This is a genomic window from Streptomyces sp. NPDC048331 (genome assembly GCF_043201215.1).
Taxonomy (GTDB): domain Bacteria; phylum Actinomycetota; class Actinomycetes; order Streptomycetales; family Streptomycetaceae; genus Streptomyces.
In genome coordinates this window covers 57,672-109,571 of record NZ_JBICYT010000001.1, presented here as the reverse complement: position 1 = coordinate 109,571, position 51,900 = coordinate 57,672, and the positions used below count along the sequence as shown (strand labels likewise).

At 71.8% G+C, this 51,900-nt stretch carries 49 protein-coding genes and 1 riboswitch (1 of these 50 cut by a window edge); of the genes, 34 read left to right on the top strand and 15 right to left on the bottom strand.

Going from position 1 to position 51,900, the window contains the following annotated elements:
• The 8 genes from ACGFYY_RS00480 to ACGFYY_RS00445 all read left to right on the top strand — a co-directional run.
• Nucleotides 1-180 (top strand): hypothetical protein (locus tag ACGFYY_RS00480; RefSeq protein WP_393706425.1); only part of this gene is annotated, 180 nt, incomplete at its 5' end.
• A 10-nt stretch (nt 181-190) separates the two neighbouring features.
• Nucleotides 191-883 carry a DsbA family protein gene (locus ACGFYY_RS00475; protein WP_393706424.1) on the top strand — a complete coding sequence of 231 codons (693 nt, stop codon included), beginning with the start codon at nt 191-193 and terminating at the stop codon, nt 881-883.
• A 19-nt stretch (nt 884-902) separates the two neighbouring features.
• Nucleotides 903-1,616 (top strand): SDR family oxidoreductase, encoded by a 714-nt coding sequence (locus tag ACGFYY_RS00470; RefSeq protein WP_393706423.1) that lies wholly within the window; start codon nt 903-905, stop codon nt 1,614-1,616.
• Between the two features lie 30 nt (nt 1,617-1,646).
• On the top strand, nt 1,647-2,831 hold the full coding sequence (gene aroC, locus ACGFYY_RS00465) for a chorismate synthase (protein ID WP_393706813.1): 1,185 nt from the start codon (nt 1,647-1,649) through the stop codon (nt 2,829-2,831).
• Nucleotides 2,828-3,346 (top strand): shikimate kinase, encoded by a 519-nt coding sequence (locus tag ACGFYY_RS00460; protein ID WP_393706422.1) that lies wholly within the window; start codon nt 2,828-2,830, stop codon nt 3,344-3,346. The genes aroC and ACGFYY_RS00460 overlap by 4 nt, the downstream gene beginning before the upstream one ends.
• The gene (aroB, locus tag ACGFYY_RS00455; RefSeq protein ID WP_393706421.1) at nt 3,343-4,947 is read left to right on the top strand and encodes a 3-dehydroquinate synthase; all 1,605 of its coding nucleotides are present in this window, start codon (nt 3,343-3,345) and stop codon (nt 4,945-4,947) included. The genes ACGFYY_RS00460 and aroB overlap by 4 nt, the downstream gene beginning before the upstream one ends.
• Nucleotides 4,944-5,801: a shikimate dehydrogenase gene (locus ACGFYY_RS00450; RefSeq protein ID WP_393706420.1), complete on the top strand. Its 858-nt coding sequence runs from the start codon at nt 4,944-4,946 to the stop codon at nt 5,799-5,801. The genes aroB and ACGFYY_RS00450 overlap by 4 nt, the downstream gene beginning before the upstream one ends.
• A 58-nt stretch (nt 5,802-5,859) precedes the next feature.
• Entirely contained in the window at nt 5,860-6,936 is a 1,077-nt protein-coding gene (locus tag ACGFYY_RS00445; RefSeq protein WP_393706419.1) for a CE1758 family FMN-dependent luciferase-like monooxygenase, read from the top strand.
• 14 nt (nt 6,937-6,950) lie between these two features.
• On the opposite strand, the gene ACGFYY_RS00440 is transcribed toward ACGFYY_RS00445, so the two are convergent.
• From ACGFYY_RS00440 to ACGFYY_RS00430, 3 genes are read right to left on the bottom strand one after another with little or no spacing between them, the layout of a single operon-like run.
• Complete coding sequence (locus ACGFYY_RS00440; RefSeq protein WP_393706418.1) at nt 6,951-8,183, bottom strand: hypothetical protein; 1,233 nt, start codon at nt 8,181-8,183, stop codon at nt 6,951-6,953.
• On the bottom strand, nt 8,180-9,940 hold the full coding sequence (locus tag ACGFYY_RS00435; RefSeq protein ID WP_365271904.1) for a lipopolysaccharide biosynthesis protein: 1,761 nt from the start codon (nt 9,938-9,940) through the stop codon (nt 8,180-8,182). The genes ACGFYY_RS00440 and ACGFYY_RS00435 overlap by 4 nt, the downstream gene beginning before the upstream one ends.
• A complete protein-coding gene (locus tag ACGFYY_RS00430; protein WP_393706811.1) occupies nt 9,937-11,148 on the bottom strand; it encodes a glycosyltransferase in 1,212 nt (403 codons plus the stop codon). The genes ACGFYY_RS00435 and ACGFYY_RS00430 overlap by 4 nt, the downstream gene beginning before the upstream one ends.
• Before the next feature lie 150 nt (nt 11,149-11,298).
• Here ACGFYY_RS00430 and ACGFYY_RS00425 point away from each other — a divergent pair, with 150 nt between their 5' ends.
• On the top strand, nt 11,299-11,802 hold the full coding sequence (locus ACGFYY_RS00425; protein ID WP_375137962.1) for an adenylyltransferase/cytidyltransferase family protein: 504 nt from the start codon (nt 11,299-11,301) through the stop codon (nt 11,800-11,802).
• Here the strand turns inward: ACGFYY_RS00425 and ACGFYY_RS00420 are convergent.
• Complete coding sequence (locus ACGFYY_RS00420) at nt 11,783-12,505, bottom strand: CDP-alcohol phosphatidyltransferase family protein (RefSeq protein WP_365271908.1); 723 nt, start codon at nt 12,503-12,505, stop codon at nt 11,783-11,785. The two genes, ACGFYY_RS00425 and ACGFYY_RS00420, sit on opposite strands and share 20 nt — an antisense overlap.
• Before the next feature lie 109 nt (nt 12,506-12,614).
• Nucleotides 12,615-14,924, bottom strand: a complete 2,310-nt coding sequence (glgX, locus tag ACGFYY_RS00415) for a glycogen debranching protein GlgX (RefSeq protein WP_393706417.1) — start codon at nt 14,922-14,924, stop codon at nt 12,615-12,617.
• 182 nt (nt 14,925-15,106) lie between these two features.
• Here glgX and ACGFYY_RS00410 point away from each other — a divergent pair, with 182 nt between their 5' ends.
• The 9 genes from ACGFYY_RS00410 to ACGFYY_RS00370 all read left to right on the top strand — a co-directional run bounded on the left by ACGFYY_RS00410 (nt 15,107) and on the right by ACGFYY_RS00370 (nt 24,068).
• Nucleotides 15,107-16,327, top strand: coding sequence for an Ig-like domain-containing protein (locus ACGFYY_RS00410; RefSeq protein WP_393706809.1), 1,221 nt, complete (start codon nt 15,107-15,109; stop codon nt 16,325-16,327).
• A gap of 144 nt (nt 16,328-16,471) precedes the next feature.
• Nucleotides 16,472-17,380 carry a collagen binding domain-containing protein gene (locus ACGFYY_RS00405; protein WP_393706416.1) on the top strand — a complete coding sequence of 303 codons (909 nt, stop codon included), beginning with the start codon at nt 16,472-16,474 and terminating at the stop codon, nt 17,378-17,380.
• Nucleotides 17,381-17,473: 93 nt separating this feature from the next.
• Complete coding sequence (locus ACGFYY_RS00400) at nt 17,474-18,187, top strand: L,D-transpeptidase family protein (protein WP_393706415.1); 714 nt, start codon at nt 17,474-17,476, stop codon at nt 18,185-18,187.
• 148 nt (nt 18,188-18,335) lie between these two features.
• Entirely contained in the window at nt 18,336-19,562 is a 1,227-nt protein-coding gene (locus ACGFYY_RS00395) for an Ig-like domain-containing protein (RefSeq protein WP_393706414.1), read from the top strand.
• A 105-nt stretch (nt 19,563-19,667) separates the two neighbouring features.
• Entirely contained in the window at nt 19,668-20,435 is a 768-nt protein-coding gene (locus tag ACGFYY_RS00390; protein ID WP_266379608.1) for an enoyl-CoA hydratase/isomerase family protein, read from the top strand.
• Between the two features lie 256 nt (nt 20,436-20,691).
• Nucleotides 20,692-21,204, top strand: a complete 513-nt coding sequence (locus tag ACGFYY_RS00385) for an ATP-binding protein (protein ID WP_365271924.1) — start codon at nt 20,692-20,694, stop codon at nt 21,202-21,204.
• Nucleotides 21,205-21,609: 405 nt separating this feature from the next.
• On the top strand, nt 21,610-22,410 hold the full coding sequence (locus tag ACGFYY_RS00380) for a polysaccharide deacetylase family protein (protein WP_393706413.1): 801 nt from the start codon (nt 21,610-21,612) through the stop codon (nt 22,408-22,410).
• Nucleotides 22,407-23,594, top strand: coding sequence for a YncE family protein (locus tag ACGFYY_RS00375; protein WP_393706412.1), 1,188 nt, complete (start codon nt 22,407-22,409; stop codon nt 23,592-23,594). Before ACGFYY_RS00380 ends, ACGFYY_RS00375 begins: the two co-directional genes overlap by 4 nt.
• A 261-nt stretch (nt 23,595-23,855) precedes the next feature.
• Entirely contained in the window at nt 23,856-24,068 is a 213-nt protein-coding gene (locus ACGFYY_RS00370) for an EF-hand domain-containing protein (RefSeq protein ID WP_150259513.1), read from the top strand.
• Between the two features lie 52 nt (nt 24,069-24,120).
• On the opposite strand, the gene ACGFYY_RS00365 is transcribed toward ACGFYY_RS00370, so the two are convergent.
• Nucleotides 24,121-24,669, bottom strand: a complete 549-nt coding sequence (locus ACGFYY_RS00365; RefSeq protein WP_365271934.1) for a PadR family transcriptional regulator — start codon at nt 24,667-24,669, stop codon at nt 24,121-24,123.
• Nucleotides 24,670-24,783: 114 nt separating this feature from the next.
• Here ACGFYY_RS00365 and ACGFYY_RS00360 point away from each other — a divergent pair, with 114 nt between their 5' ends.
• A complete protein-coding gene (locus ACGFYY_RS00360; RefSeq protein WP_365271937.1) occupies nt 24,784-25,497 on the top strand; it encodes a flavodoxin family protein in 714 nt (237 codons plus the stop codon).
• An 80-nt stretch (nt 25,498-25,577) separates the two neighbouring features.
• Entirely contained in the window at nt 25,578-26,222 is a 645-nt protein-coding gene (locus ACGFYY_RS00355) for a dihydrofolate reductase family protein (protein WP_365271940.1), read from the top strand.
• 86 nt (nt 26,223-26,308) lie between these two features.
• Here the strand turns inward: ACGFYY_RS00355 and ACGFYY_RS00350 are convergent, their stop codons facing one another.
• The 5 genes from ACGFYY_RS00350 to gcvT form a co-directional block, all read right to left on the bottom strand.
• Nucleotides 26,309-26,815: a hypothetical protein gene (locus tag ACGFYY_RS00350; RefSeq protein WP_393706411.1), complete on the bottom strand. Its 507-nt coding sequence runs from the start codon at nt 26,813-26,815 to the stop codon at nt 26,309-26,311.
• Nucleotides 26,816-26,951: 136 nt separating this feature from the next.
• The gene (locus ACGFYY_RS00345; protein WP_393706410.1) at nt 26,952-28,334 is read right to left on the bottom strand and encodes an L-serine ammonia-lyase; all 1,383 of its coding nucleotides are present in this window, start codon (nt 28,332-28,334) and stop codon (nt 26,952-26,954) included.
• 290 nt (nt 28,335-28,624) lie between these two features.
• Nucleotides 28,625-29,881 carry a serine hydroxymethyltransferase gene (glyA, locus tag ACGFYY_RS00340; protein WP_356810672.1) on the bottom strand — a complete coding sequence of 419 codons (1,257 nt, stop codon included), beginning with the start codon at nt 29,879-29,881 and terminating at the stop codon, nt 28,625-28,627.
• Between the two features lie 16 nt (nt 29,882-29,897).
• Entirely contained in the window at nt 29,898-30,281 is a 384-nt protein-coding gene (gene gcvH / locus ACGFYY_RS00335) for a glycine cleavage system protein GcvH (protein ID WP_365271949.1), read from the bottom strand.
• A gap of 103 nt (nt 30,282-30,384) precedes the next feature.
• Nucleotides 30,385-31,500: a glycine cleavage system aminomethyltransferase GcvT gene (gcvT, locus tag ACGFYY_RS00330; protein WP_393706409.1), complete on the bottom strand. Its 1,116-nt coding sequence runs from the start codon at nt 31,498-31,500 to the stop codon at nt 30,385-30,387.
• Between the two features lie 175 nt (nt 31,501-31,675).
• A riboswitch (glycine riboswitch) is annotated at nt 31,676-31,779 on the bottom strand.
• 206 nt (nt 31,780-31,985) lie between these two features.
• Between gcvT and ACGFYY_RS00325 the strand changes: the two genes are divergently transcribed.
• The 11 genes from ACGFYY_RS00325 to ACGFYY_RS00275 all read left to right on the top strand — a co-directional run bounded on the left by ACGFYY_RS00325 (nt 31,986) and on the right by ACGFYY_RS00275 (nt 44,076).
• Nucleotides 31,986-32,642, top strand: a complete 657-nt coding sequence (locus tag ACGFYY_RS00325) for an AAA family ATPase (RefSeq protein WP_393706408.1) — start codon at nt 31,986-31,988, stop codon at nt 32,640-32,642.
• Between the two features lie 110 nt (nt 32,643-32,752).
• On the top strand, nt 32,753-33,487 hold the full coding sequence (locus ACGFYY_RS00320; RefSeq protein ID WP_393706407.1) for an enhanced serine sensitivity protein SseB: 735 nt from the start codon (nt 32,753-32,755) through the stop codon (nt 33,485-33,487).
• A gap of 94 nt (nt 33,488-33,581) precedes the next feature.
• Nucleotides 33,582-34,322 carry an enhanced serine sensitivity protein SseB C-terminal domain-containing protein gene (locus tag ACGFYY_RS00315; RefSeq protein WP_365271958.1) on the top strand — a complete coding sequence of 247 codons (741 nt, stop codon included), beginning with the start codon at nt 33,582-33,584 and terminating at the stop codon, nt 34,320-34,322.
• A gap of 427 nt (nt 34,323-34,749) precedes the next feature.
• On the top strand, nt 34,750-35,745 hold the full coding sequence (locus ACGFYY_RS00310) for an ABC transporter permease (protein ID WP_365271961.1): 996 nt from the start codon (nt 34,750-34,752) through the stop codon (nt 35,743-35,745).
• 77 nt (nt 35,746-35,822) lie between these two features.
• The gene (locus ACGFYY_RS00305; RefSeq protein WP_393706406.1) at nt 35,823-37,571 is read left to right on the top strand and encodes an ABC transporter substrate-binding protein; all 1,749 of its coding nucleotides are present in this window, start codon (nt 35,823-35,825) and stop codon (nt 37,569-37,571) included.
• Nucleotides 37,572-37,723: 152 nt separating this feature from the next.
• The gene (locus tag ACGFYY_RS00300) at nt 37,724-38,731 is read left to right on the top strand and encodes an ABC transporter permease (RefSeq protein ID WP_030725362.1); all 1,008 of its coding nucleotides are present in this window, start codon (nt 37,724-37,726) and stop codon (nt 38,729-38,731) included.
• An 80-nt stretch (nt 38,732-38,811) separates the two neighbouring features.
• Nucleotides 38,812-39,876, top strand: coding sequence for an ABC transporter ATP-binding protein (locus ACGFYY_RS00295; RefSeq protein WP_393706807.1), 1,065 nt, complete (start codon nt 38,812-38,814; stop codon nt 39,874-39,876).
• Between the two features lie 14 nt (nt 39,877-39,890).
• Nucleotides 39,891-40,991, top strand: coding sequence for a dipeptide ABC transporter ATP-binding protein (locus ACGFYY_RS00290; protein ID WP_365271992.1), 1,101 nt, complete (start codon nt 39,891-39,893; stop codon nt 40,989-40,991).
• Nucleotides 40,992-41,243: 252 nt separating this feature from the next.
• Nucleotides 41,244-41,900, top strand: a complete 657-nt coding sequence (locus ACGFYY_RS00285) for a trimeric intracellular cation channel family protein (protein WP_365277893.1) — start codon at nt 41,244-41,246, stop codon at nt 41,898-41,900.
• Nucleotides 41,901-41,947: 47 nt separating this feature from the next.
• Nucleotides 41,948-42,805, top strand: coding sequence for a thioesterase family protein (locus ACGFYY_RS00280; protein ID WP_150259545.1), 858 nt, complete (start codon nt 41,948-41,950; stop codon nt 42,803-42,805).
• A 107-nt stretch (nt 42,806-42,912) separates the two neighbouring features.
• Entirely contained in the window at nt 42,913-44,076 is a 1,164-nt protein-coding gene (locus tag ACGFYY_RS00275; protein WP_393706405.1) for a cysteine desulfurase family protein, read from the top strand.
• Here the strand turns inward: ACGFYY_RS00275 and ACGFYY_RS00270 are convergent.
• Entirely contained in the window at nt 44,069-44,743 is a 675-nt protein-coding gene (locus ACGFYY_RS00270; protein ID WP_393706404.1) for an N-acetylmuramoyl-L-alanine amidase, read from the bottom strand. The two genes, ACGFYY_RS00275 and ACGFYY_RS00270, sit on opposite strands and share 8 nt — an antisense overlap.
• A gap of 60 nt (nt 44,744-44,803) precedes the next feature.
• Here ACGFYY_RS00270 and mnmA point away from each other — a divergent pair, with 60 nt between their 5' ends.
• Complete coding sequence (gene mnmA, locus ACGFYY_RS00265) at nt 44,804-45,940, top strand: tRNA 2-thiouridine(34) synthase MnmA (protein WP_393706403.1); 1,137 nt, start codon at nt 44,804-44,806, stop codon at nt 45,938-45,940.
• 147 nt (nt 45,941-46,087) lie between these two features.
• Here the strand turns inward: mnmA and ACGFYY_RS00260 are convergent, their stop codons facing one another.
• The gene (locus ACGFYY_RS00260) at nt 46,088-46,861 is read right to left on the bottom strand and encodes a PE-PPE domain-containing protein (RefSeq protein ID WP_393706402.1); all 774 of its coding nucleotides are present in this window, start codon (nt 46,859-46,861) and stop codon (nt 46,088-46,090) included.
• Between the two features lie 200 nt (nt 46,862-47,061).
• On the opposite strand from ACGFYY_RS00260, the gene ACGFYY_RS00255 reads away from it, so the two are divergent.
• Nucleotides 47,062-49,596 carry a helix-turn-helix domain-containing protein gene (locus ACGFYY_RS00255; protein WP_393706401.1) on the top strand — a complete coding sequence of 845 codons (2,535 nt, stop codon included), beginning with the start codon at nt 47,062-47,064 and terminating at the stop codon, nt 49,594-49,596.
• On the opposite strand, the gene ACGFYY_RS00250 is transcribed toward ACGFYY_RS00255, so the two are convergent.
• Nucleotides 49,544-49,840 carry a hypothetical protein gene (locus ACGFYY_RS00250; protein WP_393706400.1) on the bottom strand — a complete coding sequence of 99 codons (297 nt, stop codon included), beginning with the start codon at nt 49,838-49,840 and terminating at the stop codon, nt 49,544-49,546. The two genes, ACGFYY_RS00255 and ACGFYY_RS00250, sit on opposite strands and share 53 nt — an antisense overlap.
• Nucleotides 49,841-49,957: 117 nt before the next feature.
• Nucleotides 49,958-50,881 (bottom strand): NADP-dependent oxidoreductase, encoded by a 924-nt coding sequence (locus tag ACGFYY_RS00245; protein WP_393706399.1) that lies wholly within the window; start codon nt 50,879-50,881, stop codon nt 49,958-49,960.
• A gap of 136 nt (nt 50,882-51,017) precedes the next feature.
• Between ACGFYY_RS00245 and ACGFYY_RS00240 the strand changes: the two genes are divergently transcribed.
• Nucleotides 51,018-51,900: the 5' portion of a GlxA family transcriptional regulator gene (locus ACGFYY_RS00240; RefSeq protein WP_393706806.1), read on the top strand. The gene runs 134 nt beyond the window's last position; 883 of the gene's 1,017 nt are visible here — the first part of the coding sequence; it begins with the start codon at nt 51,018-51,020; the stop codon falls past the right edge of the window.

The window sequence follows — 51,900 nt, the reverse complement described above, 5'->3', positions numbered from 1 at the left end:
CGGTGGTGGCCCCGCGCCGCCGTGGCGCGCCGTATCGATTACAACCCGGGGGGGGGCGTGTACGCCGGCCGGGGCGCCCTCGGCCGGGGGGGCGCCCGCCCGCCGCGCGGCGGCCGGGCGGCCGGGCGCACCCGCACCCGCGCCCGCACCCCCGCGCCCCCGAACCCCCGTACCCAGTGAAGGAACGGACATGGTGAACTCCACCGCCACCCCGACGGTCACCGTCTGGTCGGACATCGGCTGCCCCTGGGCGAGTCTCGCCCTGCACACCCTGCACGCCGCCGCCGAGCGGCGGGAGGTCGCACTGGCCGTCGACCACAGGGCCTTCCCACTGGAACTGTTCAACCGGGAACCCACCCCCAAGTTCATCGTGGACCCGGAGGTCCAGGCGATCGCCGCGCACCGCCCCGAACTCGGCTGGCGGCTGTGGAACGGCCCGACGCACGCCTACCCCGTGACCACGCTGCCCGCGCTGGAGGCGGTCCAGGCCGCCAAGGACCCCGGGATCGGGGGACTGCGCGGCAGCGACGAACTGGACAGCGCGCTGCGCAAGGCCTTCTACGCCGACAGCAGGTGCATCAGCGTCCACGCGGTGATCCTGGACCTCGCCGAGCGGTGCGAGCACGTCGACGCGAAGGCATTGGCCGCGGCGCTGGCCAAGGGCAGCGGACGTGCCGAGGTCTACGAGCAGTGGGGCACGGCCGAGGGCCCGCAGATCCAAGGCAGCCCGCACTTCTTCGCGGCCGGCGGCTACGCCTCGCACAACCCCGGTGCCACCTTCACCTGGACGGGATCCCCCTACGAGGGCGGCCTGCCCCGCTTGGACGCCTACAGCACGGCCTGGGCCGACGAACTGCTCGACACCCTTCACCGAGATCAGTAGAGAAAGAGGAGCGCGATCCATGTCAGCACGATTCGCCGGAAGGGTCGCCCTGGTCGCGGGAGCCGGCGACGGCATCTGCCGGGCGGCGGCCGTCGCCTTCGCCCGGGAGGGCGCACGCGTCCTGGTGGCCGGGCCCGACCCGGAGGAACTGGCGGGCACGCTGAAGCTGATCCGCGACGCGGGGGGCGAGGCCCACAGCGTGGTGGCCGACCTGACGCGGGGCGGCTCGGCCGCCGCGGCGCACATGGTGGCGGCGACCGTGGAGCGGTTCGGCGCGCTCGACATCGCCTTCAACAACGCCACCGTCACCGGGCCGAACAGCAACGTCGCCGACATCGCCGAGGACGTGTGGGCGGACACCCTCGCCGCCAACCTCACCGGGGTCTTCATGGCGATGAAGCACGAGCTCGCGCACATGGAGTCCCACGGGCGCGGAGTGATCGTGAACACCGCCTGCAACATGGCCAACAGCGGTCGGCTGGTGGGCATGAGCGCCTACGCGGCGTCGAAGGCGGCGCTGAGCGCCCTGACCCGTACCGCCGCCCACGAGTACATCGGCAAGGGCGTCCGGATCAACGCGATCAGCCCCGGCCCGGCGCACGAGGCGGGTACGCACCACGCGGACGGGGCGACCGCCGAGGAGGTGGCCGAGACGGTGGTGTGGCTGTGTTCCGACGAGGCGTCCTTCGTCGTCGGCCACGACATGGTGCTCGACAAGAAGACCGTGGTCTGAGATCCCCCGACAAGGAGAAGTGAGAAAGTGCTGAGCAGGTTGCGTTGGCTGACCGCCGGGGAGTCCCACGGACCGGCACTGGTGGCGACGCTGGAGGGTCTTCCCGCCGGTGTCCCCGTCACCACCGAGCTGGTGGCCGACCACTTGGCCCGTCGCCGACTCGGCCATGGCCGCGGTGCCCGGATGAAGTTCGAGCAGGACGAGATCACCTTCCTGGGTGGTGTCCGGCACGGCCTGTCCCAGGGCGGTCCGGTCGCGGTCATGATCGGCAACACCGAGTGGCCGAAGTGGGAGACGGTGATGTCGGCCGACCCGGTCGATCCCTCGCTGTTGAAGGAGACCGGTCGTAACGCGGCGCTGACCCGTCCGCGGCCCGGTCACGCCGACCTGGCCGGCATGCAGAAGTACGGCTTCTCCGAGGCCCGGCCGATCCTGGAGCGCGCCAGCGCCCGGGAGACGGCCGCCCGGGTGGCGCTCGGCGCGGTCGCCCGGTCCTTCCTGAAGGAGGTCGCGGGGATCGAGATCGTCTCGCACGTGGTGGAGCTGGCCTCGGCCAAGGCCCCGTACGGCGTGTACCCGACCCCCGCCGATGTGGAGAAGCTGGATGCCGACCCGGTGCGCTGCCTCGACGCCGACGCGTCGAAGGCGATGGTGGCGGAGATCGACCAGGCCCACAAGGACGGCGACACCTTGGGGGGAGTGGTGGAGGTGCTGGCGTACGGGGTGCCTGTCGGCCTCGGCTCGCACGTCCACTGGGACCGCCGGCTCGACGCACGTCTGGCCGCTGCGCTGATGGGCATTCAGGCGATCAAGGGCGTCGAGGTCGGCGACGGCTTCGATCTCGCCCGCGTGCCCGGCTCCGAGGCGCACGACGAGATCGTCTCCACCCCCGAGGGCCTGAAGCGGACCTCCGGCCGCTCCGGCGGCACCGAGGGCGGTCTCACCACCGGTGAGCTGCTGCGGGTCCGTGCCGCGATGAAGCCGATCGCGACGGTGCCGAAGGCGCTCGCGACGGTGGACGTGGCGACGGGTGAGGCGGCGGTGGCCCACCACCAGCGTTCCGACGTGTGTGCCGTGCCGGCCGCGGGCATCGTCGCCGAGGCGATGGTGGCCCTGGTCCTGGCCGACGCGGTCGTGGAGAAGTTCGGTGGTGACTCCGTGCCGGAGACCCGCCGCAACGTCCGCTCGTACCTCGACCACCTGCAGATCCGGTGACCGCCGGACCACTGGTCGTCCTCGTCGGACCGATGGGGTCCGGCAAGTCCACGGTAGGAGCCCTGCTCGCCGAGCGACTCGGCGTGTCCTTCCTCGACACCGACCAAGAGGTGGAGAGGCGTACCGGCCGAACGGTCGCGGACATCATCACCACCGACGGCGAGCCGGCCTTCCGCGCGCTGGAGCACGAGGCGGTGGCCCACGCCGCCGCCGCACACACCGGGGTGCTCGCCCTCGGCGGCGGCGCGGTCCTGCACGCGGGCACGCGCGCCCTGCTGGCCGGACTGCCCACGGTCTTCCTCGACGTACGGGTCGACGAGGCCATGAAGCGCCTCGGCGAGGGTGCCGGCCGACCGCTGCTCGCGGACGATCCGCGGCGGCGCTGGGAGCGGCTGATGGCGGACCGGCGCGCGCTGTACCTCGGTCTCGCGCGGGCCGTCGTAGCGACGGACGGCCGCACTCCGCACGAGATCGAGCGCGCGGTCACCGAAGAATGGGAGCGGGAGAAGGCATGACCGGGCAGTCAGTGACGCGGATCCGGGTCGACGCGAGCGCGGCGGCCGAGGCGTACGAGGTCCTGGTCGGGCGGCGGATCCTGGAGGATCGGGCCGAGTTGCACCGGCTGATCGGACCGCACGCCCGCCGGGTCGCGCTGATCCACCCCGAGGCGCTGACCGCGATGGCGGGCCGGCTGCGGGACCTGGTCGAGGGGCTCGGCCACGAGACGATCACCCTGCGGGTACCGGACGCCGAGGCGGCGAAGACCGCGGAGGTGGCGGCGGACTGCTGGCAGCGGCTCGGCCGTGCCGGCTTCACCCGCACCGACGTGATCGTCGGCGTCGGCGGGGGAGCCACCACCGACCTCGCGGGCTTCGTCGCCGCGACCTGGCTGCGCGGGGTGCGCTGGGTCGCCGTACCGACCACGGTCCTCGCGATGGTGGACGCGGCCGTGGGCGGCAAGACCGGCATCAACACCGCCGAGGGCAAGAACCTCGTCGGCGCCTTCCACCCGCCGGCCGGCGTGCTCTGCGACCTCGCGGCCCTCGACTCGCTGCCGGTCGACGACCACGTCAGCGGTCTCGCCGAGATCATCAAGGCCGGGTTCGTCTCCGACCCGGTGATCCTCGACCTGATCGAGGCCGACCCGACCGGTGCCCGCGGCCCCGAGGGCCCCCATCTGCCCGAACTGATCCGCCGGTCCGTCCAGGTCAAGGCCCACGTGGTCGCCGGTGACCTCAAGGAGGCCGGACCGCGCGAGGTCCTCAACTACGGCCACACCCTCGCGCACGCCATCGAGAAGAACGAGCGCTACACCTGGCGGCACGGCGAGGCGGTGTCCGTCGGCATGGTCTTCGCCGCCGAACTCGCCGCTCTGGACGGGCGCCTGCCGGTCGAGGGGGTGGCACGCCATCGGGCGATCCTGACCTCGGTCGGCCTGCCCGTCGACTACCGCGCCGACCGGTGGCCCGCGCTCCTGGAAACCATGCGGCTGGACAAGAAGACCCGCGGCGACCGGCTCCGCTTCATCGTCCTCGACGCGGTGGGCCGGCCCGCGGTACTCGCGGGCCCCGCCCCCGACATGCTCGAAACCGCGTACGCGCGGATCGCCGCCCCGGCGCCGGATCCGGCCGGGCGGTCGGGCGAGTGGTCGGGCGAGCCCCGGCGCGTCCTCGTCCTCAACGGCCCGAACCTCGGCCGTCTCGGCTCCCGGGAGCCCGGGATCTACGGGACCACCTCGTACGCGCAACTCGCCGACGCCTGCCGGAGCCTCGGCAAGGAGCTCGGGCTCGACGTCGAGGTGCGCCGGAGCGACGACGAGGCCGAGCTGATCCACTGGCTGCACGAGGCCGCCGACCTCGCGCTGCCCGTCGTCCTCAACCCGGCGGCCTTCACCCACTACTCCTACGCCCTCCGCGACGCGGTGGCACAGCGCACGGCCCCGCTGATCGAGGTCCACCTCTCCAACCCGCACGCCCGCGAGCCCTTCCGGCACCGGTCGGTGATCTCACCGGTCGCCAGTGGCACCATCGCCGGACTGGGCACGGACTCCTACCTGCTGGCCCTGCGGTCGCTCGCCGGAGCGGACGCCGGAGCGGACGCGGGAGCGGACCGTTGAGCCGGCGCCCGCGCCGGGCCGCCGTCCTCGGATCGCCCGTCGCCCACTCGCTCTCGCCGGCGCTCCACAGCTGCGCCTACCGGGTGCTCGGCCTCGACCACTGGTCCTACGACCGCTACGAGGTGGACGAGCCGGCCCTGCCCGGCTTCCTCGCCCGGCTGCGCGACCGGGCCGAAGGCCCCACGTGGGCAGGCCTGTCACTGACCATGCCGCTCAAGCGGGCCGTCATCCCGCTGCTGGACGAGGTCACCGCGCGCGCCGCCGCCGTGGAGAGCGTCAACACCGTACTGCGGACCCCCGACGGGCGCCTGACCGGCGACAACACCGACATCCCCGGTCTGGTCGCCGCCCTGCGCGAGCGGGGCGTGCACCGGGTGGAGTCCGCCACCGTGCTCGGCGCGGGCGCCACCGCCGCCTCCGCGCTCGCCGCCCTCGCGGAACTCGGCTCCGGCCCGGTCACCGTCTGCGTGCGCGGCCCCGAGCGCGCCGCCGAGATGCGCGCGTGGGGAGACCGGCTCGGGGTCGACGTCCGGACGCTCGCGTGGGAGCGCGCCGGCGCCGCGCTGACCGCGCCCCTGGTCCTGTCGACCACCCCCAAGGGCGCCTCCGACGCCCTCGCCTCCGCCGTCCCGCCCCGGCCGGGAGCCCTCTTCGACGTCGTCTACGACCCGTGGCCGACCCCGCTCGCCGCAGCCTGGTCCGCCGCCGGCGGACCGGTCCTCAGCGGCCTCGACCTGCTCGTCCATCAGGCGACCCGCCAGGTCGAGCTCATGACCGGCCGCGGCCCGGCCCCGCTCGCCCGGATGCGCGCGGTGGGCGGCGCGGCCCTGGCCACCGCCGCGGCGATGTGCTGACACCGCCCGCCCGCCCGCCCGCACCACCGCGTACGACCACCGCAGGAGAGGAAGACCCATGAGCGCAGTCCAGTTCGGCATCTTCACGATCGGGGACGTCACCACCGATCCGACGACCGGGCGCAGGCCGACCGAGAACGAGCGGATCAAGATGATGGCCGCCATGGCGGTGAAGGCGGAGGAGGTCGGGCTGGACGTGTTCGCCACCGGCGAGCACCACAATCCGCCCTTCGTGCCCTCGTCACCGCCGACGCTCCTCGCGTACATCGCGGCCCGCACGTCCGAGATCATCCTCTCCACCTCGACCACGCTGATCACGACCAACGACCCGGTGAAGATCGCCGAGGACTACGCGACGCTCCAGCACCTGGCCGACGGGCGGCTGGACCTCATGCTGGGCCGCGGCAACACCCCGGCCGTCTACCCCTGGTTCGGTCAGGACCCGCGCCGGGCGATACCGCTCGCGGCCGAGAACTACGAACTGCTCCACACCCTGTGGCGGAAGGAGAACGTCAGCCGGCAGGGCCGGTTCCGCACACCGCTCCAGGGCTTCACCTCCACGCCGCGCCCACTGGACGGCGTACCGCCCTTCGTCTGGCACGGCTCCGTCCGCTCCGCCGAGGTCGCGGAGCAGGCCGCCTTCTACGGCGACGGCTTCTTCGCCAACAACATCTTCGCGCCGACCGGCCACTACAAGCAGCTCGTCGAGTTCTACCGTGAGCGGTACGCACACCACGGCCACGGCACCCCGGAGCAGGCCGTCGTCGGCCTCGGGGGCCAGACCTTCCTCAAGGCCCGCTCCCAGGAGGCCTTCAAGGGCTTCCGCCCGTACTTCGACCGCTCACCCGTCTACGGTGGCGGCGCGTCCCTGGAGGACGTCGTCGAGCGGACCCCGCTGACCGTCGGCAGCCCGCAACAGGCCATCGACAAGACGCTCGACTTCCGCGAGATCTACGGCGACTACCACCGCCAGCTCTTCCACGTGGACCACGCGGGGATCCCGCTGGAGGCGGCGCTCGAACAGATCGAGATCCTCGGCACGGAGGTCGTCCCGGTGCTCCGCAAGGAGATGGAGGCGGTCCGCCGCCCGGACGTCCCGAACGCCCCCCGCCACCCCTCGGCCCCGCGAGCGTAGGCCTGGGGGAGGGGTCAGGCGGCCGGCGCCGGTACGGGGTCGTCGTCGCGCGCGGCGGCCGCGGCCGGCAGGCGGGTGACCCGCCACCAGGCGGCCAGTGCCTTGAGGGCCGACCCGGCCGCCAGGCCCCACGCGGCGCCCGCCATACCCCAGAGCGCGTACCCGCCGAGCAGCAGCCCCACGGACAGCAGCGAGAAGACCACCTGCAACGACAGCGTGGCCTTCGGGGCGAGCACCCGCAGGGTCAGCAGCGCGCACGTGCCGAGCCCCATCACGGCGTACTGCGCCCCCGTGGCCGGCAGCAGCGCGGACGCGCCCGCCCAGGTGTCGCCCAGCAGCTCGCGGCCCAGCCGGTCCGGCAGCAGGTACAGGGCCGTGGCCCAGCCCGCGCCGACCGCCGCGAGGACGAGGCCCAGCGCGGCCGTGGCCCGCACCGTGGCCCGCTTGCCGCCGAGCCGCCCGAGGACCGGCGGGCCGAAGGCGTTCGCGGAGTTGAACAGCACGTTCAGCGGTCCGAAGAGCGTCGTCGCACCGCGCAGCGCGCCGACGGCCAGCGGCGTCGCGAAGACGCCGAGGCCCAGGACGGCGAGCTGGCTGGAGCCGTTGCCCACCGCGAACTCGATCACGAACCGCTGCCCGAGGTGACCGCGCCGCAGGTACGGCCGCAGGTCGGCCCGGCCGCCGCGCACGTACGGCCGCAGCAGCCACAGCCCCAGGCCCAGCGCCGGCAGCGCGGAGAGCCCCCACGCGAGCACCAGCCGCCCGGCCGAGGCCCCTTCGGGCTGCACGGCCAGCGCCGCGACCACGCACACCAGCCGCAACGCGTCGGCGGCCAGCGCCCGCTCGGGGGCGCGCAGCGCGGAGAAGCAGTACCGCAGGCCGTCCTGGAGGAGCACCAGCGGCAGGACGAGGCCCAGCGAGAGGAAGGCCGTCCCGGTGGCCCCGGGGAGCGCGAGCCCCACCACCGCGAGCAGGCCGCCCACGGCGGCCGATCCGGCGGCGGTGAAGCCCACGGCCGAGCGGCACTCGGCACCGAGCCTCTCGCCCTTCTCCAGGACCAGGCTCTGGCCGACGTAGGCCATGTTCAGCCCGAGGAGCACGCTGAAGGTCACGTACACCATCGAGAAGTCGGCGAACCCGGACGCCGAGGACAGCCGGGCGGCCAGCACCAGCACCAGGATGTTCGTGGCGCTGGACGCCGCCTGGTCCAGGACCGACGCGACCGCGGCGAGGCCGCGTCGGCTCATCTGCGGCCCATGCGGACGGTGCGCAGCGCGACGGTGTCGGTGCCGTCACCGGGGATGTGCTGTTCGGGCTCGGCCACTTCGTACGGGATCGGCTGGGGCTGCGGCACGGGCTTGCCGGACTTCGCCGCGGTCCCGGGACCGGCGCCGGGGCCGACGGGGGCCGGGCCGCCCTTGCCCTTGCCGCGCTTCTCGCCGGGCAGCGGCGCGTGCAGCACCGCGCCGAGCACGGTGCCGCCGGCGCCGCTGATCAGCTCGCGGATCCGGGACAGGTCGGTGCGGTGCACGGCGCGCGGGTCGGCGACGACCAGGACGCCGTCGACGCGGTCGACGAGGGCCAGGGCGTCGGCGTAGGAGAGCACGGGCGGCGCGAGCACGACGACCGTGGAGTTGGGGGAGTCGGCCTCGGAGATCAGCCGGGTGGCGCGGGCCGAGGTCAGCGAGCGCGGGACGTTGCGCGCCCGCTCGCCGGGGATCAGGTCGAAGGATCCGGACTCACCGGCGTCCACGACGAGCTGACGTCCGTCGGGCCACTCGGTGTCCGAGTGCCGGCCGCCGCCGCCCGGGCTGCCCGGGGTCTGGCTCCAGCGCGGCCGGCCGCCGGCGTCCGTCGGCAGCTGGCTGGCCAGGACCGGGGTGCGCAGATCGGCCTCGATGAGGAGGACGTCCTTGCCGGTCTCGGCGAAGGAGGCGGCGAGGTTCACGGCCACCGCGGCGGCGGTCTCGCTGCTGCCGCGCGGAGCGACGACGAGCAGGCGGCGCCGGTCGGCGAAACGGGCGTCGTAGGCGAGGCGGAAGGCCACCGAGCGGTACTCCTCGGCGAGCCGGGGATCGGCCTCACCGGCGGCGAGCAGCGGTCCGCCGCCCGTCCGGTCCCGGGGCAGGTAGCCGAGCACGGGTGCGCGCAGCGCGCGCGCCACATCGCCCTCGGAGCGCGGGGCCGGGTCGAAGACCAGCCGGACCCAGGCGGCCAGCAGCCCGAGGGCGAGGCCCACGGCCGCGCCGAGCGCGAGCGACATGAGGATGCCGGGTCCGTCGGTGGCGGTGGGCGCGGTCGCCGCGCTGGTGACGCGGCCCGGGGTCATGTCCAGGGCCTCAAGCTTGGTGATCTTGGTGTTGTAGCCGCCGACCTCGCTCTGCAGGTCGGTCTTGGAGGAGCTGGCGGCATCGCGTCCGGCGCCGGCCGGCATCCGGGCGATCTCCTTCGACAGCTCGTCGAGCTGCTTGGCGATCGGGTCGCGCTGCTCCTTGTACCCCTTGACCATCTTGTCGCGGGTGGCGTCGAGGGCCTCCTGCCGCTTCAGCAGGTACGCCTCGGTCATCGTGTTGGCGCGCTTGGCGGCCTCCTTGGGGGAGTCCGCGGTGTACGTGAAGCGCAGCACCATGGTCTGCGGCGGGTTGGTGACCTGCAGCCCGCTGCGCAGGGCGGCGAAGCCGGACGCGCCCACGCCGAGCTTCTTCGCCGCCTCGTTGGCTATGGAGGAGCTGAGCGCGACCTGGCGCTCCGAGCCGATGTTGATCGCCTTGTCCGGGGCGAGGCTCGGGTTGAACGGGTCGTCGGTGGGCGCGCGCAGGACGACGTCGGCGGTCGCGACATACGTGTCGGCCGTGGAGATGCCGAGGTAGACGCCGCCCAGCAGACCGATCCCGATGCCCGCGCCGATGAGCCTGCGGTAGCGCAGGAGCTGCCGGAACTGATCTCTGAGGAGATCGGGTTCGTCGTCGACCGGTGCCGCTGCAGGGCGGTTCGTCTCGATCACGGCCGGGGTCCCCCAAGTGCTTCGTCTATCAGTGCGTCGATGCGGGCCAGGCCCGCCTCACGGCTCAGATGCGCCGCCACGTGGCGGGGTCCGGCCGCTCCCAGTGCGTCCGCGCCTTCCGGGTCCTCGGCCAGGGCCCGTACGGCCTTCAGCAGTGCCTCGGGGTTCTCCGGGGGTACGAGTACCCCGGCGCCCGAGCGTTCCACCTCCTGGGCGGTACCGCCCTCCGCCGCCACGGAGGCGACGACGGGCCGACCGGTCTGGAAGTAGGAGGTCAGCTTCGACGGGACGCTCATGTCCAGCACGGCGGCGTGCTGAGTGACCGCGAGTACGTCCGCCGCCGCGAGGATATCCGGGAACTCGCCGTCAGCGGCAGGGGGGATGATGTCCAGATTCGGCACATCCGCCGCGAGATCGGACAGAGCCGACCGCTGACTGCCGTCGCCCATCAGGACGAAACGGACGCTCGGATCCAGCCGGGCGGCGCCCACGAGGACTTCCAGTCCCTGCTTGAGGCCCATGTTCCCGGAGTGCAGCACGACGGTCTCGCCCGGGGCCCAGCCGAGGTGGTGGCGGGTCTCCCCGCGCGGCTTGGTGGGCACGGGGACGTGCGACCAGTTGGGGACGAGACGGATCTTGTCCGGGTCCACACCCATGCCGACGACCCGGTCCACGAAGGTCTCGTGGATGACGCCGACGAGGGTGGCGCGCTTGAGGGCGTACGCCTCGGCGCGGCCGGCGATCAGGGCGGCCTTGTCGCCGCCGCTGATCCCGCTCTGCGCGGCGGCGGCGCCCATCAGGTCCTGGACGACCGGGATGTACGGGACCTTCCAGCGCGCCGCGAGCCGGGCGGCGAGCACTCCACCGGCCAGGCTGGGCATCTGGGCGAGGATCGCGTCGGGCTTCGGCATCCGCGGCGGGGCCACGGCGCCGTGCAGCAGAATCGATCCTTCGAAAAGAGCGCGCTTCACGGCGGTCTGGCGCGGCGGCACGGTGTGCGCACGCCGGTGCACGGTGACCCCCGCGCGCTGTTCCGTGCGCTGGAACGCCCCCTTGTACTCGGGTTCGAGCGACCACGCCGGGTAGTGCGGCATGCCCGCCAGCACGTGGGTCTCGTGACCGAGATCCGCCCAGTGCTCCGCGATCTGGGTCGCGTACGGGCCGATCCCCGCGTGCTCCGGAGCGTAATTGGTGGAAACCAGCAGCATGCGCCGGTGACCGGATCTGGACACTGAGCGTCCCCTTCTCCCCTGGATGATGCGCACGTCACCCTATTCGTTCACCCGCGTGGTGCGGAACGTGCACGCTATTGTCTGCTAATCCGCTACACCGGGGGGTGTGGCTGCTGGGGGTAAAAGATGACGGAGCACGACATGTCCGACCTTGCTGCGCCTGCGCGTAGGCCGTATCGAGTCGGCTACGCGCCCGGCGCCTACGATCTGTTCCACATCGGGCATCTCAACATCCTTCGGCATGCCCGGAGCCAGTGCGACTATCTGGTCGCCGGCGTGGTCTCGGACGAGATGGCCGAGCTGGCCAAGGGGCGCCGCCCGATGATCCCGCTCGTCGAGCGGCTGGAGATCGTCCGCAGCGTCAAGTACGTCGACGCGGCCTTCGTCGAGACGGTTCCCGACAAGGTGGAGACCTGGAAGCAGGTCCGCTTCGACGTCATCTTCAAGGGCGACGACTGGCGCGGCACGCCCAAGGGCGACCGCTTGGAGAAGGACTTCGCCGCCCACGGCGTCGACGTCGTGTACTTCCCCTACACCGTGCACACGTCCAGCACCCAGCTGCGCCGGGCACTGGACGCGCTGGCGGAACCGGCCCAGGCACCGGGCCAGGTCACCGGCGAACGGCGCTGAGCTCCCGGAACCACTTCGCGAGGAACGCCAGCAGGAACAGCGCGGCGACCGCGCCCAGTCCCGCGTACGCCCAGGCGAACAGCTTCCCGCCGCCGAGCAGCAGGAACACCAGGCAGAACACCCCGTAGTCCACGGGCAGCAGGGCCACCGCGCGCGCGGTCGACGGCGCGGCCGCCGCGCTGCCGGGGGCCGGCTTCGGCTTGAGCTTCTCGGTCAGCAGTCCGCCGAAGAAGGTCACCACCGCTGCGAACTGGAAGCCCAGCGGCACCAGCAGCCAGCCGTCCGAGCCCGTCCCGTACGCCTCGGGGAAGCGGTAGAAGGCGATCAGCACACAGGAGTGCAGGGCGGTGAGCTTGCCCGCGTCCACCACGTGGTCGAGCCATTCGCCGGCCGCGCTGCCGCCGCCGCGCAGCCGGGCCAGCTGCCCGTCGGCCGAGTCGAAGGCGAAACCGACGGCGAGGGCGGCCCACACCGCGATCCCCAGCCCCCACGAGGGGGCGGCCAGCGCGACCGCGGCCACGGCGGCGAAGCTGAAGGCGGCACTGATCAGCGTCACCTGGTTCGGGGTGAGCCCCAGCGCGTACGAACCGGCGGCCAGGTACCGCCCGGTGGGCCGGTTGACGAACCGGGAGTAGAGCGACACCCCCTTCGCCGACTTCTGCGCTCCGCGCAGTTCCCGCAGCGCGGTCGTGACTCTGCCCATACAGGGACCCCCTCCGAGATGATGTCGAACACATCATCGCAGCACGAACGAGGGAGCTGGTTCCGGATGTCGTACACGTCCGGAACCAGCGGCCCGGTCCGGGCGCCGCTCAGCTCACCACCCTCAGCAGCAGCACCGACCGCGCCGGGACCGTCAGGGTCCGCCCACCGCGGTGCCGGGACCGGGGAGGATCGGACTGGGCCTCCAGGGAGGTGTCCAGGACGACCTCGTACTCCTCGGCCCAGGGTGCCTGCGGCAGAACCCAGGCCACCGGCCGGTCCCCGGCGTGCAGCAGCGCGAGGAAACTGTCGTCCGTCACCTGCCGGCCCCTCTCGTCACGGCCCGGGATGTCCCGCCCCGACAGGTACATCCCCAGCGCGGCGGTCGGCGCGTACCAGTCCCGCTCGGTCATCTCCGCGCCCGCCGGGGTGAACCACGCCAGGTCCCGCAGCCCGTCCGCGCCCTGGGAGCGCCCCGAGAAGAACGCCCGCCGGCGCAGCACGGGATGGGCGTGGCGCAGCGCGATCAACCGGGAGGCCAGGGCGAAGAGCGACTGCCAGGTCGGATCCTCCAGCAGCGACCAGTCCACCCAGCCCGTCTCGTTGTCCTGGCAGTAGGCGTTGTTGTTGCCGTCCTGCGTCCGCCCGAACTCGTCCCCGGCCACCAGCATCGGCACGCCCGTGGACAGCAGCAGGGTGGTGAGCAGGTTGCGCAGCTGGCGGCGGCGCAGCACGCCGATCCGGGGATCGTCGCTCTCGCCCTCCGCCCCGCAGTTCCACGACCGGTTGTCGTTGGTCCCGTCCCGGTTCGCCTCCCCGTTGCCCTCGTTGTGCTTGCGCTCGTAGGTGACCAGGTCGCGCAGGGTGAAACCGTCGTGCGCGGTCACGAAGTTCACCGAGGCGTACGGCCGGCGTCCGCCCCACGCGTACAGGTCGCTCGACCCCGACAACCGGTACCCGAGATCCCGTACGTCGGGCAGCGCGCCCCGCCAGAAGTCCCGTACGGCGTCCCGATAGCGGTCGTTCCACTCCGTCCACAGCGGGGGGAACGCCCCCACCTGGTAGCCGCCCGAGCCCACGTCCCACGGTTCGGCGATGAGTTTCACCCGCCGCAGCACCGGGTCCTGGGCGATCACCGCGAGGAACGGCGACAGCATGTCCACGTCGTGCATCGATCGGGCCAGCGCCGCCGCCAGGTCGAAGCGGAAGCCGTCCACCCCCATCTCGGTGACCCAGTAGCGCAGCGAGTCCGTGATCAGCCGCAGTACGTGCGGGCGCCCCGCGTGCAGGGTGTTCCCGCAACCCGTGTAGTCGGAGTACCGCCGCTGGTCGGACTGGAGCCGGTAGTAGCCCCGGTTGTCGATGCCGCGCAGCGACAGCGTGGGACCCAGCTCGCTCGCCTCCGCCGTGTGGTTGTAGACCACGTCGAGGATGACCTCGATCCCGGCCGCGTGCAGGGCCCGCACCATCCGCTTGAACTCCCCGACCTGCTGCCCCGCGGTACCGCTCGCCGAGTACCCGGCGTGCGGGGCGAAGTAGCCGATCGAGTTGTAGCCCCAGTAGTTGCGCAGCCCCCGGCGCAGCAGATGGTCCTCGTGGGCGAACTGGTGCACCGGCAGCAGTTCGACCGCCGTCACCCCCAGCCTGGTCAGGTGCTCGATCGCCGCCGGGTGGGCCAGGCCCGCGTAGGTGCCGCGCAGTTCCTCGGGAATACCCGGATGGCGCATCGTGAAGCCGCGCACGTGCAGCTCGTAGATCACCGAATCGGCCCACGGCGTCTTCGGCCGGACGTCGTCCGCCCAGTCGTCGTCATCGTGGACGACCACGCCCTTGGGGACGAACGGCGCGGAGTCCCGGTCGTCGCGCACGGTGTCGGCGATGTACTGCTGCGGCCAGTCCCGGACGTGCGCGTACACCTCCGGGGGCAGCGTGAAGTCCCCGTCCACGGCCCGTGCGTACGGGTCCAGGAGCAGCTTCGCCGGGTTGTACCGGGCACCCGTCCAGGGGTCCCAGCGGCCGTGCACCCGGAACCCGTACCGCTGCCCGGGGCGTACGCCCGGCACGAACCCGTGCCAGATCTCGTGCGTGTGCTCCGTCAGGGTGCACCGGGTCTCGGCGCCGGCCTCGTCGAACAGACACACCTCCACCGCCTCCGCGCCCTGCGCCCACAGGGCGAAATTGGTGCCCGCCGTCCCGTCCGGACCGTGATGGAACCGGGCCCCCAACGGATGCGAGGACCCCGGCCACACCGGCGCCCCCGGGCGCGCGTGCACCCGTACCACCTGGCCCCTGACCTGGCCGTTCGGTCGCTCCTTCAGTCGACCGTCGATCTGCGGTACGGGCACGGCCCGGCCGCTCCGCACCGCTTCCGCGGCATTGCTGACGGCTTCCACCGCCTCTTGCTCGGCTGCGCTCGACACTGCCCGCCTCCACGGCTCCTGGGTACCGGCGGGGGTAGGGGAGAGTGCGGCCCCGGCGTCCCGGCCTGGGCCCGCCCCCGTCTGGTCCTTCACACTGTTCTGCCCGGAGAGATCTGCCCGGAACGTGGCCCGCGCTCACGTTTCCCCCGCACCGCCCGGTCGTTGGAGGGATCGTGACACTTCTGACGAGGCGGGCAGGGGCGGGCTTGGCCGCCGTGGCGGCATGGGCGGGCCTGCTCGGCGGCCTGGCCGGATGCACCCAGGACGGCAAGGCACCGGTGGAGATCCAGCTGCCCGGCAAACCCCGCTCGCCGGACGAAGCCATCCGCATCACCCCCGACGACAACGCCAAGGAGGTCCCCGCGGACGGGCGGTTGTCGGTCACCGTGCCCGAGGGCCGCCTGGAGCGGGTCGTCGTCACCAAGGTGGAGGACGCGCAGCAGGAAGAGGTCCCCGGCGCCATCGCCGAGGACGGGCTCAGCTGGAGCCCCGACCCGGCGTCCGGACGCCTCGCGCTCGCCGCCAAGTACACCGTGGACGCCGTCGCCCTCGACGGGCACGAACGCCGCCAGGCCCGCCACACCACCTTCACCACCTACGTTCCCGAGGAACGGTTCATCGGCTACTTCAAGCCCGAGAACCGCTCGACCGTCGGCATCGGGATGATCGTCTCCTTCCGGTTCAGCCGAGCCATCGAGCGCCGCGCCGAAGTGGAGCGGGCCATTTCCGTCACCGCCGACCCGGGCACGCAGGTCGTCGGCCACTGGTTCGGGAAGGAGCGGCTCGACTTCCGGCCCAAGGAGTACTGGAAGCCCGGCACCCGGGTCACCGTGAAGATGGACCTGCGCGACATCGAGGGCGCGCCCGGCTCGTACGGCATCCAGGACAAGTCCATCACCTTCACCGTCGGCCGCTCCCAGATCTCCACCGTGGACGCGGCCGCGCACACCATGGAGGTCCGCCGGGGCGGGCAGCTGGTGTCGACCGTGCCGATCAGCGCCGGGGCGCCCAAGACCACCACCTACAACGGAAAGATGGTGGTGATGGAGATGTTCGACGTCACCCGCATGAACGGCCAGACCGTCGGCTTCGGCGGCGAGTACGACATCCCCGACGTCCCGCACGCCATGCGCCTCACCGCCTCCGGGACCTTCCTGCACGGGAACTACTGGTCCAGCCCCGACACCTTCGGCACCACCAACCAGAGCCACGGCTGCGTGGGTCTGCGCGACGACAAGGGCGGCGGCTCCGACACCCCGGCCGGCTGGTTCTTCGACCGGACCCTCGTCGGGGACGTGGTGGAGGTCGTGAACTCGCAGGACAAGACGGTCGCCCCCGACAACGGGCTGGGCGGCTGGAACATGTCCTGGGCGGACTGGGTCGCCGGCTCCGCCATCGCCTGAGCCGGTCGGCGGCCCGCCCGGGACCGAACGGGTGATTCGTGTGATCGGAATGCCGTCGTGCCCGTGTGTCCTCCCGGATACCTGTACGAGGATCCCTCCAGCCTGTCAGGGCAGAGCAGCCCCGGAGGCGACGAACGGAGTGGCATGGCAGCCGGAAGAGCAAGGGTGTGGCCGTTCGGCCTCGCCGCCGCGGCGGTCCTCGCCACGGCGGCGGCGGCCCATGCGGCCGACCGGGACGGACCCGTCCCCGTCACACCGTCCGCGGCCCCGATCACCGCCGCCCGGGTCGTCCTGCTGGACACGGACATGGACACCGGGCAGCCCCTGCCCGGCGCGCGGTTCGAGCTGTGGCGGGAGACCAACGACCTGGCCGGGCTCCAGACCGAGGGTCCGGCGGTCGACGAGAAGCACGACGGCGCGTGCGTGACCGACACCAAGGGCAGCTGCACGGTGGAGCTTCCCGTCGACGAGACGTACTACTGGCTGGCGACCGCGGCCCCCGCCGGATACGAGCCGACCGAGGAACCGGTCACCGGCTTCGACCTGCGTGCGGGCGATGTGGCGGAGGGCCTCGTCCTCGACGTGCCGAACCGGCGGGAGAACGCCGCGCACGGCGGCGGGGTCCGGGTCCGGACGACGGACGCGAAGACCGGGTGGCCGTTGCACGGCACGGTCGTCGAGCTCTGGAGGGAGACCAACAAGGTGGCGGGCCTCCAGGTCCGCGGCATCGACGCCGACCGGAGGGTCAGGCCCGGCTGCGCCACCGACGCCGATGGCGTCTGCGACTTCGACCGGCTCGCCGACGGCTGGTACTACGTGGTCGAGACGGACGTACCCGAGGGCTACGTCATGCCGAAGGCCCCGGTGACCGGCCCGCGGTGGCTGGACGGCGACACCCCCGACCGGCGGCTCGTGGTTCCCCTCACCGCCACGCGGGACGACCACGGGCGGGTCCCCGCCGCGGACGACGAGCAGGACGGGAGCGCCGAGAACGGCGGGGAGGAGGCCCGCCGCCGGGCCGGGTACCCGTTCCCGGACGCGTGGGTGAAGTGACCTCACCCCGTCGGCGCATCAGCGCGAGCGGCACCCGCGATCCCCGGATTGGCTGGGTGCGACCGTAGGACCCACAGGCCGAGGAGGCCCGGGATGGCTGCACGCACGCGGACAGGACCACTGGCGGGGGCGGCCGCCCTCGGCGCTCTTCTCGTCCTGACGGGCCTTCACCCGGCCCGGGCCGCGGCGGCCCCGGCGCCGGCGGAACCGGAGACCGCCTGCGTGGCCGGAACCGGCCCCTACCAGCGGGAGCTGGAGCACCACCTGGGTCGGCCGGTCGACGGCGTGCAGTCGTCGGCGGACTGCTACGCGGTCCGCGCCTTCCAGCGCGAGAACGGCGTCACCCCGGCGGACGGCTACCCGGGCGTCGCCACCTTCCGCACCATGCTCGTCGTCAGCGCCCGCCCGAACCCCAACGCCGCGGGCGACTGCCCGGTGCGGGACCACCGCGTGACCTGCGTGGATATGGACCGTCAGCTGCTGTGGGTGCAGAACGGCAAGCGCGTCGTCTTCCCGCCCGTCCCCATCCGTACCGGGCGCGACTTCCAGGAGACCCGACCGGGCCTGCACGAGGTGTACCGGCGCAGCAAGGACCACGTCTCCACCCTGTACGGCTCGCCCATGCCGCACGCCCAGTTCTTCGACGGAGGCCAGGCCATCCACGGTTCCCCCGGCTACCTGTACGCGTACGGCGGTTCCGCCGGCTGCGTGAACCTCACCGAGGCGGACGCGGCACGCCTCTGGGACCTGCTCACCGAGGGCGACGTCGTCTACGTCTGGGGCACCAAACCCGGCACGGAGGACTGACGACCGGGGCCCCGCCCCCCGTCCCGGCTGCTCAGCGGCAGTTGGGACGGAACGGTGACAAGACCGTGGCTCATCGTGATCCCTCGCTGTGATTACCTGTCGACATGCGCGCGACAGTCCGCGCGCGGGGGACATGGGGAGAACACGAGTGAACCTGCAGCCGATACGCGGCCGTGCCCGCACCGGCCTGCCGGCCCTTCTGCTGGGGGCGGCCCTGCTGTTCACCACCGCGTGCGGTGGCGGTGGCGGTGGTAACAACGCCGGCAGTGGTGGCGACAACGCCGGGGGTGGCGGCAAGACCGGTACCGAAGCCTCCAAGGCGGTCGTCAGCGTCAAGCCCGACGACGGGGCCAAGGAGGTCGCGACCAGCGGCGTCCTGAAGATCACGAGCACGGGCGGCAAGCTCAGCACGGTGACCGTGGCGGACACCAAGGGCAACGCCGTCGAGGGCAAGCTCGCCGCCGACGGCGCCAGCTGGGAACCGGCCCGCCACCTGGCCTCCGCCACCGAGTACAAGGTGCACGCGGTCGCCAAGGACGAGGCCGGCCGGGAGTCGGCCAAGGACACCACGTTCACCACCCTGACCCCGACCAACACCTTCGTGGGCCACTACACGCCCGAGGACGGCGCCACCGTCGGCGTGGGCATGCCGGTCTCGATCAACTTCACCCGGGGCATCACCAACCCCGAGGCCGTCGAGAAGGCCATCACCGTCACGGCCGAGCCGGCCGTCCAGGTCGAGGGCCACTGGTTCGGCAACGACCGTCTCGACTTCCGCCCCGAGAACTACTGGGCCGCGGGCACCAAGGTCACCGTGAAGCTCGCCCTGGACGGCGTCGAAGGCCGCCCCGGCGTCTACGGCAAGCAGACCCGTACGGTCACCTTCACCGTCGGCCGCTCCCAGGTCTCCACGGTCGACGCGAGCACCAAGCAGATGGAGGTCGTCCGTGACGGCCAGGTGCTCAAGAACGTCCCGATCACCGCGGGCGCCCCGTCGACGACCACCTACAACGGGCAGATGGTCATCAGCGAGAAGTACGAGGTGACCCGGATGAACGGCGCGACCGTCGGCTTCGGCGGCGAGTACGACATCGCCGACGTCCCCCACGCCATGCGCCTGTCGAACTCCGGCACCTTCGTCCACGGCAACTACTGGGCCTCCTCCGGCACCTTCGGCTCGTCGAACGTCAGCCACGGCTGCGTGGGCCTGCGCGACCAGCGCGGCGGCGGCGACCCGGACGCCCCGGCGGCCTGGTTCTTCAACGAGTCGCTGATCGGTGACGTGGTCGTCGTGAAGAACTCGAAGGACAAGCAGATCGCCCCCGACAACGGCCTCAACGGCTGGAACATGCCGTGGGCAGACTGGATCAAGTAGCCACGTCGCGGACGTCCCGCACGCCGCGTACGTAGTCCGGGTGGCCCGGTGCTGTGACCCACAGCACCGGGCCACTTGACGTTAACCGGCGCTAACCTGGCCCCTATGACCCTCTCTCTCGAAGTCTCCGAAGGCGTCGGCACCATCCGCCTGGACCGGCCGCCCATGAACGCCCTGGACATCGCCACCCAGGACCGGCTGCGCGAGCTCGCGGTGGAGGCGACCGACCGGGCCGACGTCCGCGCGGTCATCATCTACGGCGGCGAGAAGGTGTTCGCGGCGGGCGCGGACATCAAGGAGATGCAGACGATGGACCACGCGGCGATGGTCGCCCGGTCCCGCGCGCTCCAGGACGCCTTCACCGCCGTCGCCCGGATCCCCAAGCCCGTCGTCGCGGCCATCACCGGCTACGCGCTGGGCGGCGGGTGCGAACTCGCGCTGTGCGCCGACTACCGGATCGCCGCGGACAACGCGAAGCTCGGCCAGCCCGAGATCCTGCTCGGCCTGATCCCGGGCGCGGGCGGCACCCAGCGGCTGTCCCGGCTGGTCGGACCGTCCAAGGCCAAGGACCTGATCTTCACCGGGCGGATGGTCAAGGCCGACGAGGCGCTGACCCTCGGCCTGGTCGACCGGGTGGTGCCCGCCGCCGAGGTGTACGAACAGGCGCACGCCTGGGCCGCGAAGCTGGCGCAGGGTCCGGCCATCGCGCTGCGCGCCGCCAAGGAGTGTGTGGACGCGGGCCTGGAGGCCGACATCGACACCGGCCTGACCATCGAACGCAACTGGTTCGCGGGCCTGTTCGCCACCGAGGACCGGGAGCGCGGGATGCGCAGCTTCGTCGAAGAGGGCCCGGGCAAGGCGAAGTTCGTCTGAGCCGAGGCCACGGCCGCGGATCCCTGGTCCCCCCTGTGGGTGGATTAGCCAGGCCTTAAGGCAGCCTTAAGGAGAATCGGTGATCCACTCCGTGTGATCACTTTTGTGCGGCCCGTCACCGCAGGTCAAGCTGTGCGCCAAGACCTTCCGGTTGCCTCACGCATATGACAGGACACCCCCTGGGAGTTGTTGAATCCGGGGGGTGTTTTCCTGTGGAACGGCCCGGGAGGGCGGGTCGGCCCTCCATGATGGGTGCATGGCGGGCCTGGAGGGTGTGGAACAGCCGCGGCAGCGCGGCAGCGCTTCGGCGGTACGGATCACGGCGGCCGTTGAGGACGAACAAGGCCTCAAGGCGCTGGAGTTGTACGGGAATCCGGCCGAGGCCGAAGTGACACTGCCGTCCATGCCGGAGTCGGCGAGCACCGCGCGGCGGCTCACCCAGTGCGTGGTGGTCCGCCTCTGGGGCCTCTCCCCGCAGATCGCCGAGCACGCCGTCCTCCTGGTCTCGGAACTCGTCGGCAACGCGGTCCGGCACACCGGGGCCCGTTCCTTCGGCTTACGCATGCTGCGGCGCCGGGGCTGGATCCGGGTGGAGGTGCGCGACCCCTCGCGGGGGTTGCCGTGCCTGATGCCGGTCCATGAGCTGGACACCACCGGCCGGGGTCTCTTCCTGGTCGACAAGCTGTCCGACCGCTGGGGCGCGGACCTGCTGCCGCGCGGGAAGATCACCTGGTTCGAGATGCGGGTCGCCGACCGGCAGAACCCCTGAGCCGCGCGGCGCCCGCCCCGCGCACCGTCCCCGGAAAGCCTGAAGCCCCCGTACGCCGTGTGAGGCGGGTGGGGGCTTCATGGGTGCGCCGAGGATCGGAAGGGGTGTGATCCTCGGCGTGGCGACTTCGCTCGGGTCAATGGGAAGTCGTGCTTCCGACTATGGCAGACGCAGGCCCGAACGCCAAAAGTCCCTACTTGGACATAAGTGGGCAAATCATAAGACTTTCTAGCTAAATCCTAGGTGAGGTGGGCCACTCACCTCGTAATCTACGAATAAGTATCGACTGCTCTGTGTAAATCGTTGATCACATAGCGACCTGACCACCCGATCGGCCTCTTCCGGCAGTCGTCCGAAATTGGGTCAATCGTTATCTTCCGGGTCATCGCCCTCTTAAATGGGCAAGTGCTCTCACAACCAGGCCGCCGCGCGGCCCTGCGCGCGGCCGCCCTCGGGACGGCCGGCGTCGCCGTGGCCGGCCTCACCGCCGGCTGCGGCCCCGGTCGGCCCGCCGCCGCGTCCTCCGGCCGGACGGCGGGTCCGGCCCGCCCCGCCCGCCCGGCACAAGCGGCTCCGGCCGCCGCCCCGCGCCGCTTCGCCGGGCAGCCCGTGGAGATCGACCACGGCCCGCGCGACCGCTCCCGGGTCGCCCTCACCTTCCACGGCAACGGGGACCCCGCCATCGCCCGGGCGGTGCTCGCCGCGGCCGAGAAGGGGGGCGCGCGGGTCACCGTCCTGGCCATCGGGTCCTGGCTCGACGCCCACCCGGAGCTCGCCCGGCGGGTCCTCGACGGCGGCCACGAGCTCGGCAACCACACCCAGCGCCACCTCGCGATCAACGACATGTCCGAGGCGGAGGCCTACGCCGAGATCACCGGCTGCGCCCAGCGCCTCAAGCGGCTCACGGGCTCCATCGGCACCTGGTTCCGGCCCTCCCAGACGCAGCACGCGACACCGCTCGTCCAGAAGCTGGCCCAGCGGGCCGGTTACCCGCACGTCCTCTCGTACGACGTGGACTCTCTCGACTTCACCTCGCCCGGCGCCGCGGCCGTCATCCGCACCGTCATCGGGACGATCCGGCCCGGATCGGTGGTGAGCCTGCACTTCGGCTACGCGGACACGGTCGACGCGATGCCTCCCCTCCTCGAAGAACTCGCGCGCCGCGAGCTGCGCGCGGTGACCACCACGGAGCTGCTGACCCCATGAAGACCACCCGCCTTCCCCGGAAGGCCACCGTGCTGCTGGCCGGTCTGGTCCTCGCCGCCCTGGCCGGCTGTGGATCGGCCGCGAAGGGACCCGCCGAGGCGCTCGGCACCAAGGGCCCGGCCAAGCCCGTCAAGGCCGCGCCGGCCGCCCCGCCCGGTCTGCCCGGCATGCCGCCCGTGCTCGATCCGAACGACGTCTACGCGGCGGACCGGCCGAACAAACTCTCCCCCGTGGTCAAGGACTTCCCGTCCCGCGTGTACGTGCCGAACACCAACTCCAACACGGTGTCCGTCATCGACCCGGCGACGTACAAGGTCATCGACACCATCCCGGTCGGGGTCCAGCCCCAGCACGTGGTTCCCTCCTGGGACCTGAAGACCCTGTGGGTCAACAACAACCGCGGTCACACCCTCACCCCGATCAACCCGGCCACCGGCGAGGCCGGCAAGCCCGTCGAGGTGCACGACCCGTACAACCTGTACTTCACGCCCAACGGCAAGTACGCGATCGTCATGGCCTCGATGGACAGGGAGCTGGTCTTCCGCGACCCGCACACGATGGACCGGGTGAAGACGGTCCCCGTGACCTGCTACGGCGTCAACCACGCGGACTTCTCCGCCGACGGGCGCTACTTCATCGTGAGCTGCGAGTTCTCCGGCGAACTCCTCAAGGTCGACACCGAGCGCATGGAGGTCGTCGGCCAGCAGAAGCTGCCGTTCGAGGGCGCGATGCCGCAGGACGTCAAGGTCTCCCCGGACGGGAAGACCTTCTACGTCGCGGACATGATGGCGCACGGCATGTGGGTGCTGAGCGGCGACGCGTTCGAGACTCCCAAACTGCTGCCCACCGGGAAGGGCTGCCACGGCCTCTACGTGAGCCGCGACTCCAAGGAGATGTACGTCTCCAACCGGGGCGAGGGCACCATCTCGGTCTTCAACTTCCCCGAGAACAAGCTCACCAAGAAGTGGACCCTGCCGGACGGCGGCAGCCCCGACATGGGCGGGGTCTCCGCCGACGGCAAGGTCCTGTGGCTGTCGGGCCGCTACAACTCCGAGGTCTACGCGCTCGACACGCAGACCGGCAAGCAGCTCGCCCGGATCCCGGTGGGCGGCGGACCGCACGGCCTCGCCGTGTACCCGCAGCCCGGCCGCTACTCGCTCGGTCACACCGGCATCTTCCGCTAAAGCCCTCCGAAGCGATGCCCCGGGAGCTCGCACAGCTCCCGGGGCATCGCTGTGCGTGCGCCGGCCCACGGGCTGCCGGAGGGCGCTCGTCGCCCCGGAGCGTGACGAAGGGGATCGGGTCCGTTCGGCCGGAATCATGGATTCCGCTCATGGGTCGGTGAGGGAACGGTCCTTTCGCCCGAACGGGACCCGAGGCGGGGGCGGAGCGGGGCGGCCGCTACCCTGGGCCGGTCAACAAGGCATCAAGAAGGAGTGGACCCAGTGGCGGACATCGAGAGCGCACGGACGACGTTCGGCAAGTTCGACGTGAACGGTGACGGCTTCGTCACGGCCGACGAGTTCAAGGCGGCCATGGCGGCCATGGGCGACCCGTTCGTCACCGGTCCCGTCGCGGACGCCGTGATCGCCGCCAAGGACGCGAACGGCGACGGCCTGCTGAGCTTCGACGAGTTCTGGGCCTCCCTGAACAAGTAGTCCCTCCGCCGCCGCCCCGCCCCGGACCGCCGGAGCGGGGCGGCGGCGTGCGTCAGGCCTGGGGCCCGGACATGTCCTCGACCTCGCCCAGTGCCTCCTCCAGCCAGTGCAGCCAGAACGTCTCCAGGGCGATCCCGCCGTGCAGCACGAGCCGCCGCAGCCGGTCCTCCACGGCGTCCCGACCCGGCGGGAAGTCCTTCTCCTCGATGGCCTCGTACTGGGCGAGCTGGCGCCGGTGCAGCTCCAGATGGCGCCGCAGCTCGGGACCCAGCCCCTGCGGTCCCACCACACCCGCCGCGCGGATCCGCAGCAGCAGCGGGTCGCGCATCGGCTTGGGGTCCTGGCTCTCGGCGACCCACCGGGCCAGCTCCGCGCCGCCGGCCGGCAGCACCTCGTACTCCTTCTTCTGCCCGCGCACGGGTACCTCGCTCGGCAGCTCCCGGATCATCCCGGACTCCTCCAGGCGCCCCAGCTCGCGGTAGATCTGCTGGTGCGTCGCCGACCAGAAGTACCCGATCGATTTGTCGAACCGCCGGGTCAGCTCCAGCCCGGACGAGGGCTTCTCGAGCAGGGCGGTGAGGATGGCGTGCGGCAGCGACATGGCGCCATCCTAGGTTTGCGGCGGGACCGCCCCCGCATCGCGGCCCCCGCACGGCGGCCCCCGGACGGGCGCGGCCCGGTGGCGGCGCCGACCCGTGGTGGCGAGCCTGGGGGTGTGGCTGCCTCATACGACTACTCGGACCTGACCGCCCTCTACGTGAACTGCACGCTCAAACGCTCACCCGAGACCAGCAACACCGAGGGCCTGATCGACAGGAGCCGCCGGGTCATGGAGGCGGCCGGCACCCGGACCTCCCTGATCCGCGCCGTCGACCACGACATCGCGACCGGGGTCTGGCCCGACATGACCGAGCACGGCTGGGAGAGCGACCAGTGGCCGGTCCTCTACAGCCAGATCATGGACGCCGACATCCTCGTCCTGTGCGGCCCCATCTGGCTCGGCGACAACAGCTCCGTGATGAAGCAGGTCATCGAGCGCCTCTACGCCTGCTCCTCGCTGCTGAACGAGCGCGGCCAGTACGCCTACTACGGGCGGGTCGGCGGCGCACTGATCACCGGCAACGAGGACGGCGTCAAGCACTGCGCGATGAACATCCTCTACAGCCTCCAGCACCTCGGCTACGTGATCCCGCCGCAGGCCGACGCGGGCTGGATCGGCGAGGCGGGCCCCGGCCCCTCCTACCTGGACCCCGGCTCCGGCGGCCCCGAGAACGACTTCACCAACCGCAACACCGCCTTCATGTCCTGGAACCTCATGCACCTGGCCGCCCTGCTCAAGCGCTCGGGCGGCATCCCGCCGCACGGCAACCAGCGCTCGCAGTGGGACGCGGGCTGCCGCTTCGACTTCCCCAACCCGGAGCACCGCTGAGCCCGTGCTCCGCTCCGCTCCGCCCCCGTCCGTCCCCGTCCGTCCCCGCCCGCCCTTGTCCGTCCGAAGGAGGAGACCCGGTGGAGCAACTGCTGAGGGTCCAGAACTTCACCGTCTCGCGCGACGGATTCGGCGCCGGGGAGGACCAGAGCCTGGAGCGGCCGTTCGGCCACGCCGACCCCGGCGAGATGTTCGCCTGGGCCGGAGCCACGGCGAGCTGGCCCAACCGGACCGACCCCGGCGGGAGCCGGGGCCTCGACGACTACTTCACCCGGGACTTCGCCCACAACATCGGCGCCGAGATCATGGGCCGCAACAAGTTCGGACCCCAGCGCGGGCCCTGGACCGATCACGACTGGCGCGGCTGGTGGGGCGAGGAGCCCCCGTTCCACACCCCCGTGTTCGTCATGACCCACCACACGCGTCCCTCGTTCACGCTCTCCGACACCACGTTCCACTTCGTCGACGCCGACCCGGCCACGGCCTGGGAGCGGGCGCGGGAAGCGGCGCGGGGCAAGGACGTCCGGCTGGGCGGCGGGGCCACCACCATCCGTGAGTTCCTCGACGCCGACCTCGTCGACACCCTGCACGTGGCGGTCTCGCCGGTGGAGCTCGGATCCGGCGTCAGACTCTGGGAATCCCCCGAGGAGTTGCTCGACCGGTTCCACCTCGACGTCGTGCCCAGTACGAGCGGGGTGACGCACCACCTGTTCTGGCGCAGGTGACGACCTTCGGGGGCCGGTGACACGGCCGACGACACGGCCGGGGCCCGGAGCGTTCCACGCTCCGGGCCCCGGCGTACGGCACCGATTCAGTGCGCGATGTCCACGACGAACCGCTCCGGCGAGTGCAGCGGGAACGCGCGGTAGTAGGGCAGGGTGTCGAAGGCGGCGCCGAAGGTCACGTACCCCTCGTAGTCGCCGGTCAGGGCGATGCCCTTGAGCTTGCTGAGGTTGATCTTCTGCAACTTGGGGCCCTGGTAGACGTTCCGCCCCGCGTCGTCGTGCGCGGCGGCGGGGTGGAGGCGGATCTCCAGGAAGTGCTTCCCGGGCAGCGGCACGGGTTTCCCGGACCCGTCGTACACCAGCTGGGGGACGGGAGTGACGGTGACCGCGGGGCCGGAGCCCTGGAGGTCGATGACGATGCGGTCGTACGTGGGGTGGCCGGCCCAGCGGGCGTTGACGACGAGCGGGGTCTGGACCTGAGCCTTGGCGGCGGTGAGGGTGGAGGCCGAGGCAGGTGCGGCGAAGGAGAGGCAGGCGGCGAGCAGAGCGCCGGTCGCCAGGGCCACGGACTGCCGGAGACGGACGTGGATCATGTTGTCCCCTCGATTCTCGAGAGACGGGGACGGGTGGCACAGCCTAGGACGCCCGGTGAGACACCACGGTTCCGCTTCCGGACGCGGAAGGGGCCCGGCGCACGCGCCGGGCCCCTCTCGTGTCACGTGGTGCGGATCAGCACTCGATGACGTTGACCGCGAGGCCGCCGCGGGCGGTCTCCTTGTACTTCACCTTCATGTCCGCGCCGGTCTCCTTCATGGTCTTGATGACCTTGTCGAGGGACACCTTGTGGCTGCCGTCGCCGCGCATCGCCATCCGAGCGGCCGTGACGGCCTTGACCGCCGCCATGCCGTTGCGCTCGATGCAGGGGATCTGCACGAGGCCGCCGACCGGGTCGCAGGTCAGGCCGAGGTTGTGCTCCATGCCGATCTCGGCCGCGTTCTCGACCTGCTCCGGGGTACCGCCCAGGACCTCGGCGAGGGCGCCGGCCGCCATCGAGCAGGCGGAGCCCACCTCGCCCTGGCAGCCGACCTCGGCGCCGGAGATCGAGGCGTTCTCCTTGAACAGCATGCCGATCGCGCCCGCGGCGAGGAGGAAGCGGACCACGCCGTCCTCGTCCGCGCCGGGCACGAAGTTCATGTAGTAGTGGAGCACGGCGGGCAGGACGCCCGCGGCGCCGTTGGTCGGGGCGGTCACCACCCGGCCACCGGCCGCGTTCTCCTCGTTGACCGCCATCGCGTAGATCGTCGCCCACTCGCTGCGGTGCTGCATCGGGTCGCCCTCGGTGCGCAGCTGGCGCGCCGTGGCGGCGGCCCGGCGCTTGACCCGCAGGCCGCCGGGGAGGATGCCCTCGCGCGACATGCCGCGCGAGACGCAGGACTGCATGACGCGCCAGATCTCCAGGAGGCCCTCGCGGATCTCGTCCTCGGTGCGCCAGGCCTTCTCGTTCTCCAGCATCAGGGAGGAGATCGACAGGCCGGTCTCGTTCGCGAGGCGCAGCATCTCGTCGCCGGAGCGGAAGGGGTACTTCAGCACCGTGTCGTCGAGCTTGATCCGGTCCTCGCCGACCGCGTCCTCGTCCACGACGAAACCGCCGCCGACCGAGTAGTAGGTCTTCTCCAGCAGCGGGGTGCCGGCGCTGTCGTACGCGAAGAGCGTCATGCCGTTCGCGTGGTACGGCAGGGAGCGGCGGCGGTGCAGGATCAGCTGGTTCGGCTCGTCGAAGGCGATCTCGTGGACATCGCCTATCTCGGCGCCCAGCAGCCGCAGCCGGCCGGTCCTGCGGATGCGCTCGACCTCGTCGTCCGCGGTCTCGACGTTCACCGTGCGGGGGGAGTGGCCCTCCAGACCGAGGAGCACCGCCTTGGGGGTGCCGTGACCGTGGCCGGTCGCGCCGAGGGAGCCGAAGAGCTCGGCGCGGACGGAGGCGGTCTGGGCCAGCACGCCGTCCTTCTTCAGCCGCGTCACGAACATGCGCGCGGCCCGCATCGGACCCACGGTGTGCGAGCTGGACGGACCGATGCCGATCGAGAAGAGATCGAAAACGGAAATGGCCACGGTGCGGACTCCCGGGTCATCCCCGCGGTGGCGGGGAACGGACCGTCCAGTCGCTCTCGCAACGTAGCGAGGCGGCCGACGGAGGGTGCGGACTTTGCAGGGATTGCGGGCAAAGATCACCTCGTGGGCGCCCTTGCCCGGTTCATCAGCGTACGTCAGTTCGTGCGGGGCTCGGTGACGCCCGCCTGTACGGCGTCTTTCGCGGTCCCGACGTCGAGGACCGCACCCCGGGGCCATGGAAAGGGCCCGGCCCTGTGCGAGACAAGGCCGGGCCCGCCCAAGCCGTCGCCCTAGAGCGAGGGGTACAGCGGGAACTTCGCGGCGAGCGCCGAGACGCGCGCCTTGAGGCCCTCGGCGTCGTACGTCGGCTTCAGCGCCTGCGCGATGATCTCGGCGACCTCGGTGAAGGCCTCGGCGTCGAAACCGCGGGTGGCCAGCGCCGGCGTACCGATCCGCAGACCCGAGGTGACCATCGGCGGCCGCGGGTCGTTCGGGATGGCGTTGCGGTTGACCGTGATGCCCACCTCGTGGAGGCGGTCCTCGGCCTGCTGACCGTCCAGCTCCGAGTTGCGCAGGTCGACCAGGACCAGGTGCACGTCGGTGCCACCGGTGAGGACGTCCACGCCCACGGCCTTGACGTCGTCCTGGACCAGGCGGGCGGCGAGGATCTTCGCACCCTCCAGGGTGCGCTCCTGGCGCTCCTTGAACTCGGGCGAGGCCGCGACCTTGAAGGAGACGGCCTTGGCCGCGATCACGTGCTCCAGCGGGCCGCCCTGCTGACCCGGGAAGACCGCGGAGTTGATCTTCTTGGCCAGCTCCTGCGTCGACAGGATCACGCCACCGCGCGGACCGCCGAGGGTCTTGTGCGTGGTGGTGGTGACGACGTGGGCGTGCGGCACCGGGTTCGGGTGCAGCCCCGCGGCGACCAGACCGGCGAAGTGCGCCATGTCGACCATCAGGTACGCGCCGACCTCGTCCGCGATGCGGCGGAAGGCGGCGAAGTCCAGCTGGCGCGGGTAGGCGGACCAGCCGGCGACGATCAGCTGCGGCTTGGACTCCTTGGCGAGGCGCTCGACCTCGGCCATGTCGACCTCACCGGTCTCGTCGACGTGGTACGGGACCACGTTGTAGAGCTTGCCGGAGAAGTTGATCTTCATGCCGTGGGTCAGGTGACCGCCGTGGGCCAGGTTCAGGCCCATGATCGTGTCGCCCGGCTTCAGCAGCGCGAACATGGCGGCGGCGTTGGCCTGCGCACCGGAGTGCGGCTGGACGTTCGCGGCCTCGGCGCCGAACAGCGCCTTGATGCGGTCGATCGCGATCTGCTCGACGACGTCGACGTGCTCGCAGCCACCGTAGTAACGGCGGCCCGGGTAGCCCTCGGCGTACTTGTTGGTCAGGACCGAGCCCTGGGCCTCCATGACGGCGACCGGAGCGAAGTTCTCCGACGCGATCATTTCCAGGGTGGACTGCTGGCGCACGAGCTCGGCGTCGACGGCGGCGGCGACGTCCGGGTCGAGCTCGTGGAGGGGCGTGTTCAGCACAGACATCTTGTTCCCTGGGGTGTCAGTTGTCGGAGTGGGTGAGCGCCGCGTACTCGTCGGCCGAGAGCACGTCCTTCGGCTCCTCCGAGAGACGCACCTTGAACAGCCAGCCGCCCTCGAACGGGGCGGTGTTCACCAGCGCCGGGTCGTCCACGACGTCCTGGTTGGCCTCGACGATCTCGCCGGAGACCGGGGAGTAGAGGTCGGAGACCGACTTGGTCGACTCCAGCTCGCCACAGGTCTCGCCCTCGGTCACGGTGTCGCCGACCGCGGGGAGCTGGGCGTAGACGACGTCACCGAGCGCGTTGGCCGCGAACTCCGTGATGCCGACCGTCGCGACGCCGTCCACGACGTCGGACAGCCACTCGTGCTCCTTGGTGTAACGCAGATTCTCGGGGGTGCTCATGGCCTGATTCTCCTGGATGCGGGGGAGTGGATACGAACTGCGGTCTTGGGTACTGAGACGGCGCCGTTCCGGTACCCGGACGGCGGACGTCGTGCGCGGAGGGCTACTTCTGCCGCTTGTAGAACGGCAGCGCCACGACCTCGTACGGCTCATGCGTACCGCGAATGTCGACGCCGACGCCGGAGGCGCCGGGCGCGGCGTGCTCCGCGTCCACGTACGCCATCGCGATCGGCTTGCCCAGCGTCGGGGACGGGGCGCCCGAGGTGACCTCGCCGATCACCTTTCCGTCGAACGTGACGGGGAAGCCGGCGCGCGGGACGCGGCGGCCCTCGGCGATCAGGCCGACCAGCTTGCGCGGCGCCTTCGTCGCGGCCTTCTCGGCGGCGGCCTCCAGGGCGGCGCGGCCGACGAAGTCCCCCTCCTTCTCGAACTTCACGACCCGGCCCAGACCCGCGTCGAACGGGGTGAGGGCGGTGGTCAGCTCGTGCCCGTACAGCGGCATGCCCGCTTCCAGGCGCAGGGTGTCGCGGCAGGACAGGCCGGCCGGGACCAGACCGACGCCCTCGCCCGCCTTGGTCAGCGCCTGCCACAGCTGCACGGCGTGCTCGGGGGCGACGAACAGCTCGAAGCCGTCCTCACCCGTGTAGCCCGTACGCGCGATCAGCGCGGGCACGCCCGCGACGGTGCCCGGCAGACCGGCGTAGTACTTCAGGCCGTCCAGGTCGGCGTCGGTCAGGGACGCCAGGATGCCCGGGGACTCGGGGCCCTGCACCGCGAGGAGCGCGTACGCGTCGCGGTCGTCGCGGACCACGGTGTCGAAGCCCGCGGCGCGCTCGGTCAGGGCGTCCAGGACGACCTGGGCGTTGGAGGCGTTGGCGACGACCATGTACTCGGTCTCGCCGAGGCGGTAGACGATCAGGTCGTCGATGATCCCGCCGTCCTCCTGGCAGATGTGCGTGTAGCGGGCGCGGCCCACGCCGACGGTCGAGATGTTGCCGACCAGTGCGTGGTCCAGGGCCTTGACGGCCTCCGGGCCGGCGAGCGTGATCTCGCCCATGTGGGAGAGGTCGAAGAGACCGGCCTTGGTCCGTACGGCGTTGTGCTCGTCGCGCTCGCTGGCGTACCGCAGCGGCATGTCCCAGCCCGCGAAATCGGTCATGGTCGCACCGAGCGAGCGGTGCAGCGCATCGAGGGCGGTCAGGCGGGGGGCAGTGCTCATGGGTGTGGCTCCCGGGTCCCAGGGCATCGACATGACATGACGAGGACGTTCCTCCCCATCTGTCATCGGAACCTGAGAGGTTCGCCGAGAGTTCCGCCGATCGATCGATCGCCGGTTCTTCTCATCGACTTGCACCTTGGGTGGAGCTGCGCAGCAGCTCGCTTTTCAGATCTGCCTCATCCACGCGGTACGGGGCCTGAGAGATTCAAGGGAGGTTCTTGCTCCTTCGGCGCCCGCGCACGGCCTTGCGGCGTGCCGGGACTCTCCCGCGCGGATTCAAGCGGCCGGTATGCAGTTGGTCCAGATGGCGCACATCATTGCACGCCATGCCCGAGATCGGGCGGCGGGGTCCGAAAGTTCGTACGGCCCTCCGAAGAGCCCGACCGGAACCGGGGTCGCCGGATTACCGTCTCTTTACACTCAGTGGGCAAGGGTCCTCGTGACCCGAATCGGGGGAGGCGAACACTGTGCGGAGATTCGGAGTGGTGACGACGACGGGAACCGTGGAGGCGGTGCCGACGCAGCGCGGCGCGCGCGGGCGCGCAAGGGCGGCCGACACCGGCCTCGGCCTGGTACGCGACCTGCGCGGACCGACCGCGTCCGCCCCGCGCCGGCTCGGCTTCGCGGCCGGTGACATCGTCGTGGTGTCCGGTCTGCCCGGCGGCGGCAAGAGCACGCTGATCAAGCGGGCGGCCGCCGAGGGCGGAGCGGTGGACTCCCAGGACACCCGCGAGCGCTGGGAGCGCCGGATGCCCGGGGCGCTGCCGTACGCGGTGTACCGGCCGCTGGTGCGCGCCGCCCACTACTGGGGGCTGTGGCGGATCCTGCGCTCCGGAGCCTCCGTGGTCGTCCACGACTGCGGCACGCAGTCCTGGGTACGCGGCCTGCTGGCGGCCGCCGCGCGCCGCCGGGGCCGGGCGCTGCACCTGCTCCTGCTGGACAGCAGCCCCGAGGAGGCCCTCTCCGGGCAGGCCGCGCGCGGCCGCGGGGTCTCCGCCTACGCCTTCGCCCGCCACCGCGGCGCCGTGACCCGGCTGCTGCGCGAGGCCGAAGCGGGCCGGCCGCCCGCCGGGTGCGCCTCGGTGACCCTCCTGGACCGCCGCTCGGCCGCGACGGTGACCCGCATAGCCTTCACCGCCTGAGGCCGGCCGCCGCACCCCCGCCGGCCCCCGGACCCCGGCGACGCGGCGGCACGCGAGGCCGGTACCCTGCGGGGCGACACGCGCGGGAAACAAGACGAGGGCAGGGGCAGATGCAGGGCAGCGGCTGGCCGGGGAATGAGCTGGAGCAGGTGCTCGGGGCGGCGCTCGGGCAGCCGGACGCCGGGGGGCGGATCCTGGAGGTCCTCGGGCGCAGCCAGGTCTGGGTCCCCCTGCCCGGTGGGGGCGGCCCGACGACGGTCGGCCTCGACCTGCCCACCATGGACATCGGCGGGGCGGCGTACGTGCCCGTCTACAGCTCCGAGGCCCAGTTCCTCGCCTGCGTCGGCCCCGGCATGGACTTCGCGGTGGCTCCCGCGGTCGAGTTCGCCCGCGGCCTGCCCCCGCAGCTCGGCATCGCCCTCAATCCCGAGGGCGCCGTCGGCGTACCGCTGCCGCCGCCCGCCGTCGCGGAGCTCTGCCGTGCCGGGCGCACCCCGCTCGACGGCCCCGCCACCGGCGGCCGGGTCCGGCTCTACGAGCCCGACTGGCAGGACGACCCGGTGGACTTCCTGGCCGCCGCCACCGAGGAGTTCCGGGCGACCGGGCTGGTCGCCGCCGCGCACCGCTGCCTCGCCAGCGTCGAGGGCGGGGCGCCCCAGCTGTTCGTCGGTGTCCGCCTGGTGGGATGGGATTCCGAGACGCAGAACGCGCCGATGGAGGCCCTCGGACGGGCCCTGACCCGTGTCCCGCCGCCGTGGCCGGTGCAGTTGATCCTGCTCGACGCCGCCCAGGACCCGGTCACGGACTGGATTCGTGAGCGCGTACGCCCCTTCTACCTGCCGTAGGGCCGCTTAAGCTGGTTACATCTCCTGGCCGCACGCGCGACTGCCGGTTCGGAGGACACGCGTGGAGCGACGGGCGGACGAAGAGGGGTTCCGGGTGAGTGCGTCAGGCACGGCCGCGGCCGGGCAGGTCGAGCACATGATGCGCCAGGTGACTCCCGGGCGCTACGAGAGTTACGAGGCACTCCTGCACGCCCTCGCCGAGGGTCGGCTGTGGATGTTGCTCTGGCAGGGGCAGCCGGGTTCCCCGGAGGCCCAGTACGGCGGTATGGAGGTCGAGAGCCTCGGTTACGCGCCCTGCGTCACCTCCCCCCAGGAGCTGGCCGCCAGCGGCTGGAACCGGGGCTACGAGGTGGTCACCGGGCGGGACATCGCCCGAGCGCTGTATCCCGACCGCTGGGGCCTGTGGCTCAACCCGCACGCCCAGGGCGGCGGCCTCGGCGTGCCCTGGGCCGACCTGCGCCGCATCGCCACCGGGCTGGACCGGATGCCGGCCGGCCCGCTGCGCCTGTCCGAGCCCGCGATCGAGCTCCCGCAGTTCTACGGGCTGCTGACCCAGCACGCGCACCGCACCCCGGCCGTGCGGTCGCTGCGCCGCGCCTGGGTGCAGCCCGCGCTCGGCTCCCCGTACCTCGCGGTCGGGCTGGACCTGTACGACGCCTCCGCGCCCGCGCTGGAATCCGTACGGGAGATGATGCGGCAGTCGGTCGGCGTGGTCCCCGAGGGGGTCCCGGTGTGCACGGTGGCGCTCGGGGACGAGCACGACCCCGTCGCCATGTGGCTGCGCGCCCAGAGCCGCCCCTTCTACGACCGCGAGGGTCAGGCGCCGACCTACTGACACGTTCGCGATATCCGCATATCGAGATATCCGTCTCGAAGGCCGCACCGGTCCCCATCGGTGCGGCCTTCGGCGTATCCGGGGAGTCCGCCCAGGAACCTTGCCGGAAAGGGCAGTTGGGTCGGATGTCCGTTCCGTGCCGAACGGGCGGTGTTTCACCGCTCAACAGATCCCGGGGTTCGGATAACGGAAGGTGTAGGCGTAGATCACGGTTGCGCATCACATCCTCGGGGGGTCTGGCCGGCGCTTGAGAGGGCGTTGAAGACTCCACCCCACCGAAGGCCGGTCCATCTCGCAAACACCAGCTCTTCACGTGCACTTCCGGCACATTTCGTGCCAATCGCACCACCAGCGACGCCGATTGAACCAAGCCGCCACAGCGGCGGGCATGGGCCGACCCGCGTCGGCCGAGAGGGGTCCCACCACGATGACGGCACCACTGCAGGACATGAGCGCGGCCGAGCCCAAGGCCGTGGCCACCTCCGAGGTTCCGCGAAAGGCGATCGAGGGGCGCTCGCTCGGCCGCATCGCGTGGATCAGACTCAAGCGGGACAAGGTGGCGCTGGCCGGCGGCATGGTCGTGCTGCTGCTCGTGGTGCTGGCCATGCTCTCGCAGCCGATCCAGTGGATGTTCGGCCTGGACCCGGACGCCCTGCACCAGGACCTCATCGACCCCTCCCTGGCCACCCCCGTCGGCTCCTTCGGCGGCATCAGCTGGGAGCACCCGCTCGGCGTGGAGCCGAAGTTCGGCCGCGACATCGCCACCCGCATCCTCGAAGGCTCCTGGGTCTCCCTGCTGGTCGCCTTCGGATCGACCGTGGTCTCGGTGTTCATCGGCTCCGTGCTCGGCATCATCGCCGGGTACTACGGAGGCTGGGCCGACACGGTGATCAGCCGCATGATGGACACCTTCCTCGCCTTCCCGCTGCTGCTCTTCGCGATCTCCATCTCGGCCGCCCTCCAGGGCGGGGCCTTCGGCCTCGACGGGCTGCCGCTGCACATCAGCGTGCTGATCTTCGTGATCGGCTTCTTCAGCTGGCCCTACATCGGACGCATCGTGCGCGGCCAGACCCTGTCGCTGCGCGAGCGGGAGTTCGTCGACGCGGCCCGCAGCCTCGGAGCCCGCGGCCCGTTCATCGTCTTCCGGGAGCTCCTGCCGAACCTGGTGGCCCCGATCCTCGTCTACTCCACCCTGCTCATCCCGACCAACATCCTCTTCGAGGCCTCCCTGAGCTTCCTCGGCGTGGGTATCCAGCCGCCGCAGGCCTCATGGGGCGGAATGCTCAGCTCCGCCGTGGCCTACTACAAGGTCGACCCGATGTTCATGGTCGTCCCGGGCATGGCGATCTTCGTCACCGTGCTCGCCTTCAACCTCCTCGGCGACGGTCTGCGCGACGCCCTGGACCCCAAGAGCTCGCGCTGAACCTCCCGTTCCTCGGGCACCCGGCCGAGGCTCCGCCAGTACCCACCATCACTCCGAATCAGGGGGCACACTCCGCCATGAGAAGCAGGTCGAGAACAGCCGCGGTGCTTGCCGCCGCCATCACCGTCGTCCTCACCGCCTCCGCCTGCAATGGTGGTGACAAGACCGGCGGTGACGACAAGTCGGCCGGCGCCAACGCCGCCGTCAAGGCCATGGTCAACGCCTCGGACAAGAAGGGCGGGACGGTCGTCTACGAGGCTTCCGACACCCCCGACTCCTTCGACCCCGGCAACACGTACTACGGCTTCGTCTTCAACTTCAGCCGCCTGTACGCCCGTCCGCTGACCACCTTCGCGCCCGCCCCGGGCGCCGAGGGCAACAAGGTGGTCCCGGACCTCGCCGAGGGCCTCGGTACGCCGAGCGACGGCGGTGCGACCTGGACGTACAAGCTGCGCAAGGGCGTCAAGTACAGCGACGGCTCCCTGGTCACCTCCAAGGACGTCAAGTACGCGGTCGAGCGCAGCAACTTCGCGCGTGACGTGCACTCCAACGGCCCGAACTACCTCGCGCAGTACCTCAAGAACAACGAGACCCCGTACGAGGGCCCGTACAAGGACAAGTCCGACACCGGACTGCAGTCCATCGAGACCCCCGACGACCAGACGATCATCTTCAAGCTGAAGCAGCCGTTCGCCGAGTTCGACTACCTGCTGGCGAACCCGCAGTCGGCCCCCGTGCCGAAGGCCAAGGACAACGGCGCGGACTATGTGAAGAACATCGTCTCCTCGGGCTCGTACATGTTCGAGAGCTACGAGCACGACAAGCAGGCCGTCCTGGTCCGCAACCCCAACTGGGACGCCTCCACGGACCCGCTGCGCAAGCAGCTCCCGGAGAAGATCGTCGTCAAGCTGAAGGTCAACCAGGAGACGATCGACTCCAACCTGAAGGCCGGCAACACCCACATCGACATCGTCGGTAACGGTGTGGCCCAGCAGACCCAGACCGAGCTGCTGACCTCGAAGGACCCCAACACCGACAACGCCGAGGGTGGTCGCCTGGTCTACATGGCGATGAACACCAAGGTGGCGCCCTTCGACAACGTCGAGTGCCGCAAGGCGGTCCAGTACGCGATCGACAAGGTCTCGGTGCAGACCGCCTTCGGCGGCCCGATCCGCGGCGCCATCGCCAGCACCGTCCTGCCGACCGACATCCCGGGTCACGTGGACTTCAACACCTACAAGACCCCCGATGACAAGGGCGACGAGGCCAAGGCCAAGGCCGCGCTGACCGCCTGCGGCCAGCCGAACGGCTTCGAGACCACCATCACCGCGCGCAACGACCGCGCCGGCGAGGTCGACATGGCGACGGCCATCCAGGCGTCCCTGAAGAAGATCGGGATCACGGTCAAGATCCAGCAGTTCCCGGCCGGCAAGTACTTCAGCGACTACGCGGGCGTCCCGAAGTTCACCGAGGACAACAAGATCGGCCTCATGATGATGCAGTGGGGCGCCGACTGGCCGAGCGGCTTCGGCTTCCTCCAGCAGGTCGTCCACGGTGACGCGATCAGCAAGACGGGCAACACCAACCTGTCGCAGCTGAACGACCCCGAGATCAACAAGATGCTGAACGACAACATCGCCAACACCGACTCCGCCGCCCGCGAGAAGGTCTACGGCGAGATCGACAAGAAGGTCATGGACCAGGCGGTCATCGTCCCCCTGACCTACTTCAAGGTCCTGCACTACCGCTCGCCCAAGCTCACCAACGTGGTCTCCAACCCGGCGTGGAGCGGTCAGTACGACTACCTCAACATCGGCCTGAAGTAATCCCGGACGTCAAGTCCTCAGGCAGTTCGACCCTCTCAGCCAGATCTGCCAGAACCGTGGAAGGCAGGTGAAGGCAGCAGTGCGCGCGCCGGTCCGTCCCGCGCCCCCGACCGGGGTGCGGGGCGGACCGGCGGACGCCGAAGCCGACCCCCGTGTTTGTGTACATCGTCCGGCGGCTGTTCGCCGCGGTGTTCCTGCTGCTCGTTGTCAGCGCGATCACCTTCGCGATCTTCTTCCTGCTGCCCCGGTTGGCCGGCGGCACGGCCGACTCACTGGCCACCCAGTACGTGGGCAAGAACCCCTCGCCCGAGTCGATCGCCGCGGTCAAGAAGAACCTCGGTTTCGACCAGCCCCTGTACGCGCAGTACTGGGACTTCCTGCGGGGCATCTTCGCGGGCCGTGAGTTCAACTACGGCCCCGACCCCTCGCAGTGCAGCGCCCCCTGCCTCGGCTACTCCTTCAAGGACCACGTCGAGGTCTGGCCCGACATCGTCGCCCGGCTGCCCATCACCGCCTCCCTCACCCTGGGAGCGGCCGTCATCTGGCTGATCACCGGTGTGACCACGGGCGTGGTCTCGGCCCTGCGTCCCGGCTCGCTCTTCGACCGGCTCGCGATGGGCGTGGCCCTCGCCGGCGTCTCGCTGCCGATGTTCTTCACCGGCACGCTCTCGCTGGCCGTCTTCGTCTTCAACTGGCCCGTGTTCACCAATGTGTACGTGGACTTCTCCGAGGATCCGGCCGCCTGGTTCCAAGGACTGGTCCTGCCCTGGTGCACGCTCGCCTTCCTCTACTCCGCGCTCTACGCCCGGCTCACCCGGGCCGGAATGCTGGAGACCATGAGCGAGGACTACATCCGCACCGCGCGCGCCAAGGGCCTGCGCGAACGGGTCGTCGTCACCCGCCACGGGCTGCGCTCCGCGCTGACCCCCATCGTGACCATCTTCGGCATGGACTTCGGGCTGCTCCTCGGCGGCGCCATCGTCACCGAGACGGTCTTCTCGTACCACGGCATCGGTGAGTACGCGTACCACGCCATCGCGGTGAACGACCTGCCGAAGATCCTCGGGGTGACCCTCTTCGCCGGAGCCTTCATCGTGCTGTGCAACCTGGTGGTGGACCTCGTCTACGCCATCATCGACCCGAGGGTGAGGCTGTCGTGACCGATCCGACTCCGAAGGGGAACGAGGCCGGCGAAGCCGCCGCCGACCGGGCCGCGCACGCCGCCACCGCCACGGCCGTCGTGGCGGGCCCGGGCGACGTCCCGCCCTCCGAGGCCTTCCTCGACGTACGCGACCTCAAGGTCCACTTCCCCACCGACGACGGCGTCGTCAAGTCGGTCGACGGGCTCTCCTTCCAACTGGAGAAGGGCCGCACCCTCGGCATCGTGGGCGAGTCCGGCTCCGGCAAGTCCGTCACCTCGCTGGCCGTCATGGGCCTGCACCGGGCGAGCACCGCCAGCCGCTCCACCGTCGAGATGTCGGGCGAGATCTGGCTCGGCGGCAAGGAACTGCTGTCGGCCGATCCCGAGGAGGTGCGCCGGCTGCGGGGCCGCGACATGGCGATGATCTTCCAGGACCCGCTGAGCGCGCTGCACCCGTACTACACGATCGGCTCCCAGATCGTGGAGGCGTACCGCGTCCACAACGACGTCGACAAGAAGACGGCGCGCAAGCGGGCCGTCGAGATGCTCGACCGCGTGGGCATCCCCGAGCCGGGCAAGCGCGTCGACGACTACCCGCACCAGTTCTCCGGCGGTATGCGCCAGCGCGCGATGATCGCGATGTCGCTGGTCAACAACCCCGACCTGCTGATCGCGGACGAGCCGACCACGGCCCTGGACGTCACCGTGCAGGCGCAGATCCTGGACCTGATCCGCGATCTGCAGAAGGAGTTCGGCTCCGCCGTCATCATGATCACGCACGACCTCGGCGTCGTCGCGGAGATGGCCGACGAGATCCTCGTCATGTACGGCGGCCGGTGCGTCGAGCGGGGCACCGCCGAGAAGGTCTTCTACGAGCCCCGTCACCCCTACACCTGGGGTCTGCTGGGCTCGATGCCGCGCATCGACCGCGAGCAGAGCGAGCGCCTCATCCCGGTCAAGGGCTCCCCGCCCAGCCTCATCAACATCCCCGACGGCTGCGCCTTCAACCCGCGCTGCCCGTACGCCGACGTGCCCAAGGGCAACGTGACGCGTACGGTCCGGCCCGAGCTGACCGAGGACGACAGCCGCCACTGGTCCGCCTGCCACATGTCCCAGGACGAGCGGACCCGGATCTGGACCGAAGAGATTGCGCCGAAGCTGTGACCGAGACGCCTGACATGAAAAAGCCGGACCCGGTGGTCATCCCCGCGCAGGCCAAGGAATCTCCCGAGGCCGAGGTGCTGCTCAAGGTCACCGGCCTGGCCAAGCACTTCCCGATCACCAAGGGACTGATCCGGCGCCAGGTGGGCGCGGTCAAGGCCGTGGACGGCCTCGACTTCGACGTCCGGCGCGGGGAGACCCTCGGCATCGTCGGGGAGTCCGGCTGCGGGAAGTCGACCATGGGCCGGCTGATCACGCGGCTGCTGGAGCCGACCGGCGGCTCCATCGAGTTCGAGGGCAAGGACATCACCCACCTCGGTGTGTCGGGCATGCGCCCGCTGCGCCGCGACGTGCAGATGATCTTCCAGGACCCGTACGGCTCGCTGAACCCCCGCCACACGGTGGGCACCATCGTCAGCGCGCCGTTCAAGCTCCAGAAGGTCACTCCGGAGGGCGGGCTCAAGGCGGAGGTCCAGCGGCTGCTGTCGCTCGTGGGCCTCAACCCCGAGCACTACAACCGCTACCCGCACGAGTTCTCCGGCGGTCAGCGCCAGCGCATCGGCATCGCGCGGGCCTTGGCGCTCAAGCCGAAGCTGGTGGTCGCGGACGAGCCCGTCTCGGCGCTGGACGTGTCGATCCAGGCCCAGGTGGTGAACCTGCTGGACGACCTCCAGGACGAGCTCGGCCTCACCTACGTGATCATCGCGCACGACCTGTCGGTCATCCGCCACGTCTCGGACCGCATCGCCGTGATGTACCTCGGCAAGATCGTCGAGCTGGCCGACAACAAGGGGCTGTACGGGGCGCCGATGCACCCCTACACGACGGCCCTGATGTCGGCCGTGCCGGTGCCCGACCCGAGGCGGCGCGGCGCCAAGAGCGGCCGCATCCTGCTCAAGGGCGACGTCCCGTCGCCGATCTCGCCGCCGAGCGGCTGCCGCTTCCACACCCGGTGCTGGAAGGCCACGCAGATCTGCGCGACGCAGGAACCGCCGCTGCTGGCGCTGAAGCCGGGTCACCAGGTGGCCTGCCACCACCCGGAGAACGCCCCTGACCAGGCACCGGGCGACCAGCCCCTGCCGGGCGCGGCGGACGCGGTGGCCAAGGTCACGGAGTAGCCGCTCCGGCGGCCACGGCCCTGCCCGGCGATCCGGGCGGGGCCGCGCGATTGCGGCCCCGCCGGCGTTCGAGGCGCGGGGTCCGGGGCGGAGCCCCGGCAGTGGCGCAGCACGGCACCACTGTCCGCCGTCGGCAGCGCGCAGCCCGCGGACCGCGGCAGGCGCACCTTCACCCGGCGGGAACCGAGCGGCGCACCCGGCCCCGGCGGAGCCCCGCATTCCACCGGGCTCGCCGCAGGTGACAATGGCCCGGTGCTCCACGATCTCTTCCCGCCCGGGATCCAGCATGCCCTGGATCTCGCCGGCATCTTCGTCTTCGCCACCGCGGGCGCCCTGCTCGCCGTACGCAAGAACTTCGACGTCTTCGGCATCGCCGTCCTCGCGCTCGTCACGGCCCTGGGCGGCGGTCTCTTCCGGGACCTCGTCATCGGCGCCGTACCGCCCGCGGCCTTCGGGGAACTCAGCTTCTTCGTGACCCCGCTGGTCGCCGCCGCGATCGTCTACTTCCTGCACCCCGAGGTCCAGCGGATCAACCACGCCATCAACGTCTTCGACGCGGCCGGCCTCGGGTTGTTCTGCGTGACCGGGACGACCAAGGCCTACGAGTACGGCCTCGGCCTCACCGCCTCCGCCGCGCTCGGCGTGACCACCGCCGTCGGTGGCGGCGTCCTGCGCGACGTGCTCGTCAACGAGGTGCCCTCGCTGCTGCGCGACCGCGAGATGTACGCCGTCCCCGCGCTGGTCGGCGCCTCGATGGTGGCCGTCTTCATCAGCCTGCACGCTCTCAACGGCATCACCACCGGCCTGGCGATCGTCACCACCTTCGTCCTGCGTCTCCTCGCCATGCGCTACCACTGGCGGGCGCCGCTGGCCTGGAACAGGCGCTCTTCGGTGGCCGAGGAGCCGTAACAAAAGAAAGCTACCGCTTAGTAGCAAGCCGGTGTACCGTCGTTTGCATGTCACACGCAGCTGCCAAGGCCTCCATCGGCGACAGTGAGTTCGACCGCGACACCGCCATCACCGCACGCGCGGGCGAGCCCGGGGTGTACGACGCGGAACTCTCCGCCGGCTGGACGATCATCGCCGCCGTGAACGGCGGCTACCTGCTGGCCCTGGTCGGCCGGGCCCTGTCGGCGGCCCTCCCGCACCCGGACCCGTTCACGGTCTCCGCGCACTACCTGACCTCCTCCGTGCCCGGCCCCGCCGTGATCCGCACCCAGGTCGTCCGCGTCGGTCGCACCCTCTCCACCGGCCAGGCCTCGCTGTTCCAGTACGACGAGAGCGGCGCCGAGATCGAGCGCATCCGCGTCCTCGCCTCCTACGGCGACCTCGCGGCCCTGCCCGACGACGTACGCACCGTCGCCGTGCCGCCCGCCATCCCCGCCTACGAGGACTGCATCGGCCCCGAGGCGGGCCCCGCCCCGATCCCCGGCAGCTCCGCCATCGTGGACCGGCTCCGGCTCCGGCTGGACCCGGCCACCGCCGGATGGGCCGTCGGCGCGCCCTCCGGCAAGGGCGAGATGCGGGCCTGGTTCGAGCTGGCCGACGGCCGCGACGCCGACCCGCTCTCCATGCTCCTGGCCGTCGACGCCCTGCCGCCGACCGCCTTCGACCTCGGCCTGGTGGCCTGGACCCCGACGGTGGAACTCACCACCCACGTCCGCCGCCGCCCGGCCCCCGGCCCCCTCCGGGTCTCCATCACCACCCGCAACCTGGCCGGCGGCTTCCTGGAGGAGGACGCCGAGGTCTGGGACTCGTCGGACCACCTGGTCGCGCAGTCCCGCCAACTGGCCCGCGCCCTGCGCCCGGCCTGACGCTCCCCGATCCGGACCGGCCCGGCACCCCCGAGGAGTGCCGCGCCGGCCATCGTGGGGTCCCGCGGCGCAAGCGGCCACCGGCGGGCTCGTAGAATCGGGGGATCATGGCCTACCTCGACCACGCCGCCACCACCCCGATGCTGCCGGAGGCCGCCGCGGCGATGACCGCGCAGTTCGCCGCCACGGGGAACGCCTCCTCCCTGCACGCCGCCGGCCGCCGGGCCCGCCGTACCGTGGAGGAGGCCCGCGAGGCCTTCGCCGAGGCGGTCGGCGCCCGCCCCAGCGAGGTGGTCTTCACCGCCGGCGGCACCGAGGCCGACAACCTCGCCGTCAAGGGCCTCTACTGGGCCCGGCGCGACGCGGATCCCGCCCGGACCCGGATCATCGCCAGCCCCGTCGAGCACCACGCCGTGCTCGACGCCGTGCACTGGCTCGCCGAGCACGAGGGCGCACAGGTCGAGTACCTCCCCGTGGACCGCTACGGGCGGGTCCACGCCGACGCCTTCCGCGAGGCCGTCGAGCGCGACCCGGACGACGTGGCCCTGGCCACGGTCATGTGGGCCAACAACGAGATCGGGACCGTCATGCCGGTCCGCGAACTGGCCACCATCGCCCGCGAGTCCGGGATCCCGATGCACTCCGACGCGGTGCAGGCCCTCGGACAGCTCGACGTCCACTTCGGCGACAGCAGCCTCGCCGCCATGACCGTCAGCGGCCACAAGGTCGGCGGCCCCTACGGCATCGGCGCACTCCTGCTCGGCCGCGACCAGAGCCCCGTACCCGTCCTGCACGGCGGCGGCCAGGAGCGGCACGTCCGCTCCGGCACCCTCGACGTGCCGGCCGTCGCCGCCTTCGCCGTGGCCGCCGTACTCGCCGTCGAACGGCGGGAGCGGTTCGCCGCCGAGATCGGCGCCCTGCGCGACGAACTGGTCGCGGCCGTTCGCGCGGCCGTGCCCGACGCCGTCCTCGGGGGCGACCCCGACGAACGGCTTCCCGCCAACGCGCATTTCAGCTTCCCCGGCTGCGAGGGCGACTCGCTGCTGCTCCTGCTCGACGCCCAGGGCATCGAATGCTCCACCGGCTCCGCCTGCACCGCCGGCGTGGCCCAGCCCAGCCACGTCCTGCTGGCCGCCGGCACCGACCCCCAGCTGGCCCGCGGCACCCTGCGCTTCTCCCTCGGCCACACCTCCACCAAGGAGGACGTGGCGGCCCTGGCGGCGGCCATCGGTCCCGCGGTCGAGCGTGCCCGCACGGCCGGCCTCAGCTAGGAGCGTCCAAGGCCGCCCGCACCAGGCCGATGTAGCGGTTCCAGTCCCAGTGCCGGCCGGGATCGGTGTGGTCGGCGCCCGGGACCTCGGAGTGGCCGACTATGTGTCCACGGTCCGCCGGTATGTCGTACCGGCGGCACACGTCGGCCGCCAGTCGGGCCGAAGCCGCGTACATCGCGTCCGTGAAGTCCTGCGGACGGTCCACGAAGCCCACGTGCTCGATGCCGACACTGCGCTCGTTCATCGAACGGTTCCCCGAGTGGAAGGCCACGTCCAGCTCGCGCACCATCTGCTCCACGTGCCCGTCCCCGCGCACGATGTAGTGCGCCGACGCCTTGTGCCACGGGTTCCTGAAGGCGTCCACCGAGGACTCGAAGCCGCCCTGTGTGACATGCACGACTATCCGGTCCACCCGGTAGTCGGCCGGACGGTCCGCCTTGCGCCAGTTCGCCGGTGAGGCCGACGTCCAGCTCGCGCCCGGGTGATCGAGCTCGCCCTCCTTGCGTGGCTTGTCCACCCCCGGTATCAGCCACCAGGCGCGGCCTATCTCCTCCCGGCCGGCCACCGCCGCCACCGCGAGGACCCCGAGCCCGCCGAAGAGCACGGCCCTGCGGGTGCGCCCCGGCGACTTCTGCCCCTTGTTCCCCTGCTCGACGATGTGATCCACCCCCTGTACCCCGACAACGCGCTGTGACCCCGCTCGGTTCCCCGTACTCTGGACGGTGCTATGACTGAGAACCTGCCGCGCACCGCCCGTCCCCTTCGCGTCCTGGCCGCCATGTCCGGGGGCGTGGACTCCGCCGTCGCCGCCGCCCGCGCGGTCGAAGCCGGGCACGACGTGACCGGCGTCCACCTCGCGCTCTCCGCGAACCCGCAGTCCTTCCGGACCGGCGCCCGTGGCTGCTGCACCATCGAGGACTCCCGCGACGCCCGCCGGGCCGCCGACGTCATCGGCATCCCGTTCTACGTCTGGGACCTCGCCGAGCGCTTCCGCGAGGACGTGGTCGAGGACTTCATCTCCGAGTACGAGGCCGGCCGCACCCCGAACCCGTGCCTGCGCTGCAACGAGAAGATCAAGTTCGCGGCGCTGCTCGACAAGGCCCTCGCGCTCGGCTTCGACGCCGTCTGCACCGGCCACTACGCGACCGTCGTGCTGAACGAGGACGGCTCCCGCGAGCTGCACCGCGCCTCCGACATGGCCAAGGACCAGTCGTACGTCCTCGGCGTCCTCGACGAGAAGCAGCTCGCCCACGCCCTCTTCCCGCTCGGTGACACCCTCACCACCAAGGAAGAGATCCGTGCCGAGGCCGAGGAGCGGGGGCTGGCCGTCGCGAAGAAGCCCGACAGCCACGACATCTGCTTCATCGCCGACGGCGACACCCAGGGCTTCCTCGCGAACCGCCTCGGCAAGGCCGAGGGCGACATCGTCGACGAGGCGACCGGCGAGAAGGTCGGCACCCACGACGGCGCCTTCGGCTTCACCATCGGCCAGCGCAAGGGCCTGCGCATCGGGCACCCCGCCCCCGACGGCAAGCCGCGCTACGTCCTCGACATCTCCCCGGTGAACAACACCGTCACCGTCGGCCCCGTCGAGGCCCTCGACGTCACCGCCCTCACCGCGATCCGCCCCCGCTGGTGCGGAGCCATGGCCGCCGCCCCGGGCACCTACACCGCCCAGCTGCGCGCCCACGGCGGCGAGACCGAGGTCTTCGCCGAGGTCGTGGACGGCGAGCTGCGCGTCTCCTTCACCGAGCCGGTCCGGGGCGTGGCCCCCGGCCAGGCGATCGTGCTCTACGACGGCACCCGCGTGGTCGGCTCCGCCACCATCGCGACGACGACGCGGGCGGCCGCCGCCACCGTCTGAACGAAGCCCCGCACGGCAGGACGCCGCGGTCCGCTCCCCCCGGGGCGGACCGCGGCGTCGCGCTGTGGCGTCGTGCCGCTCGGATCAGGCGTGGCGACAGGTACCCCGATCAGGCGCCCCGATCAGGCGCCCGACCGGTCGCCTCGGTCAGGCCGCCGGGTACCAGACCGTCCCGTCGGCGCCGTGCTGGGTGAGCGTGCTCGCGATGATCTCGCCCTCCCGGAAGTAGCGCGGGTGCTGCTGCAGGAAGCCGGGGAAGGAATCCAGGGACGTCGCGTCGCACACCCCGTCGGTCTTGATGCAGTGGCGCTGGACCGGGACGCCGGGGAACACCTCCGGCCCGGTGCCGGGGGAGTACGCCACGAACGGGATGAGGACCCCCCGGGGGACCAGCCGCCAGAAACCGGTCCCCGGCTGCATGGGGTCGGAGTAGAGCATGCCGTCGACCCGCTCGCGCGGCACCTCGGTGCCGTTGTTCGCGATCGTCTGGAGCAACAGGTCGCCGACCCAGGCGCCCTGGGAGTAACCGGCGATGGTGAAGGTCGCCGTCGGGTCGGCCCGGTAGGCGTTCTCCAGCGCGGCCTTGGCGTTCCAGTAGCCCTGGTTCACGCTGTCGCCGAAGCTCGGGGCGAACGGGGCCGGTTGTTCGTTGTGGCTCCCGACGAAGGGGCCGCCGCTGGCCACGTAGCAGACCGGAATCGCGATGCCCCCGTTCAGCTGCCGGTTGGCGGCCTCGAAGCTCGTGGTGCACCCGGGCGCCTCGGCGGCCGCCCCGGTACCGCCGATCTGGATGTAGTAGTGGTTCGCCGGGGCGGCGTGCGCGGTCGCCGGCGCGGCCACGGCGCCGGCGAGCAGGAGGACCGTCGAGGCGACGACGGACTTGATGCGGCGGGCGAGCCTGTTCGGCTTCGTGGTGGACATACGGGTCAACTCCCCTGGGACGAGACGGGCACCGCGTCGGGTGCGGCGACCGGCACTCATCGTGGTGTTCGTGCTGGTCGCGGGACCATGCCCGCAACCGGCCATATGTGGCCGGTGGACGGTGCCCGGTGGTTTGACCGGGTTCCGGGAGGACATCGGACTCACGTGGCAGGGCCGTCGTCGGGGGGAAGGGCATACAAGTGGGCAGCCAGTTCGGCGCGTTGCTCCGCGGGTTACGGCACGAGGCGGGGATGACGCAGGAGCAACTGGCCGAGCGGTCCCGGCTCGGGGTCCGCACCATCCACCGGTTGGAGACCGGCAAGCCCACCGACGCCCGGATGGGAACGGTGAAGCAGGTCGCGCAGGCGTTGGCCGACGAGCTGAAGCGCGACCGGGACGAGCTCTGGACGGACCTGCTGGCCGCCCACCGCGGCCGGGCGGCGCCCCCAGGGGAAGACCCGCGGGCCGTACACGCCCCCGTGTCCGAGGCGGAGCCGGAGCCGGTGACCGGACCGGAGCGGGTGCCGGAGCGGGCGCCCGGGCCGGACCGTTCGGCCCGGCCGGTGCACCGTCGCACGCGGGGCACGTCCCGGGGCGCCCTGGCCGAGGCCGCCGAGTCGCTCGCCCACGACGTCTACGGACGCTGCATCCGCGAGGAGGAGCAGCGCCGTGTCCACGACCCCTTCCCGCTGCCCGTGGGGTGGCGGTCGGCCCCCGCCGACCTGCTGGACCACTGGGACAACATCCGCGGCGCCCCGCCCGGCGCCGCCCACGGCCCGCTGTCCCTGGACGGCGGCCTCACCGACATCGCCGACGTCTACCGGCGCGTCCGGTCCGGGCGGCTGGTGGTGCTCGGCCGGGCCGGATCCGGCAAGACCGTCCTCGTCCTGCGGTTCGTCCTCGACCAGCTGGTCGCGCGCGCCGACGGCGATCCCGTGCCCGTGGTCTTCAGCACGGGATCGTGGGACCCGACAGGCACCACCCTGCGCGACTGGCTGATCGCCGGCCTGCTGCGCGACCACCCGAACCTCGACGCGCGCGCCCCCGGCGGAGCCACCCTCGCCGCCGCCCTGGTGGACGCCGGATGGATCCTGCCGGTCCTGGACGGGTTCGACGAGATGGCCACCGGACTGCTCGGCCTCGCCCTGCGCGAACTCAACGCGAGCTCGCTGCCCCTGCTGCTGACCAGCCGCACCGAGCAGTTCGCCGAGGCCGTCGGGGTCGAGCTGCTCCGCCGGACCGCGGGCATCGAACTGCTGGACCTGGACGCCGACGACCTGGTGCACTACCTGCCCCGCACCGCGCGCCCGAGCGCGCCGGCCGACCGGGAGGGACGGGCCGCCACCGGCTGGGACCCCGTCCTGGAGCGGCTGCGCACCGACCCGGACGGCGGGCCCGGCGCCCGGCTCAGGGCCGTACTGAGCACCCCGCTGATGGTCCTGCTCGCCCGGACCGCCTACAGCGACACCCCGGCCCAGGACCCGGCCGCGCTGCTGGACGAGGCCCGCTTCCCGACCCCCGAGGCCATCGAGGAGCACCTCCTCGCCGGGTTCGTGCCGAGCGTCTACCGGCAGCCGCCCCCGGCCGTCCCGGGCTCCCGTCGGGCACGGAGGCCCCGGAGCTGGGACCCGCAACGCGCCCGGCGCTACCTGGGGCACCTCGCCGACCACCTGGACCGACCCGAGCGCCGCGCGGGCCAGGACCTGGCGTGGTGGCAGCTGCGCGACTCGCTGCGGCCGTCCTCGCGGATCCTGGCGGTCGTCCTCGCCTGCTCCCTGGTCACCGCGCTCGCCGACTGGCTGGTCTTCCCGGCCAAGAACCTGGCCGCCGGCCGCGGGGCCGCGTTCGCGCTGGGTACGGGGCTGCTGGACGCCCTGCTCTTCGGCCCCGCCGTCGGCCTCGCCTTCGGGTTGGTCCACGGGCTCATGGCCCTCCTCGGGATCCGGGCGTTCGAACCGTCCCGGGTGCGGATGCGGCTGCCCGGCCGCCGCGGGCGGGGCGGCGGACCGACCTCCCGCCGGTTCGCCACCCTGGTCCCGGCCGGACTGCTGGGCGGCCTCGTGATGGGCATCGGCTGCGGACTGGCCTTCACCGCCGGCGCGTGGCTCACGTACGGCGGGGTGCCGGTCAACGTGGCGGTGCTCCGGGCGACGGCCGTCAACTGCCTCATGTACGGCCTCGTCTTCGCCCTGGCGGGAGGGCTCGTCCTCGGGCTCGTGGCCACCTTGGAGACCCCCATCGACCTCGGCTCCGCCGCCACCCCGACGGACCTGCTGGCCATCAACCGCAGCATCGTGGTGCGCCAGGCGCTCTTCCTCGCGCCGATGCTCACCCTGGTGATCGCCTTCGGCGGCCGACTCATGACCGAGCTGCTCCAGGGCGTCCTCGGCCCCCTGACCTGGCCGATGGCCGACGGGCTCGCGCTCGGCGCCGTGGGCGGGGTGGCCGGCGCGCTCTCCTACGTCCTGGCGTTCACCGCCTGGGGCCAGTGGGTGCTGCTGGCCCGGATCTGGCTGCCGCTGACCGGCCGCCTCCCCTGGGCGACGGTCGCCTTCCTGGAGGACGCCTACCGGCGCGGTGTGCTGCGCCAGGTCGGTGCCGTCTACCAGTTCCGCCACGCGCGGCTCCAGCGCCACCTGCGCGGCCGGCCCACGTGTGCGGCAGGCGCCCCGCCGGGAGGAATCACCCGCTCGGTGAATCCCACACCGTTTCGGGGCGATGGTTCGGCCCGGTGACGGCCGTCCAGCAGACCCTGCAGAAGATCATGTCGTTGGCCTCGTCGAGGTCGACCTCCGGGGGAAGACCCGGTACCGACCTGGCCACCGCGAAGTCGATCGGCGTCTCCAGGTAGCAGTGCGGGCCGCGCTTGGTCACCCAGAACGGGTCGCTGCCGCTGCCGGGCGGACGCGGGCGGACGCTGCCGCCGGCCCGGACGAGGGCGTCGACCACCTCGTACATGTGTCGCTGCGCATGCTCCATGGCCGGATTCTGCACCGACGCGTCGAGGTGAGGACGGGCGGGGCGGCCCGACGGACGCGGCCGCCCGCCGGCCCCGGCTTCGTGCCGGGGCGGCGGGCGGAATGCGCCGGACCGTACTCAGGCGACGGTCAGGACGATCTTGCCGGTGGTGCGGCCCTGCGCGCCGATCTCGTGGGCCTCGGCCGCCTGCTCCAGCGGCAGCACCGTGTCGACCAGCGGCTTCAGCAGGCCCTGCTCGACGAGCGCCGCGATCTCCCGCAGACCGCCCAGGTCCGGCTCCACCAGGACCCAGGAGGCGTGCACACCCTGCGGGTCGGCCGGGAGGGAGTCGGGGCCGGGCAGGGTCACCAGGTGGCCGCCCGCCTTGAGGACCTTCAGCGAGCGCCCGGTGTAGTCCCCGCCGATGGCGTCGATCACGACATCCACGTCCGCGACGGCGTCCTCGAAGTCCGTGGTGCGGTAGTCGATCACCTCGTCGGCGCCGAGCTCACGCAGCAGCGCGTGCTTGCCCTCGCTCGCGGTGCCGATCACGTACGCGCCGCGGGCCTTGGCGATCTGTACCGCCAGGTGGCCGACGCCGCCGGCCGCCGCGTGCACCAGCACCCGCTGGCCGGCACGCACCCCGGCCGTGTCCACCAGGGCCTGCCAGGCGGTCAGGGCGGCCAGCGGCAGCGCCGCGGCCTGCACGTGGTCCAGCGCGGCCGGCTTGGCGGCGAAGTGCCGGGCCGGAGCCGTCACGTACTCGGCGTAGCCGCCCGCCTGCCGCGGGAAGTGCGGCATGCCGTACACCTCGTCACCGGGGGAGTGGAGGGTCACGCCGGGGCCGACCGCCTCGACGGTGCCGGAGACGTCCCAGCCGACGATCGGGTGCTCGCCCCAGGCGATGAGCGCCCCGCTCTCCCGGGTCTTCCAGTCGACGGGGTTGACGCCGGCCGCGTGGACCCGGACGAGGACCTCGCCCAGACCGGGCTCGGGCCGGTCGATCTCCCGCTCGACCAGGTTCTCCGGGCCGCCCCACTCGTTCACGACGATCGCGCGCATTTCTGTCCGCCTCATTCCATCCGCAGGTGTCGGGATCCGGGTCGTTTCCCGGCGACGTGTCCCAGATTCGGGCAGGGCCCCCCTCGACGGTGTTGGCCGTTTGGCCACTATGTGACAGGATCTGGCCATGAGCGAGATGCGGGAACACACCGAGCACACGGCCCGCCCCGGGAACGGCACGGACGGACGGCACCTCGTCGCGGTGCTCGCCCTGCCGGGCTTCCCCCCGTTCGAGCTGGGCATTCCCTCCCGGGTCTTCGGCAGCGCCGTGGGCGAGGACGGCGAAGACCTCTACGAGGTCGTCGTCTGCACCGCCGACGGTGCCCCCGTGCTCAGCGACTCCGGCTTCACCCTCCAGCCCGCCGCCGGGCCCGAGGCCCTCGCCGCCGCCGACACCGTGATCGTCCCGCCCACCCACGCCATGCCGGAGCTGGCCCTCGGCGGGCCGCTGCCGCCCGCGGTCGCCGCGGCCATCGCCCGCATCCGCCCCGGCACCCGCCTCGTGTCGATCTGCACCGGCTCCTACGTGCTCGCCGCCGCCGGCCTGCTCGACGACCGGCCCGCGACCACCCACTGGAACCTCGCCCGGGAGTTCCGCCGCGCCTACCCGAGGGTGCGCATCGACGAGGACGTCCTCTTCGTCGACGACGGCGACGTCCTCACCTCGGCCGGCGTCTCCGCCGGGGTCGACCTGTGCCTGCACATGATCCGCCGCGACCACGGTGTCGCCGTCACCAACCGGGCCGCACGCATGTGCGTCGTCCCGCCCTGGCGTGACGGCGGCCAGGCTCAGTACATCGACCGCCCCGTCCCCGAACCGACCGTCGCCACCACCACCGCCACCCGCGCCTGGGCCCTGGAACGCCTCGCCGAACCGCTCGCCCTCGGCGAGCTGGCCGCGCACGCCCGGATGAGCCTGCGCACCTTCACCCGGCGCTTCCGCGACGAGGTCGGCATGACCCCGGTGCAGTGGCTCACCGCCCAACGCCTGGAACTGGCACGCCACTTGCTGGAATCCA

Excerpts from the sequence above, each read along its gene's own strand:
- ACGFYY_RS00475 (WP_393706424.1), top strand. The coding sequence starts at position 191 with ATGGTGAACTCCACCGCCACCCCGACGGTCACCGTCTGGTCGGACATC.
- ACGFYY_RS00470 (WP_393706423.1), top strand. The coding sequence starts at position 903 with ATGTCAGCACGATTCGCCGGAAGGGTCGCCCTGGTCGCGGGAGCCGGC.
- aroB (WP_393706421.1), top strand. The coding sequence starts at position 3,343 with ATGACCGGGCAGTCAGTGACGCGGATCCGGGTCGACGCGAGCGCGGCG.
- ACGFYY_RS00445 (WP_393706419.1), top strand. The coding sequence starts at position 5,860 with ATGAGCGCAGTCCAGTTCGGCATCTTCACGATCGGGGACGTCACCACC.
- ACGFYY_RS00440 (WP_393706418.1), bottom strand. The coding sequence starts at position 8,183 with ATGAGCCGACGCGGCCTCGCCGCGGTCGCGTCGGTCCTGGACCAGGCG.
- ACGFYY_RS00430 (WP_393706811.1), bottom strand. The coding sequence starts at position 11,148 with ATGCTGCTGGTTTCCACCAATTACGCTCCGGAGCACGCGGGGATCGGC.
- ACGFYY_RS00425 (WP_375137962.1), top strand. The coding sequence starts at position 11,299 with ATGACGGAGCACGACATGTCCGACCTTGCTGCGCCTGCGCGTAGGCCG.
- ACGFYY_RS00420 (WP_365271908.1), bottom strand. The coding sequence starts at position 12,505 with ATGGGCAGAGTCACGACCGCGCTGCGGGAACTGCGCGGAGCGCAGAAG.
- ACGFYY_RS00405 (WP_393706416.1), top strand. The coding sequence starts at position 16,472 with ATGGCAGCCGGAAGAGCAAGGGTGTGGCCGTTCGGCCTCGCCGCCGCG.
- ACGFYY_RS00400 (WP_393706415.1), top strand. The coding sequence starts at position 17,474 with ATGGCTGCACGCACGCGGACAGGACCACTGGCGGGGGCGGCCGCCCTC.
- ACGFYY_RS00390 (WP_266379608.1), top strand. The coding sequence starts at position 19,668 with ATGACCCTCTCTCTCGAAGTCTCCGAAGGCGTCGGCACCATCCGCCTG.
- ACGFYY_RS00385 (WP_365271924.1), top strand. The coding sequence starts at position 20,692 with ATGGCGGGCCTGGAGGGTGTGGAACAGCCGCGGCAGCGCGGCAGCGCT.
- ACGFYY_RS00375 (WP_393706412.1), top strand. The coding sequence starts at position 22,407 with ATGAAGACCACCCGCCTTCCCCGGAAGGCCACCGTGCTGCTGGCCGGT.
- ACGFYY_RS00365 (WP_365271934.1), bottom strand. The coding sequence starts at position 24,669 with ATGTCGCTGCCGCACGCCATCCTCACCGCCCTGCTCGAGAAGCCCTCG.
- ACGFYY_RS00350 (WP_393706411.1), bottom strand. The coding sequence starts at position 26,815 with ATGATCCACGTCCGTCTCCGGCAGTCCGTGGCCCTGGCGACCGGCGCT.
- glyA (WP_356810672.1), bottom strand. The coding sequence starts at position 29,881 with ATGTCTGTGCTGAACACGCCCCTCCACGAGCTCGACCCGGACGTCGCC.
- gcvH (WP_365271949.1), bottom strand. The coding sequence starts at position 30,281 with ATGAGCACCCCCGAGAATCTGCGTTACACCAAGGAGCACGAGTGGCTG.
- gcvT (WP_393706409.1), bottom strand. The coding sequence starts at position 31,500 with ATGAGCACTGCCCCCCGCCTGACCGCCCTCGATGCGCTGCACCGCTCG.
- ACGFYY_RS00320 (WP_393706407.1), top strand. The coding sequence starts at position 32,753 with ATGCAGGGCAGCGGCTGGCCGGGGAATGAGCTGGAGCAGGTGCTCGGG.
- ACGFYY_RS00310 (WP_365271961.1), top strand. The coding sequence starts at position 34,750 with ATGACGGCACCACTGCAGGACATGAGCGCGGCCGAGCCCAAGGCCGTG.
- ACGFYY_RS00305 (WP_393706406.1), top strand. The coding sequence starts at position 35,823 with ATGAGAAGCAGGTCGAGAACAGCCGCGGTGCTTGCCGCCGCCATCACC.
- ACGFYY_RS00290 (WP_365271992.1), top strand. The coding sequence starts at position 39,891 with ATGAAAAAGCCGGACCCGGTGGTCATCCCCGCGCAGGCCAAGGAATCT.
- ACGFYY_RS00280 (WP_150259545.1), top strand. The coding sequence starts at position 41,948 with ATGTCACACGCAGCTGCCAAGGCCTCCATCGGCGACAGTGAGTTCGAC.
- ACGFYY_RS00275 (WP_393706405.1), top strand. The coding sequence starts at position 42,913 with ATGGCCTACCTCGACCACGCCGCCACCACCCCGATGCTGCCGGAGGCC.
- mnmA (WP_393706403.1), top strand. The coding sequence starts at position 44,804 with ATGACTGAGAACCTGCCGCGCACCGCCCGTCCCCTTCGCGTCCTGGCC.
- ACGFYY_RS00260 (WP_393706402.1), bottom strand. The coding sequence starts at position 46,861 with ATGTCCACCACGAAGCCGAACAGGCTCGCCCGCCGCATCAAGTCCGTC.
- ACGFYY_RS00250 (WP_393706400.1), bottom strand. The coding sequence starts at position 49,840 with ATGGAGCATGCGCAGCGACACATGTACGAGGTGGTCGACGCCCTCGTC.
- ACGFYY_RS00245 (WP_393706399.1), bottom strand. The coding sequence starts at position 50,881 with ATGCGCGCGATCGTCGTGAACGAGTGGGGCGGCCCGGAGAACCTGGTC.